This window comes from Flavobacterium sp. ACN6 (assembly GCF_002304005.1).
In the GTDB taxonomy this organism is placed as follows: Bacteria; Bacteroidota; Bacteroidia; order Flavobacteriales; family Flavobacteriaceae; genus Flavobacterium.
The window spans coordinates 1-57671 of record NZ_MRCQ01000001.1 but is presented as its reverse complement, the minus strand read 5'-3'; the positions used below and the strand labels follow the sequence as shown (position 1 = coordinate 57671).

Below are 57671 nucleotides of genomic sequence, written 5' to 3'. Positions count from 1 at the left end.
CGCATCCTGAATAATCAAACGTCCAAATTTTGCCGCATGAGCTTCTGGCGCTTTATAAATATTCAATAAAGAATCTAATTGTTTCTTGCTTGGAGGTGCAGTAACGTGATTAGCGTGATCATTTGGATCAGCAGCATGATCGTGATCATGGTCATGAGAATGAACATGTGGTGATTGCTGTGCAAAACCACTCAAACTCAACATTAAAACTAAAATTGTAATTAGTTTTTCTTTTTTCTTTTTAACCCCGTCAAGTTTCTTTTTCAAGTCACCAAAACGAGAATGTTTGGTAAACATAATTGCCATTAAACCTATATAAAGCATAAAGTATCCAAAATAAGTTAAAGAAGTTCCCCAGAAATCATGGTTTACAGATAATACAGTTCCTTTTTCATCTGGATCAAATGAAGATTGAAAGAAACGGTATCCTTTATGATCTAAAACGTGATTCATAAAAATATCTGCATCAAAAGTTTCAGTAGAATCCTGAACTGTTACTTTACTTTTATAAGAAGAATAACTTTTTTCTGTTCCAGGATATTTTTCAGCTATAAAATCGTTCAATTTTACTTTAAATGGTAAAATATAAGCTTTACTTCCGTAGAACAACGAATATTCAATATTGCCAATTTTTACAGTTTTAGCTTCTCCAACCTGACCTTTAGAGCCCATCAACATCACTTCTTTTTCTTGTCCTTCTGCTTTAACTTTCACTACCAAAGCATCTGTATGAGATTTAGCTTTATAGTCGTTATTTGATTCATATTCTACTTTTCCTTTCATTGCAGGATCAGGGAATACGATACGGATATCACCAATACTATATAAAGAACGCATCATTAAAGGCTGTACATTATCTTTCGATACTTTTCCTTTAAATTGATCTGCCATTCGCATAAATTCACCTTCAAAAGGAGTTTGGATCGTATATTTTTCTCCAGTTGTATTGATGTTAATTGCTCCGTCAGTTGGTTTATTCAAAGCAAATAAAACATTATGAATGTTCTGAACTTCACCTTCTTTTAAGTAATGTTCTTCACGTCCGCCTGAACCAGCTTCAACTAATTTAAGATATAAAGTTCCGTTTGGATCTGGTTTAACCACTTCCTTCGCTCCCATTATATAATTAGAGTACGTTACTTCGAATGGAGTTTCGTCAAACTTTCCAGAAATATTGAAATCATTATTTGTAACAGGAGAAAATAAAAGACTTTTTTCAAAAACCCTTCTCTTCATTTCCCCTTTATATTCACCATCAACAAAAATGGTTAAAAAAGTTTTATCTGAATAAACCTGATTTTCTGCCGCGCCTTCGCGAATAGGCATCATTCCTTCATAACTAATATATCGTGTAATAAAAGCTCCTAAAAGAATAAAAATAAAAGACAAATGGAGTAATAAGGTCGCCCATTTTTCTTTTTTTAGCAATTGATAACGTTTAATGTTTCCGAAGAAATTGATCATAAAAACGAACATTATCGCCTCAAACCACCAAGTATTGTAAATAAGTATTCTGGCTGTATCGGTATTGTATTTACTTTCGATAAAAGTTCCAACACCCATTGCAATTGCGAATGTTAAAAAAAGAACAGCCATTAATCGTGTAGAAAACAAAAAAGAGAATATTTTTTTATCCATTTTTAAGGAATTACATTGTATAAAAGTGGCACAAAAGTACTTAAAAATGTTGATTTGAAGCAGGTGTATTTTGTTAATAAAAACCAAATATATAATACAAAAATTGACCAAATTCTCAGAAACATAACTTTATACTTACAAAAATACCAATCAATAGTTTCTCTTCGTTTTTCATTTCCTATTTACTAAAAATACCAAAATAAGATTATTGTACTTTAGCTTTGATAATTACAAAACAGAACTTCAAATAAAAATTATTTGAAACGTTATAATCTGCGACAAAACTTTTCGTTACAAATTATCTTTATAAAAAATAATACTAATTTTGCTCTTATGATTCAGATAACAATAATCGGTTCCGGAAATGTTGCACAACATTTGATAAAAGCTTTTGGAGCAAGTAAAACTGTAGAAATTAAACAGGTTTTTTCGAGAAATAAAGAAGCTTTGCTTCACCTAGTTGATTACGATAAGATTGTTACCGATTTGAATGAATTACAACCCGCTGACCTGCATATAATTGCAGTTTCAGATAATGCAATTTCTGAAGTTTCAGAACAGCTTCCCTTCAACAATCAATTTGTCGTACATACTTCTGGAACATCTTCAATCGATGTTTTAGATGAAAAAAATCGTCGTGGTGTATTTTATCCGCTTCAGACTTTTTCTAAGAATAAAAACGTTGATTATTCGATTATTCCTTTTTGTCTGGAAGCAGAAAACACAGCCGACTTTAATCTTTTGGATACGGCAGCTAAAAGTATCTCTACCGCTGTTTATTTGATAAACTCAGAACAGCGAAAAGCGCTTCATGTTGCGGCTGTTTTTGTGAATAATTTCACTAATCATTTATACCAGATTGGAGAAGAAATCTGTGAAGAAAATCAAGTTCCTTTTGCTATTTTAAAACCTTTAATTCAGGAAACAGCAGATAAAATCAATACGCTTGATCCAGCTGATGCGCAGACAGGACCCGCTAAACGCAATGATTCGGTTACAATCGATTCGCATTTGGCTTTTTTACAAAATGAAAACAAAAAAAATATCTATAAAATTCTAACACAATCTATACAGCATAATGGCAAAAAGTTATAAAGAAATAATGAATGACATCACAACCTTTGTTTTTGATGTAGACGGCGTACTTACAGACAGTTCTGTTTTTGTAACCAACGAAGGTGAAATGTTAAGAACAATGAATATTCGTGATGGTTTTGCCATGAAAGCAGCAATTGAAAGCGGTTACCATGTATGCGTTATTTCTGGCGGCAGCAATGAAGGCGTTCGCATTCGACTTCAAAACTTAGGCATCAAAGACATTCATTTAGGAACTCCTGATAAAGTTAAAACTTTTGCGTCATATACTGATCTTTATGATATTAAACCTGAAAATGTGTTGTATATGGGAGATGATATTCCCGATTTTCATGTTATGAAATTAGTTGGACTTCCAACCTGCCCGCAAGATGCGAGTCCAGAAATTAAAAATATCTGCCGTTATATTTCGCATGTAAAAGGCGGACGCGGCGCGGTAAGAGATGTAATTGAACAAGTTATGAAAGTACAAGGAAAATGGATGGAGTATTTTAATGGGAAACACGATTAAAGTTTTGCCGCAGTTTTCAGAAAATAAAAACCTCAGAACCTTAGAACCTTAGCCCCTCAGAACCTAAAAAAAAAATGAAATTTCTAAAACTTATTCGTTATAAAAACCTGTTGATGCTTGCTTTTATGCAGTTTCTCTTTCGTTATGCTTTTTTAAAACAACAGGACATTCCTTTGGCTTTGTCTGACTGGCAGTACGGATTATTAGTTTTAAGCACCGTTTTACTGGCAGCAGCGGGTTATGTTATTAATAATATTTATGATGTTGCAAGCGACAGCATCAATAAACCAAATGATGTTGTGGTGGGTAAAGGAATAAGCGAAACAGCAGCTTACAACATTTATATTGGTTTAAATATTTCTGGTGTTGCTATTGGTTTTATTTTATCGAATATTATTTTGAGGCCTACATTTGCTTCACTTTTTATTCTTATTGCCTCGCTTTTATATTTTTACGCGACAACTTTAAAGCAAATCATGATTCTGGGCAATTTTGTAGTCGCTCTGCTTCTTGCTGTCAGTGTTTTAATTATTGGTGTTTTTGATCTTTTTCCAGCAACGAACGGTCAAAATCAAGCACAAATGGCGAGTCTTTTTTCTATATTGACAGATTATGCTTTGTTTGCTTTCATGATTAATTTTATCCGTGAAATTGTTAAAGATATTGAAGATGTAAATGGAGATTATAATCAAGGAATGAATACTTTACCGATTGCTATTGGAATTAATAGAGCCGCAAAAATCGCTTTAGGATTTGCTGTTATTGCCTTTATATTATCTGCACTTTACTGCAATATTTATTTCATGGAAAACAAGCTTTACCTAGCTGTTTTTTATTCTTTTGTTACCGTTTTAGCACCTCTATTATATTTTATCGTAAAAATATTTACTGCAAAATCTCAAAAAGATTTTCATCATTTGAGTACGATTTTAAAACTTATTTTGTTCTTCGGAATTTTATCAATTCTGGTTATTGCCTTAAATATCAAATACAATGCTTAAAGAAAAACTAAAAAAATACAAAATCATTTTAGCTTCTGGTTCTCCAAGAAGACAGCAGTTTTTTAAGGATTTAGATCTTGATTTTGAAATTCGCTTAAAAGATGTCGAAGAAATTTATCCGCCAGAATTAAAAGCTGCCGCAATCACCGATTATCTGGCAGAACTAAAAGCCAAAGCCTTTGATGGTGAACTAATCGAAAATGAAATTTTGGTGACCAGTGATACTATTGTGTGGCATCAAAATAAAGCGCTGGGAAAACCAAAAAACGCCGAAGAAGCTTTTGAAATGATTAAATCGATGTCTAACACGACTCATGAAGTAATTACATCTGTGTGCTTTAAAACTAATGAAGGTTCTACCCTGCTGCACGACATCACGAAAGTTACTTTTAATGATTTATCTGACGAAGCTATCTTATACTACATCGAAAATTACAAACCTTATGATAAAGCTGGAGCTTACGGCATTCAGGAATGGTTTGGTTTTATGGCAGTTGCAAAAGTAGAAGGTTCTTATACAAATGTTATGGGACTTCCGACAGCCAAAGTTTACGATTTTTTGAGTACTTTAGTGTAAAAAATAATTTATGTTTTCCGTTAAAGAGTACAGCCGCGAAATATTAGCCACCATAATTCTTATTCTTGTTCTTGTTGTTCTTAGAATGATTATTGCCAAATTAATCAAGCAATTTGCTTCGACAAGTCACTTGTTTGAACATCGAACCAATTTGGTAATCAAGTACATTAATATTTTAATGAATATATTGGTTACCACAAGTTTAATCGTCGTTTGGGGAGTTGAAACACAGGATATATTTATTACTATTTCTTCTATTGCGACCGTAATTGGAGTTGCGATGTTTGCGCAATGGTCTATTTTAAGCAACATTACTTCGGGAATGATTTTATTCTTTTCCTTTCCGTTTAGAATTGGAGACACCATAAAAATACACGATAAAGATTTCCCGATTGAAGCGGAAATAGAAGACATAAACACCTTTCATGTAAGTTTAAAAACTAAAGAAGGCGAGAAAATTATTTTTCCAAACAATTTATTATTGCAAAAAGGAATTTCTATAATTCCTGCCAGATATGAGGAAAGAGAATTTTTTGATTAAAAACATAATGGGAATTGTATAACGCCGAAAAGAAAAGCTGGAACAAAAAATAGCAGATAAAGTGTAATATTTGTTTTATAAATTCAGCTAAATCTTTACAAAATGACTCGGTCTATTACTTTACCTTTTTATGCAAAACTGTGCTTTATTCTGGTTACTTTAATTTGTTTTGCATTTATTTTTTGTACTGGAAAAGATATTCTAACACCAGTTTTACTGGCCTTTTTATTTGCCGTTTTATTACTGCCAATATTTACTTTTCTAAACACAAAATTTAAATTTCCCAGACATCTTGCAGCAATAGTCTGCCTACTGATTTTCTTATCTTTTATCGTCGGAATTCTGGTCTTCATTTCCTATCAGGTTACGTATATGGCCAATGATTTTGATACGATAAAGAAAAATGCTAATTCTTTTATTATAGAAATACATAAATTTATTAGGGAGAACTTTCAGGTAAGTATCGGAGAACAAAAGAAATATATAGATACGGTTACTAAAGATTCCGTTAAAAATGGTCAGGCCACAATTGTTTCTTCCCTAATATCAATTAGCGATGTTCTTTTGGATAGTACGATTATCATTATTTATACGTTTCTATTTTTGATATATAAAGAACATTTTAAACTGTTTTTAGCAAAGCTGATAAGCCCAAAAAATCATCCAGTTTTAAAAGATATCCTTTCGCAGATAAAAGTTTCTGTAAATAAATATATCGTAAGTTTAATTATTGAAATGATTGTCGTTTCCGTGCTAACCAGTATAGGTTTATGGATTATCGGCATTAAATATTTTATTTTATTGGGATTGATTACCGGTATTTTAAATCTGATTCCATATATCGGAATTTTAATCGCTGGAATTATTACCGTTTTGGCATCTTTAACCGGATCTGCAGATACATCGGTAATTTTAGGAATTCTGATTGTAAATATAATTGTTCAATTTATTGATAATAATCTGCTTGTGCCTTTAATTATTAATTCTAAAGTAGAAATCAATGCATTTGTTTCCATCATGGGAATCATTGTCGGGGGCGCCGCAGCTGGAATTGCCGGAATGTTCTTAGCCATTCCGCTTCTAGCTATCCTAAAAATAATATTTGATAGAATTGAATCACTTGCGCCTTGGGGTTATTTAATGGGCAATCATGTGCCGCGGAAATTTAGATGGAGAACAAGAAAAACCGCCGTTGATAATTAAAAACGTACTTTATCCAACATATTCTTAAACACTAAAACTATTAGAAGAAAAATTACCGAATGTCTTTATACAAAAAAATATTAATTTTTATTTTTTTATGCTTTTGTTTACAAGGCGTAAACGCTCAGGTAGATAAAGCTCAAAAAGAGCCTAAACCTAAGAAAGACAGCACGGAAATTTATACTAAGATTCGAAATTATTCTAAGAAAAATAAGTTTACGCAGACGATGCATAAAATATTTTTCAGATCTAAAAAATCAAAGAAAAAAGAAGAACTACTTGTAAAAATAGATTCCACAAATTACGAGGGAAAAATTATTCGTAAAATAAATATAATCACATTAGATCCTTTTGGATATTCTGTTGCCGACACTGCTCAAGCGCCAAAAAACTGGGGTGAAAGAACGGGAAACAAACTCCATTTAAAGACTAAAAAAATAGCGATTTATAATTTATTGCTTTTTAAACGAAATTCTCCTTATAACACGTATAAAGTTTTAGAATCCGAGCGTTTGATACGTGCGCAGCGTTATGTAACGGCTGTTCGTATTTCCAATCAGACTGTTGGACAGGCATCGGATTCTGTTGATGTTACGATCCGTGTTTTGGATTCCTGGAGTACCATTCCGAGATTTTCTATTTCAAGTAATCAAGTGGCTGTTGGTTTTAAGGAAAAAGACTTTTTTGGTTCTGGACAGCAATTAGAATACCGTTTTACCAATCGTTTTGATGACGGCCGAAATGGTAACGAAGCCACTTACACGGTTCCAAATATTAAAAATACATATGTCAGCACCATTCTTCATTATAAAATGGATTTGGATCGAAATTACATCAAAAGTATTGATGTAGAACGTGATTTCTATTCTCCTTTAACTAAATGGGCCGGCGGTGTTTATGTGGATGAATTTTATAGGAGAGACACATTACAAGCACCGGATCTATCCTATGCCTATCAGCCAATAAAATATAAGTCGCAGGATCTATGGGTTGGACGCGCTTTTAATCTTTTTAAAGACAATCATGATGCCATAACCAACCTTATTACGACTGCGCGATTTTTAAACGTTAATTACACCGAATCACCGACAGAACTTTATGATCCTGATAATTTTTATTCTAGTGAAAAATTCATTCTGAGCGGTATCGGATTAAATACACGAAAATTTATTCAAGACCGCTATATTTTTAGGAACGGGCAAACAGAAGACGTTGCGACGGGAAGAATTTACGGTTTAACTTTTGGCTATCAATACAAAAATACCTTTTGGAGACCTTATGTCGGTGCGCAGTTTTCGTTTGGAAACTACTATCGGTTAGGTTTTTTGAGTATGAATTTTGAAGCGGGAACCTTCTTTCATCAATCTAAAACTTATCGAACGGCTTTTTTATTTGAATCGAATTATTTTACAAAGTTGTACAGTATTGGAAATTGGAAACTTAGACAATTCGTAAATCCGAAATTGGTAATTGGAATCAATCGTGATGATGTTATTGGCGATCAGCTTGATATTAATGAGCAAAATGGGATAGCGGGGTATAGAACAGCGTTGTTTGGAACAAGTAAAGCTGTTTTATCACTTCAAACACAAACCTATTCACCGCATGCATTATGGGGGTTCCGTTTAAATCCTTTCTTTAATTATTCTATTGCGGTGTTAGGAAGTCCAGAAGCAGCCATGACTAAAAGTAAGCCTTATTCTAAACTTACTATAGGCTTGTTGATTAGTAATGATTACTTGGTTTTCAGCTCCTTCCAGCTTTCACTTTCCTACTATCCAAGTATTCCGCTGCAGGGAGACAATGTTTTTAAAACAAATACTTTTGAAACTACTGACTACAAAATGCAAAGTTTTGAACTTGCAAAACCAAGAGTGGTTGATTATAAATAAAGTTTGTTTTTTTTCTACAATCAAAAAACTCACAAAATATTTAATTATCAATATATTAGAAATAAAACCCATTTAAATCTTCTCGTTGAAGTGCTTTTTTATCCGACAAAATGCATCTGATTTATTTTTTTGGCACAGTATGTGAATATCACAAAACAAGAGTAACAATTAAAAAATAAAATAAGATGAAAACGATAAAATTAGCAATCGCCGGATTATTTCTACTGGTTGCAAACGCCACGCAAGCCCAAGTATCGATTAACGTTAATATAGGAAATCCACCAGCATGGGGACCTGCAGGATACAGCGAAATGGAATACTATTATCTTCCAGATATTGAAGCCTATTATGACGTACGTGCCGCACAATTTATCTATTTCGGAAGAGGTAAATGGGTTAGAACAACTTACTTACCAAGACAATATAGAAATTATGATTTATATGGAGGTTACAAAGTAGTTCTAACAGATTATCATGGTAGAACACCTTATACTTACTTTGACCGTCATAAAGTAAAATATTATAGAGGATATCATGGAGCGCCGCAAAGACCATACAAACCAAGACCTGTTTATGGTTACAATGACCGCCGTAATGATCACAAACATTATGACAAACACGATAAACATCACAACAAACATGACAAACATGATAGACACGATGATCGTCATGACGACCGTGGCCGTGGACCTGGAAGAAGGTAATGCTAAATATCTAGCATTCAACACAAGAGAGTATCAAATAAAACGATACTCTCTTTTTTTTGACCATTTAACTTTGAAGTTTTGTTAATTTATTGTAATTTGAATATAAATCACTGAAAAACAAAGAGTTTTAAAAAATTAACCTTTGTTTAATGAGATTCTATTCTATATTTGCAGCGAATTTTAAAATCCAAAAAAGAATTTATGAAAAAGAATGTTTATTTACTTTCATTTTTAGCAATGTCACTATTAATAGGATGTGACAATAATGATGATAACAAAAACGACAACCAATCGTTGAATAACATTACCATTACTTCAGATCAGAATGCTTTGAGCCAAAGGCTTGATTATACCAATTCTGGAGTAATCTCTGTTGAAAACACTTCATTGACAGGGAAATCTGCCGAAAGTACGATTACAACTTTTCCTTTAGTTCAGATTGCTGAAGTAAAACCACCAGTTGACGCCAACGGAAAAACATTACAAGCAAGTCATGTTACTGTAAACGGGAACTATGCTTATGTTTCTTATATCACTAGAGGTGATGTATATTCTGGAGCAATCGACGTGATTGATGTTTCAGATCCATATAAACCAAAATTGGTTACATCTGCTTTAATTCCAAATACAGATATTACCTCTCTTACTTACGCTAACGGAAATTTAATTATTGGAGCAGCAAAAGATATCGATAAAGATCCTTTGCTTGCTAATAATCCTGCGGTTCTTTTTAATATGCCTTTAAGTTCAGGACTTCTTACAGATAAAGTAACTACTAATTATTTAGAAAGCAGAGTAACAACAGACGTTGCCGCTAATTCTACAAATTATTTTGCTGTAACAGGAGACAACGGAAGTTTGTTTAAAATGAGTACTTCTACAAAAGCAATTACAGGCAAAGCTGCAATGGCAGATTTACGTTCAATTGCCTTAACTTCTGATAAAGTAGTGACATTAAGCGGAACAAAAGGTGTTAATATTTACAATCAATCGACACTTGCTTTGCAAAAAAGCTTTACAATATCTACAGATATAAGCGGTGCAAAAAGAACAATGGATATCGACGGAACAAAACTTTTAGTTTCTGAAGGTCCAAACGGTCTTGGTGTTTACGATATCAACAGCGGTTCTAAATTACAAACTATTGGCATTACTGCTGCTGGCGAAGATAATGTTACTAATGCTGTCTCTGTAAACGATGGTTATGCATTTTTAGCAAATGGTGCGTTAGGTCTTAATGTTTACCAATCTGGAACACAACTTAGTTTGTTAGGTTCTGTGGGAATTGCGGGTTCTTCAAACTATGTAAAATCTAGCGGTAATTATATTTATGTTGCCAGCGGAACAGGCGGTTTGAAAATCATTAAAATGGAAAAACCAAATACTACATTTGCAAGTTGTTTATCTTATGGTTTATACAACCAAGGAAGAGATTTAATTTTAAATTCAAACGAAATTAAATCATACCAAGGAGCAACAGCAATTAACTCAGCTATTGTAAATTCTGGTGCTGTATTAACACATTGTGGTGCAATATCTGTTTTAAGTAATTTAACTTTAAACAGCAATGGTACTTTTAATATGAGAGGAAGTTTGTCTCAAGGTAAATTTTTACAGTCAACAGAACTTATCATAAACAACAATGCAGTATTGCAGGTTGAAGGTTCAGTTGTAATCTGGGGAGATTTGAGATTAAACAGTGGTGCTAAAATTAATTTCATTGGAAACGATTCTTCTATTACAATCTACGGAAAAGTTACAAAAGGAAGCAACGTTACAATTACAGGTACTTACAAAGACACAGAAAACAAATTGAAATAAACAATAGTTAAATTTCAAAACATATATTTTAAAAGCTGTCAGAACTATAGTCTGGCAGCTTTTTTTATTTTAGCTCCCTTAATTAAGGTACAATTATTGTGCGTTAACATTTCATTTAAATAATCTTCCATAAAATAATTAGTATTTTTGGGACAATTTCAAAAACATCTCACTCTTACCATGCGAAAAATACAGATCCAGATCATTCTTCTATTTTTTATAGGTTTTCAAACTTCATTTGCACAACAGCCGCAAAAACTAAATTCGGTTGAAATTTATAATCAAATCAAAAAATTAAACTTTTTAGGTTCTGTTTTATATGTTGCAGCGCATCCTGATGACGAAAATACCCGAATGATTTCGTATTTGGCAAATGATATGAATGCCAGAACTGGTTATTTATCATTAACACGCGGTGATGGAGGTCAAAACTTAATTGGGCCTCAATTGCGCGAATTATTGGGAGTTATAAGAACGCAAGAGTTAATTGAAGCCAGAAAAATTGACGGTGGTGAACAGTTTTTCTCCCGTGCAAATGATTTTGGTTTTTCCAAAAATCCAGATGAAACCTTAGATATTTGGGATAAAAATAAAGTACTAGCTGATGTAGTTTGGACAATCAGAAAATTTCAGCCGGATATTATCATCAATAGATTTGATCATCGTTCCCCAGGTACAACACACGGTCACCATACTTCTTCTGCAATGTTGAGCGTTGAAAGTTTTAAATTGACAAACGATCCTAAAGTTTATCCAGAGCAATTGCAATATGTAAAACCTTGGCAGGTAAAAAGACAATTTTTTAATCCGTCTTGGTGGTTTTACGGAAGCCAAGAAAAATTTGACGCAGCCAATAAGTCTAAATTCAGCAAGTTAGAAACAGGAGTTTACTACACTGGAATTGGAAAATCAAATCAGGAAATTGCTGCTTTAAGCAGAAGCCGTCATCAATCGCAAGGTTTTGGAAGTACGGGTGTTCGTGGAGAAGAAACCGAATATTTAGAACTGATAAATGGGGAAACTCCAAAAGAAAGAGATAATTTATTTGATGGAATTGACACAAGCTGGAACCGTGTAAAAAACGGAAAACCAATTGGCGATTTAGTTACATCAATTATTTCGAAATACGATTTCAGTAATCCATCTGCAAGTATTCCCGATTTAGTTAAAGCCTATTCAATGATTGAAGTTTTAGAGGATACACATTGGAAAACCATTAAAGCTGCAGCTATAAAAAACATCATTGCATCCTGTTCAGGTTTATATCTTGAAGCTGTTGCAAATGAACAAGAAGCAACTCCAGGAAGCACAATTAGACTTAGCCTTGAAGCTATTAACAGATGTGCTGTCGATATGCAATTGGCAAGTGTAACCACATTGCCAGATAATAAAACTACAGTTCAAAACAGCGTTTTAAAAAATAATAACGATCAAAGAATCAGTCTTTCGTTACAGCTTCCAAACAATATTGAATATACACAGCCATATTGGTTAAAGGAAAAAGCAACCGTTGGGATGTACACGGTTTCTAATCAAGAAAATATTGGGATTCCAGATATTATTAGAAATGTAAAAGTCGTTTTTAATGTAAAAATAAATGGTGTAGAAATTCCGTTTGAACGAACTGTTGTTTATAAATATAACGACGGTGTAAAAGGAGAAATGTATAATTTCCTTGATATCGTACCAGAAGTTACTACTTCAATTTTAGAAAAAGTCTTAATATTTAGAGATACTAAAACTAAAATGATTCCTGTAAAAGTACGTGCAGGAAAAGACGATGTAAAAGGATATTTACATTTGGATTTACCAAAAAGCTGGAATGTTTCTCCAAAAGAGATTCAGTTTGCCTTAGACAAAAAAGGAAGCGAACAACTATTTTATTTTGAAGTTACGCCGCCAGTTAATCCAGAAGAAGTTACCGCAAAAAGTATTGCTGTTGTAGACAACAAACGTTTTGATAAAGATCAGACCATTATAGATTTTAGTCATATTACAAAACAAATGGTTTTAAAAGCTGCTGAATCAAAATGTATTAGAATCGATTTAAAAACTTCTGGAGACGCAATTGCGTACATTATGGGCGCTGGTGACGAAGTGCCTGAAAGTTTAGCACAAATGGGTTACAAAGTTTCTATTCTAAAACCAGAAGAAATTACACCCGAAAAATTAGATTCTTTTAGTACAGTTATTACTGGAATTCGTGCGTATAATACAGTAAACGCTTTAGCAAATAAGCAAAGTATTCTTTTCAATTTCGTAAAAAGCGGTAAGAATATGATTGTACAATATAATACAAACGGAAAACTAGTAACCGATAAAATTGCACCATATCCGTTAAAATTATCGAATGATCGTGTGACTGAAGAAAATGCAAAAATCACTTTCCTAGCACCGAATCACCCTGTTTTAAATACACCAAATAAAATAACAGCAAAAGATTTTGAAGGCTGGACACAAGAGCAAGGTTTGTATTATCCAAATGAATATGATCCTGCCTTTACTCCTATTATTTCGTCGCATGACAAAGGTGAGTCTGCTAAAAATGGTGCTTTATTAGTGGCTCCATACGGAAAAGGATACTATATTTACACAGGTTTGAGTTTCTTTAGAGAATTACCTGAAGGTGTTTCTGGCGCTTATCGATTATTATCGAATATTATTTCGCTGAAACAACCAATTGAAGCTCCTAAAAAAGACATAAAGCAATAATTATGGAAGCGAAAAAAACAAAAAAATGGAAAAAAAGCTACACCTATGTTTTGGTCGCTAATGCAATTTACATTGCTATCTTTTTCTTAATCATGCAATTATACTCATAACCTATGCAGCTATTTGACTGGATCGTACTTATTGTAACATTATTATTTATTGTTGGATATGGCTCATGGAAAACCAAAGGCAGTAAAAATGTTGAAGATTTCATTTTAGGAAACAACGAAACACCTTGGTATACTGTTGGACTTTCTGTTATGGCGACACAAGCCAGCGCCATTACTTTCTTGTCTACTCCAGGACAAGCCTATCATGACGGAATGGGTTTTGTGCAGTTTTATTTTGGTCTGCCAATTGCCATGATTGTTATTTGTGTGACTTTTATTCCGCTTTACCATAAAAGCAAGGTTTTTACTGCTTACGAATTTTTAGAAAAAAGATTTGACGTTAAAACCCGTTCGCTTGCTGCTATTTTATTTTTAGTGCAAAGAGGTTTAGGAACTGGATTAACAATCTATGCACCCGCAATTATTTTGTCGGCGCTTTTAGGCTGGAACCTAACCTTGATGAATATCATGATTGGAGTTTTGGTAATTATTTATACTTTTTCCGGCGGAACAAAAGCGGTAAACGTTACTCAGAAACAGCAGATGTTTGTGATTATGTCTGGAATGTTTATTACTTTTTTCCTGATTCTGCATTATCTGCCAAATGATATGACTTTTACCAGTGCGCTTCATATTGCTGGGGCAAATGATAAAATGAATATTGTCGATTTCTCTTTTAATCCCGAAGAAAAGTATACTTTTTGGAGTGGTATTACAGGAGGTTTCTTTCTGGCACTCGCCTATTTTGGTACAGACCAATCTCAGGTTGGGCGTTACTTATCAGGAAAATCAGTTCGTGAAAGTCAGATGGGATTAATTATGAACGGACTTTTAAAAGTTCCAATGCAGTTCTTTATTCTTTTGACAGGAGTTATGGTTTTTGTATTTTTTCAATTCAATCCTGTTCCATTAAACTTTAATCCGAATAATAAAATTGCTATCGAAAAATCGCAGTTTAAGGCAGAATACAGCGTTTTAGAAAAAAAATTAGAAAAACTTTCTGAAGACAAGAAGGTAATCAATTTATTATATATCGATCAGTTGAATCAAGATTATGACAATCCGATTTTGCGTAAAGAACTAGTTGCATTATCTAATAAAGAAAAAGATTTAAGAGATAAAGCGAAAGAAATTATTTCGAGAGCAGACAGTAATACTGAAACAAATGATAAAGATTACGTCTTTTTTCACTTCATTTTGCATTACCTGCCAAAAGGTCTAATCGGATTGTTATTGGCCGTTATTCTTTCGGCCGCAATGTCGTCGACGGCTTCTGGACTTACCGCACTGGCTTCGACAACTGCAATTGATATTTATAAACGAAATCTCAAAACCGAGAAATCAGAAAAGCATTATCTAAATGCTACAAAGTTCTTTACTCTTTTCTGGGGTGTTGTAGCCATACTTTTTGCCTGCGTTGGTACTTTGTTTGAAAACTTAATTCAGCTCGTAAATATTATTGGATCTATTTTCTACGGAACGGTTTTAGGAATATTTCTGGTTGGTTTTTATTTAAAAAGAGTTCAGGCAAAACCAATGTTTATAAGTGCCATTATAAGTCAATTGACGATTTTTGTAATCTACTATTTTATGATTTACACCCAGGAAAAACTAGGCTATTTGTGGCTTAATTTTATTGGTGCAATTTTGACAATTGTATTAGCCTTATTGCTGCAGTTTTTGTTTTTTAAAGGGAAAAACGATAAAGATGAAATCATTTTAGAATAAAAAATGGATGAAAAGATTATTATTGATACTATCATTCTTAATTTATTTCAATGCTAAAAGCCAAAATACTGATGCTATTGATATAGTAGAAGACCATTCAATAGCAACTCAACTTTTTACAAAATGTTTTGAAAATTTAAATCAAGGGTCAGAAATATTTGAAAAATATCCAGCACTTAAAAACGTAAAATTCTGTACGTTAATAAATTGTATGTTTTTGTATGCTTATAAAGAAAATGACATACAGCTTGCTGCTGAAAAAAGATTGATTGGAATTGCCACTCAATTGTATAATGAAGGAAATCCAGTTTATCTAACTATGGGATTAGACAGTTATTTATCTACCCAAGAAAAGAATAAAAATTTAGAAGATGATAACCATATCGTTTATATCAGTTACGGAGAATGTACAAATCCTACTTTTTTAATTGAAGCTGCAAAGATCGTAAATAAACAAACTAATCTTCTAATTAATCGATCTGTCTCCAAATAATCCTACTACCTTAGCCCTGATGGAAGCGTCATCCTTTTGGGTCGGTCCCGAAGCTTCGGGAGGCACAAAAGATACAGCGGACAGCAGGAAACAGCTCCTAAAAAGTATACTTCGCCATTACATAAGTTAGAATAAAATAATTCTTCTAAATTGTAAGTAAAAAGTACTATTTTAGTTCTTCTAAATTAATCCTCAAAGGATTAACCAAAAACAATCTTAATCCTAAGCCAAATTGTAAATGAAAATTTCAGACGATTTAGAAAAATTGCTTCCTTTCGGTTATCTTTTCCTGATTTTGATGGGAATATTGAAGGACAGTATTTATTATTATCAATTTGGAATAAATATTTTAAGATACTCCACGATAATGGACGTTTTAATAAGTCCGATTGCAGAGTTTACTTCTAATCCCATAATTTTAATTGCCATAATTTTACTGTTTGTATTACACTTTCATCTGCCTTCATTTTTAGCTAAAAAGAAAGACATACGTTTTGTACAAAAGGCTTTTGAATTAAAACCAACAGATCAATTATCAGCCGAAGAAGCAAAAAGTTATTATAACGGCATTGCGATAAAATCTCTGATACTTTTTTTATTATCCTTTTTTCTTGGCTACGGATTTGCGGGCGGTTATTTCAACAAGAAAAAATTACATAATAATACATTAGAATATGATTTTAGAATTGATTTTAATGAAGGCGAATCTAAAGACGTTTTTATATTAGGGAATAACAGCCTTTATTACTTTTATTTAGTAAAAGGAGATAAAACGGTAAAAATTACGCCTTTGGCCTCTATAAAAAATATAGACTTGACTAAAAATAAAATGATTCCCTAAGTAATTTTAATTTTCAATAACCATCATTATGAAAGATTTAAAAAAATACAGCAATAAAACCAAAGCTGCTTTTATTCTATTACTAGTGATGCTCCTAATTTTATTAGGCAATTTTAATACACTGCGAAATTCTAAAAACGTAAATGATAATATCAGTGCGATTTACAAAGATCGCCTCGTGGTTGCGCATTATATTTTTCAGTATTCGAAACAGCTTCATTTTATAAAAGGCGAAGCCGAAAAACTGAATCTAAGTGATAATATAAAGAAAAACGAAATTATTCACACACTGGATATCATTCACGGAATTGACGATTTGTATGCTAAAACCGTTTTGACAAATAAAGAAAAACAGCATTTTGACGTTTTTTTAAGTTCCTGCAAAGAAATTAATAAACAGGTTGAAAATAAAAATTGGGGTAAAATTGCCAGTTCCAGCACGCAAGCTTTAAAAACATTAGAATCTCTGTCGCAAATTCAAATTGAAGAAGGAAAATCTAAACTTGCTGCAGCTAATGCGATGTACAACAAAAACAACAGTCTGGGACAATTGCAAATTGCTCTTCTTATAATATTAGGTGGTATAACTTTTTATCTTTTGATAAAGAAAATAAAGAAAACGATTAAAATTCCGGAACCGCCAAGTTTGAATTAACTTTTTTTTAATTCCAATTTCTTAATTTCAAAAAATAGCTTGTGTATTTGATTTAACTATGAGATTTAAACGCAAAGGCCGCAAGGTTTTTTTAAAGGCAGCGTTTACTAATAATGCAAAGTTCGCAAAGCTTTGGGAATAAACTTTGCGAACTTTGCGTAAATATTTGTGCTCTATTCAGTTAAAAACAAAGCAAAAAAATTCCAAAACCCGAAAGTTTTGGAATTTGGAATTTTATAATTGAAATTTATAATTTGTAAAAATTATTATCTGCTCCACTCTGCGATACTGTCTTTATTTAATTTTACGTAATCTGCGTTGTTTGCAGCTTCAGCAGATGCTAAAGAAGCTTTTGCTGTTTCGATTGCTCCTTTTTTATCACCTTGTTTTGCTTGAATCTGTGATTTCAATCTTGATACGTAATACGGTTTATCTGTACTCATATCAAGCGCTTTGTCTACATAAGTTCTTGCAGTTTCGATATTTCCGTTTGATTGAAATAAATATTGAGCTGCACCGTAGTAATCATTCCAAGTTGGACCAGCCAAAGTTTTTTCGATACTTGCTACAGCAGTTTTAGCTGTTGGAACTTCAAATTTTAAAGCTACATGAGAATTTTCCCAAGCCATTTCTAAATAACCAAAATTAGGATCTAAACCGTTAATTCCGATTGTAAATGTCTCAACAGGAGTTGGTAAAGCATCTTCTTTTACAGTAGTTTTTAAAGCTACATAAGCATCACTCCAATTTTCTGGCAATCCCCAATTGTCTGTAGAAAGATAAAAAATTACGTCCCAGCTTTCAATTCTTGGAACTGTATAAATTGCATATTTCCCTTTTTTCAACGTTTTTCCGTCAATAATTACATCGTCGCTGAAGTTGATAATAGTGTTTTCGTTAGCACCAGTTCTCCATAATTTTCCAAATGGAACTAAGTTTCCAAAAACAGCTCTACCTCTTGCACCTGGTCTTGAGTACGTAACTTCAACATCTGTTAAACCTACAGTTTGTTTTATATATCCTTTTGGACTTGATTGCGGCGTTTTTACTTGCGCTTCTGATGCTAATGGCGCTAAGATCAGGGCTAATGCAATAAGTAGTTTTTTCATTCTTGTGAGTTTTTTTTGTTTGTTCAAATTTACAAATTCAATTACCGAACAAATGTTAAATTTTATATAATTCAAGCCTTTAGCTGTGATATTTTTTCAGCATTTAATTCGTTGAAATGATCAATAATCAAATCTGCTTGATCTAAATCCTGCAGGTTCGAATGTTCACTTTTGTATCCTATACAGTATATTCCGGCAGCTTTAGCGGCTTTTATACCGTTAGTGCTGTCTTCAATAATGATACATTCTTCTTTTGGCGCAATCGATAATGATGCAGCATGAATAAAAATCGCCGGATTCGGTTTTGACTGAGGAAAATCTTCTCCACTAACAATATCAGTAAAATACTGATGCAGATTGAATCTTGTAAAAACACGATCAATAGTTACTTTTGAAGCTGATGAAGCAAGGATTAACTGTATTCCGCTGTTGTATAAGTCTTTAATTAAATCTTCAACTCCATCCAAAAGATACAAATCTTCTTTGGTATCAAAAGCATCATTAAAAATACTGCGTTTTCTCTGAATCAGATCTTCAACTTCCTGTTCTACAGAAGGAAAATGGCTTTTTAAAGTTTGAAATGTATTTCGAGTAGAAAATCCCGTAAACGAAGTATACATTTCTTCAGGAACTTCAATATTCAACTCCGAAAATTGTAGATAATAAGCATAACGGTGAACAGGCTCTGTATCTACAATTACACCGTCCATGTCAAAAATTACTGTTTTAATCATTTTTTTTAGGTAATAAGGTTCTAAGGAAGAAAGATTCAAAGGTTTTTACTTTTACAGTGAAAACTGTGACCGTGACTACTTATTTCGTAAGCAAATGTCTAATCACTGTTTCAGCAGCATGCAGACCAAATAACCCTGGCATATAACTGTTTGTTCCGTAAAAAGACTTTTTAAAGTTTTTTCCGTCGGTTAATTTTAAGCTTTTTTCGTCTTGAATTTCAGAAGAAAAAACCACTTTTAATTTATTGATTTTTACTTCTCTCAAACGCTTGCGGATTGTTTTAGAAAAATAACAGTTTACCGTTTTAGAAATATCGGTAACTTTTACTTTAGAAGCCAGCATTTTTCCGCCTGCGCCCATACTGCTGATGATTTTTACTCTTTTTCTTTTTGCAGCTATAATCAAATTTAGTTTTGGAGTAATACTGTCGATACAGTCTAAAACATAATCAAATTCTGGAGAAACAATTTCGAAAGCACGCTCTGGAGAAAGAAATTCCTGTACGCGAGTAAGGTTTAATTCTGGATTAATATCCATCAAACGATCGCCCACAATTGTAATCTTTGGCTGCCCAACTGTTGAATGCAATGCCGGTAACTGGCGGTTGATATTGGTTATATCTACAACATCGCCATCTACAATTGTCATGTTTCCTACTCCTGCTCTTGCTAAAAATTCAGCTGCAAAAGATCCAACTCCTCCTAATCCAACGACTAAAACATTAGATTTTTGTAAATTTTCTAATCCCTCTTTCGTAAATAAAAGCTCAGCTCTTTCTGTCCACTCTGCCATATATTATATTTTGTTTTTTTAGTTTTATTTGTTTCAAGTTTTAGGTTTCAAGTTTCAGATTTCAGGTTTCAGGTTTCATGTTTCAGGTTTTGCATTTGTCAGGCTGAGCGAAGTCGAAGCCCTCGTACTTTTTTGTAATTCCCTTCGACTTCGCTCAGGGTGAAATCCTAAAACTTATATTTTATCTACTTGCTAAATACACTTTTATAATTACTCGAAATAATAGTCTTTAATTCTTTTATATTTAAACCTTTATATTGAGAAGCTAATTCATAAACCTGCTCAATTGATTCTTCCATTGTATCTGTTTCCAGAAAAAAACGATCGTTTGGTACATACTCAAAAACCGTTTTTAAATCGGGATTTTTCAATAAATATTTTCCAAATGAAAGATAAAATCCTGCTGCAATTAATTGTTCTGCAACTTGTTTGTTTTTCGAAAAACCATGAATAATCATCGGAACCGTGATTTTCAATCTTTTCTTAATTTCAATTACTTCCTGAAAAGCGGCAACACAATGTATCACGACTGGTTTTTTGAATTTTTGCGCCAAAGCTAATTGCTTTTCAAAAACTGAAATCTGTAAATCAAAAGGAACTTCAATTCTTTTATCCAAGCCACACTCTCCTATTGCCAGGCAATTTTCAGTCTGCAATTTTTCTTCTATAATTTTTAAATCGGCATCTATCCTATTTTCATCAATATACCACGGATGAATGCCGATAGAATAAAATGCAATCGAGGCATCAAATTCTTTTGGATATTGATTAACCAATTCTAAAACATCAGATTGATTGGTAAATTGGTGGGTATGAAAATTAAAATATTCCATTAATGAAAGGTCTTGACACCTGCTTTAATTTCAATTTTCAAATCATTTTCCAACGGTACCAGCGGACAAGAATATTTGTAATTATATGCGCAATACGGATTATAAGCTTGATTAAAATCGATTGCTATTGTATTTCGTTTTGGTATTTCTAAATCTATGTAACGCCCGCCTATATAACTTTGTTTACCGCTAGTTAAATCTGAAAAAGGTAAAAACAAATGATTTTTATATTTTTCCTGTACTATAAGATCTAAACTTTGATAAACGGCCAGTTTAAAAGCTTTTCCATTTATTTTAAAGTTTAAAGTACCATATTTAATATACTTTGGAGTATAATTTCCTGAAGTTTTCATTTCAAAAACCTTTCCTCCTTTTGCTTTTACCAAAGTAGCATTGACAAAATAAGCTGCAGAAATAGGATAAAAATCTAAGCTTTTAAATGTTTTTAAATCTTCTGCCATTAACGGACTTGTCTTAGGATCAGCATATTCCGAATTAAGTTTCTTTTGAAATTTTTCGGCATCACTTTTACTAAATTTTTTTTGACCGAAGCCAAAATTAAAAACCAACAATAAAACTAGGGCGTTTATAGTTTTCATCTTAGAAATTTTATGCAAAAATAGTTCAAAAGTAACAAAACAACAACCACTTAACGAGACAAAGTTTCCTAACTTTGTAACGATAATCTATCATGCAAAATGCTTAAAACCGCTTTTTCCCATTACATTAACAATTTTAGAGGATTTACAAGAGAAATTTGGATTCTGGCCGTTGTCACTTTTATCAATCGTGCGGGAACAATGGTGCTTCCTTTTTTATCTAAATATTTAAAAGAAGACCTTCATTTTACCTACAATCAAGTTGGGTGGATTATCGTGGCGTTTGGATTTGGTTCTATGCTGGGTTCTTGGCTTGGAGGTAAACTTTCAGATAAAATAGGGTTTTATAAAATCATGATTTTTAGTTTATTTACCAGCGGCGTTTCGCTTTTCTTTGTTCAATATATTACTACTTTTTGGGCGCTTTGCGTTGCGATGTTTTTATTAATGACCATTGCAGATATGTTTAGGCCGGCGATGTTTGTTTCTTTAGGAGCTTACGCAAAACCAGAAAATAGAACGCGCGCCTTAACCCTGGTTCGTCTTGCTGTAAATTTAGGTTTTGCCGCCGGACCTGCTCTTGGTGGTTTAATTATTATGGGAATGGGTTATTCTGGTCTTTTCTGGGTTGATGGAGCTTCTTGTATCATTTCGATCTCTATTTTTGCTTTATTGGTAAAAGAAAAGAAAAAAGCTATTCACGATGATAAAACCGAAAGTGCTTCTGACGTAAAATCTGTTTTTCATGATAAAATTTTCTGGGTTTTCTTATTTGTGAGTTTTATTACTGCAATGATCTTCTTTCAGCTTTTTACCACTTTACCTTTATATCATAATGAGAAATTTGGATTGAGCGAATTACAAACAGGATTATTAATGACGCTCAACGGACTTTTGATTTTTTCTTTAGAAATGCCTACTGTTGGTTTTCTAGAAAGAAAAGCATTTCCTAAAATCAGAATTATTATTGTTGGTTCATTTGTTATGGCCTTAAGTTTCTTTATCCTTCTCATTAATATGTGGGCAGGAATATTAGTGGTCAGTATGGTTTGTATATCTATTGGAGAAGTTTTGACTTTTCCATTTTCAAATGCTTTTGCTTTGAGCCGAGCGCCACGCGGACAAGAAGGCCGTTATATGGCACTTTATACCATGAGTTTTAGTCTTGCTCATATTATTAGTTCTAAAGTGGGCTTTGAAATTATTACCCGATTGGGCTACCAAATTAACTGGTTGTTTATGGCTTGCATTGGCGTTATTGCAACTGGATGTTGTATTTGGATTAAAAATGCTTTGGTGGCAGAGAAAATTTCTTAAACAAATTTAAATCACATAAACAACTCAAATTCAAATTATTACCATTAAATTTGAATCACATTTCTGCGCTCAAAAGTCAATCCAAACTTGATTTTTAGTTAAATAACTATATTTGTAGTTGCGTAACTAAAAAAATAGTTGTAGGTTTGAATTAAAATTAGAGAAGATGCAGAAGTTAACAAACAAAGAAGAAGAAATTATGATGATTTTATGGAAGCTAAAGAAAGCTTTTGTAAAAGAAATCCAAGCAGAAATTACTGAAGACCAGCCACATTATAACACCCTGTCGACCATTGTTCGTAATTTGGAAGAAAAAGGATATGTTGGCCATAATGCCTTTGGTAACACGCATCAATACTTTCCTATTGTTGCCATTGAAGATTACAGAAAAGGATTTATGAAAACGGCGATTGACAATTATTTCAACAGCTCGTATAAAAGTATGGTTTCCTTTTTTGCTAAAGAAGAAAAAATTTCTGCAGATGAACTACGCGAAATTTTATCGATGATCGAAAATAAAAACGAAAAAAAATAGGCAGCTTATGGAAGCACTTTATATATATATCGCCAAATCATGCAGTTTAATGTTGTTTTTCTATTGTGTTTATTATTTTTTATTACGCAAAGAAACATTCTTTAACAGCAACAGATGGTTTTTACTATCTGGTTTAATTGTCGCAGCTTTTTTACCACTATTAAGTTACACAAAGATTATTTGGATAGATGCTGACCCATATGTAAATACTGCTATTCAATCAACTTTTGGTGAAAACTCTGAAAAAGGATCTGTTGATTTTAGCTGGAGTACTATTCTACTAACAATTTACGGACTTGGATTTTTAGTTTTCATTTTAAAACTAGCCATTGACTTTTACAGTCTAAATGCAATTATCAAAGGAAAAAAAATTCAGCAGCAAGCAGATTTTAAATTTATAGATATTAACGAAAATATTGCTCCTTTCTCCTATTTCGAATATATCATTTACAACTCATCATTGTACACTCCAAGCGAATTAGAGAATATTCTTGAACATGAAAAAGTGCACAGCGATCAAAACCATACTGTAGATGTATTGATTTCTAGAATCTTCTGTATTTTATTTTGGTTCAATCCTATCATTTGGCTTTACAAAAAGGCTATTATGCAAAATCTTGAATTTATTGCCGACAGCGAAGCAGCAAAAAAAATACAAGATAAAAAATCATATCAATACACACTTTTAAAAATAACAACACACGAAAATTGTGTTGCAATCACCAATCATTTTTATCAATCATTAATCAAAAAACGAATCGTCATGTTAAACAAAAATCAATCAAAAAAGAAGAATTCTTGGAAGTATTACACTGTAATTCCTGCACTTGCCGCTTTTGTTTTATTATTTCAAGTTGAAGTAATTGCAAAGGAAAAACCGCAAATTATACAGGAAAATGAATCAAACATCAAATCTGTAGATGTTTATAAAATCCGAAAAAACTCTACAGATGCAGAATTGAATGAAATCAAAAGTAATTTGCTGAAAGATCACAATGTAAAATTTGAGATTTCTGAAATTAAGAGAAATGATTCAAATCAATTAACATCTATTGTAGTTGATATCAAAAAAGGAAAGCAACGTGCTAAATCCATTCAAAACTCTAGCAATCAAGCTATAAATGAATTTGGAGTAGTTATTATAACTTATAATAATGGTGACAAAAAGATCGGAATTCAAACTATAAACGATTCAAATAAGGAATCAAAAGCTGCAGTAAGTAAAGGCGGTGCAACTGTGAATGTAAATAAAGATAATGATGATAATTCAACATCTCCACATTCAAATATTATTATTACTCAAAACCAAAACTCTAAAAACCAAACCAATGTCAACGTTAATTCTAATACTAGTACAAAAACTAACAGCAATACTAATTCAAATAGCAGCACTATTGTAACCACAGATAATGATGACAACAATGTAGTTACTAAAATTACTACCTCTAATGGAAAAACAAATGTTGCTGTAACGAGCGGTTCTTCAAAATCTAAAGTACAAGGTGTACCTCTTATAATTGTTGATGGAACAGAAATGCCACACGGTTTTGATCTTGACGAAATCAAACCTGAAGATATTAAAAGTATGTCCGTTTTTAAAGGAACTAACGCACTTTCAAAATATGGCGAAAAAGGATCAGATGGCGTAATTGAAATCGAAACCCGCAAATAAACTAAAATGCAAAAGCTAACCAATAAGGAAGAAGAAATCATGCATATTTTATGGAAGCTCAAAAAAGCTTTTGTGAAAGAAATTCAAGCAGAGATTTTAGAAGATCAGCCGCATTACAACACTTTATCGACTATTGTTCGTAATCTGGAAGAGAAAGGATATGTTGCGCATAATGCTTTTGGAAATACACATCAATATTACCCAATTGTAAGTATCGAAGATTACCGACAAGGTTTTATGAGTACAGCAATTGACAACTATTTCAACAGTTCATATAAAAGTATGGTTTCTTTTTTTGCTAAAGAAGAAAAAATTTCTGCAGCCGAATTAAGAGAAATATTAGATATGATCGAAAATCCAAAAGAAGGTAAATAATCAAACACTATGGAAGCACTTTTCATTTTTATCCTAAAATCAAGCGGGTTACTAGCAATGTTCTATTTTGCTTATATTTTATTACTTCGCAAAGAAACTTTTTTTAACAGCAGCCGCTTTTTTTTAATTGCGGGATTGATAACTTCTATAATACTGCCTTTTGTAGTTTACACTAAAGTGATCTGGGTTGAAAAACCAGCGGCTCCAATAACTGTAGATAGAGCGATTGAAAACTTTTCTACTGCTACTGTTTCTAACAATAGTACTGTTGCTTATGAACCGCAGTACAATCCAGAAGCAGCCGTTGAAGAAGAATCAATTCAAATCAATTGGGATTTAATTTTAATTGCGGTTTATGGTTTAGGATTTACAGCTTTCATGATCAAATTTGGACTTGATTTTTATAGCCTGAACACAGTCTTAAAAGGAAAAGAAATACAACAGCAGGAAGATTTCAAATTTATTGATATAAATGAAAACATTGCTCCCTTCTCTTATTTCGATTATATTGTATATAACTCATCACTATATACTCCAGCGGAATTAGAAAGTATTTTGGAACACGAAAAAGTACACAGTGATCAAAATCATACCGTAGATGTTTTGATTTCGAGAATCTTCTGTATTCTATTTTGGTTCAATCCAATTGTGTGGCTGTACAAAAAAGCTATTCTGCAAAATCTTGAATTTATTGCTGACAGTGAGGCTTCTAAAAAAATCAGCGACAAAAAAGCGTATCAATACACACTTTTAAAAATCACAACACATGAAAACTGTGTTGCAATCACCAATCATTTTTATCAATCATTAATCAAAAAACGAATCGTCATGTTAAACAAAAATCAATCAAACAAGACAAACTATTGGAAGTATTATGCCGTAATTCCAGCACTTGGGGCTTTTGTTCTTTTATTTCAAATAGAAACAATTGCACAGGAAAAGAAACAAAACGAACTACCTGCAATTTCAAAAGATACAATCAAAACCACTGAGGAAACATTCAAAATTACTAAAAATACGAGCGATCAGGAGTTAAAAGAACTGCCAGGAAAATTAAAAGCAAGTCATAATCTTGAAATCGAAATTTCGGACGTAAAAAGAAATTCTAAAAAAGAATTAACAGCAATTCAAATCAAAGTAAAATCAGAATCTGGTAAAAAGGAATCTATTGTAATAGACGGAGATGAAGCTATAAAAGACTGCGAATTTGCAATTGGAACTGACGAAGACGGGCAAAAATCTATCAATATTATTACAGATGGAAATTTTTCAGTTCCTGTAATGGTTAAAAACGACAAAGTTATTGTTCGCCACTACGGAGATTCTGATGTGTTACCTCCTACACCACCTTCACCGCCAGCTTTTCCATCAGGACCAATGCCTGTGGCTCCCGCATTTGATATGTCAAAAATGCCAAAACCTCCTGTAGCTCCAAAAAACATGAATGATAAAGCTGCAGTGAGTAAGTTCGAAAAAGAAATGGAAGCTTTTGAAAAGCAAATGGAAATTATTGAACCTCAATTGGAAGCTTACCAAAGACAAATTGAAATCGTAATGTCTCAAAGAGAAGCTGTTTATGAAAAAGAAATGGCTAAGTATGAATTAGCAATGGAGAAATTCAATGTTAATATGGACAAATTCAATTATGACTTTAAGTTTAAATTTGGAAATGATGCAGAATATGGAAATACTAAGCAATATGAGCAAGATATGAAACAGTTGGAGCTTGATATGAAACAGCATGAAAAAGACATGAAACAACATGCAAAAGATATGAAGCAACATGATAAAGATATGAAGCAGCACGAAAGAGACATGAAAGCTTGGGAAAAAGAAAACAAAAAAGCTTAATCTACTTTATTCATTAATAGAAAAACCAGTGCTTAAAACACTGGTTTTTCTATTTACATAATTTACACCTTAAAGGACTTTGCTTCAAACACAAAGTCTTTTTTTATATCTTTGAAAAAACAAATCTACTATGTATAAATTCTTAGCCAAATTAAATAAAATATTATTGCCAAGTTTTACCAAACAAGGCTTAGATATTGCAAAAGCAAAAAAATGGCAAATGGCTATTATTGGTTATCGCGCTTATGTTACAAAACGTGCATTAGAATAGTCTAAAAAAATCGTTTTTATTATAAACTTATTTGTATAGCGGCTTTATTTAAAAAGAGAAGTGGTTTCGGCAAAACTTATTTCGTAGTTTTGCAGTCCATTACCATTTTTTAATGAAAAATAAAGAAATCAACCTTCCTCCTGTTCCCGCTGTATTATTGGCAATTATTAGTGTTCAGTGTGGTGCAGCAATCGCCAAAACACTTTTCCCAACAATTGGTGCCGCAGGAACCGCATCGCTGCGTATTGGTATCTCTGCTTTAATTCTGTTATTAGCTTACCGACCAAATCTAAAAGCAATTACCTCAGACCAATGGAAAATCGTTATTCCATACGGATTGTCTTTGGGAGCTATGAATCTAATCTTTTATTTTGCTATAGAACGAATTCCAATTGGTTTAGCCGTAACCTTAGAATTTGTTGGGCCTTTATTATTGGCTATTTTAGGTTCCAAACGCTTAATTGATTATTGCTGGGTTTTGCTGGCAGCAATAGGGATTTTATTAATTGCACCGTGGACAAATGATCGTCTCGATCCGCTTGGTATTTTATTTGCACTTTTGGCTGGAGCATTTTGGACTGCCTATATAGTTTTAGGAGGAAAAATTTCTAAAATAATGAACGGCGGTCAAGCCGTTTCAACAGGAATGTTATTTGCCGCAATTTTAATTTTACCCTTCGGATTTTTAGAAAACGGATTAGCTAATCTAACTCCAAAACTCTTTGGAATGGGTGTTGCACTTGCGCTTTTATCCAGCGCAATTCCATTTACTTTAGAAATGAAAGCCTTAGGTCAGCTTCCTCCTCGTACATTTAGTATTTTAATGAGTTTAGAACCTGCAGCTGCATCTATTTGTGCATTTATTTTTCTACAGGAAAACTTAAGTTTTTATGAGATTTTGGCGGTGGTTTGTGTCGTTGCAGCGTCTGCTGGAAGTACCTTAACTGCGAAAAAATAATTTCAAAAAATCTCAAAATAAAAATTCCAAATTCCAATTTTAAGCTTGGAATTTGGAATTTTTATTTTGGAATTTTTATTTTGGAATTTTCTAATCTATTATTTTTTAGGTAACAAGACGGCATCAACTACATGAATTACACCATTTGATTGGTTAACATCTGCAATTGTAACTTTAGATTTGTTACCATTTTCATCTGTAATGTAAAGATCTTTACCTTTCATCCATGCCGTAATAGTTCCACCGCTTACAGTTTTAATAACTGCTTTACCTTTTCCATCTTTTATTGCTTTTGCAATATCAGCCGAATTCCATTTTCCAGAAACAACATGATAGGTCAAGATCGTTTGAAGCATTTTTTTGTTTTCAGGTTTTAATAATGATTCAACAGTTCCTTTCGGTAATTTGTCAAAAGCTGCATTTGTTGGAGCAAAAACGGTAAATGGTCCTGCACCTTTTAAAGTCTCAACTAAATCAGCTGCTTTTACTGCCGCAACCAATGTGGTGTGATCTTTTGAGTTAACGGCATTCTCGATAATATTTTTGTTAGGATACATTGCAGCGCCGCCAACCATTACTGATTTTTGAGCGAAAGATGTAAATCCGAATGCTAATGCTAAAATTGCTGTGGCTAAAAATTTTCTAGTTTTCATAATTAATATTTTAAGTTATAAGCTCATTTACGCCGTAATATTTGTTTTGGTTTTATGAAAACTAAAAATAATTTTAAAAAACTTTGAATTATTCTCAAAATACACTGTAAAACAAGATGTTGTACGTAAAAATTATTTTTTTATATTTTTCTCCAACTAAATGATTTTCGTTTTAGTTTTATTCTTAAATTAGTTTTAAAACTTATTCATTATGCAAAATCTACCTAAAAAAGTAAGAAGTAAAAAGCTAAGTTCTAGAGTCGATTTAACTGCAATGGTCAGCGTTTCTTTTTTGCTGATTATATTTTTTATGGTAGCAACCGAGTTAAGAAAACCAAAAGCTGTTGATTTGAGTTTGCCTAACTATGATGCTTCCACATGCGGAGGGGATGGTGGATGTAGAATGGGATCAGACAATCGTATAATTACTGTTATACTTGATGATAATGATAAAATAATAACATATTCAGGATTGTTTGGGTTTTATGAATTCCTTCCTAAAAAAATTGACTTTGGAAGAAATGGAATTCGTAAAGAATTAAAAGAAAGACAAAATGCAATACTCGATTATTCTGCTAAAATAGGAAGAACTAATAGAGGAGCAATTGTAATAATAAAACCTAGTAAAAAATCAAATTTCAAAAATCTAGTAGATATTTTAGATGAAATGGCAATTGCAAAAATTGATACTTATGCAATCGTAAACGATTTTACTCCGGAAGAATCAAAATTGCTAGCTTCTAACTAAAAATTATTTTTTATGAAAAATCTACCTAAAAAAGTAAGAAGTAAAAAGCTAAGTTCTAGAGTCGATTTAACTGCAATGGTCAGCGTTTCTTTTTTGTTGATTATATTTTTTATGGTTGTTGGAGAATTATCCAAACAAAAAATAATGTTTAACGAAGTACCTAGTTGTATAGATGAACACCCATTTATAGATTGTTATATGCCTGACGAAAATCGTACGGTAACTATACTTTTAGGAGATGATAACAAATTGGTAACTTACTCTGGATTATTATTTGTACCTATTCAAGAACCTAGACAAGTAAAATATGGTAAAAATGGAATTAGAAAAGAGTTATTAGATCGAAACAAAAAAGTTCTTGAATATTCTGCTGATAAGGGTAAGCCAGGAATGGGAATTAATGTAATTATAAAGCCGAGTGAAAAATGTAATTTCAAAAACTTAGTAAATATTTTAGATGAAATGGAAATCACTCAAATTAGTAGTTATTCAATTGTTAATCAATTTACACCAGAAGAAACTAATTTACTAGCTGTAAAATAATCAAACTTCTTTTGAAAACTGGTGCCCTAGCCCTGATCGAAGCGGCATCCTTTTTCTGGCTCCTTTAGTCAGGAAAAGATATAGCGGAGAGCAGGAATAGCTCCAATTTAAATACAAATAACAATTAAAAAAAATCCAAATTCCAATTGTAACGAGGTTCAGGACTTCGCTCGAACTGACAAATGAGAAACAATTTGAAACTTTAACTCCGAGACAAAAATACAAACAAAAAAAGTCCCACATCACTGTGGGACTTTCTATTTATAAAAAACCTAAGAATTATTTTTTCTCAGTTTTTTCCATTTTAGCTTTTAATGCAGCTAATACATCATTGTTATCTCCTAAAGTTGCAGCTGGTGCATTAGTAGAAGAGTTAGATGAAGTATTTTCAGTTGCAGCTTTCACGTTTTTCTCTTCTTCTTCACGGAAGATAGCAGTGTGAGAAGCAACTACTCTTTTGAATTCTTTGTTGAATTCGATTACTTTGAAATCAGCAGTATCACCTTTTTTCAATTTCTTTCCGTCTTCTTTTTCAAGGTGACGAGTAGGAATGAAAGCAACGATATCATCTCCGAATTCTACAGTAGCTCCTTTGTCAACGATTTCAGAAATTTCACCATTGTGGATAGTTCCTACAGCGAAAGAATCTTCGTATTGATCCCAAGGATTAGCAGTAGTTTGTTTGTGACCTAAAGATAATTTACGTCCTTCAACATCTAATTCTAATACAACTACATCAAGTTTTTCACCAACATTTACAAATTCAGATGGGTGTTTGATTTTCTTAGTCCAAGATAAGTCAGAGATGTAAATTAATCCATCAATTCCTTCTTCTAATTCTACGAAAATACCAAAGTTTGTAAAGTTTCTAACGATACCTGTATGTTTAGAACCTACTGGATATTTAGAAGTAATGTCAGTCCATGGATCTTGAGATAATTGTTTGATACCTAATGACATTTTACGGTCATCTCTATCTAAAGTTAAGATAACTGCCTCAACAACATCTCCAACTTTTACGAAATCTTGAGCAGAACGTAAATGAGTTGACCATGACATTTCAGAAACGTGGATTAAACCTTCAACACCTTCAGCAACTTCGATGAAAGCACCGTAATCAGCGATTACAACTACTTTACCTTTAACTTTATCACCAACAGTTAAGTTAGCATCTAAAGCATCCCATGGGTGAGCGTTTAATTGTTTCAATCCTAATTGAATTCTTGTTTTCTCATCATCGAAATCAAGGATTACAACGTTTAATTTTTGGTCTAATTCAAGAACTTCACTTGGGTGGTTGATTCTGCTCCAAGAAAGGTCAGTAATGTGAATTAATCCGTCAACACCACCTAAGTCAATGAACACACCATAAGAAGTAATGTTTTTAACAACACCTTCTAATACTTGTCCTTTTTGTAATTGACCGATGATTTCTTTTTTCTGTACTTCAATATCAGCCTCGATAAGCGCTTTATGAGATACAACAACGTTTTTGAATTCGTGGTTAATTTTTACCACTTTGAATTCCATCATTTTGTTTACATATACATCGTAGTCTCTAATTGGCTTAACGTCAATTTGAGATCCTGGTAAGAACGCCTCGATACCGAATACATCAACGATCATACCTCCTTTAGTTCTACATTTAACAAAACCGTTAACGATTTCTCCAGTTTCATTAGCTGCAATAACTCTATCCCAAGATTTGATAGTACGTGCTTTTCTGTGAGATAATACTAATTGACCTGTTTTGTCCTCACGGATGTCAATTAATACTTCTACTTTGTCACCTACTTTTAAGTTTGGGTTGTAACGGAATTCGTTTAAAGAAATAACACCTTCAGATTTAGCATTGATATCAACGATAACGTCTCTATCTGTAATTCTAACAACAACTCCTTCAACTACTTCTTCTTGATCTGTAGCGATGAAAGTTTTTGATACTAGTTCTTCAAACTCTTGTAAGTTTTTCTCATCTACTGCATCAATTCCTTCTTGGAAGTTATGCCAGTTAAAATTTGCTAAAAACTCTTCTTGTGATTTTAATTGTTCAGACATGCTGATAAAAAATTTGTATTCTGTTTTTCTCGAGTTTCTCTATGCGATAGAAAATACAGAAGTTGTTTTACATAAATGGTTGATACCTAATGGAAACTCTTCTCTGCCAAAAGGTTTGCAAAATTACTACAAATATTTGGAATAGCAAAACAATTTCAAGTTGATTGTGAGTGAAGTATTGAGGAGCAGTACTTTTTAGGTTTTTCAACACCTTAAGTCCCGCTATTCGTTGCAATCTTTTATGCCGAACACCAGCATAAAAGGATTTCCACTTCTATCGGGGCTAGATTAGAACTATATGTTTTCAAAAGACCTAACAGGTTTTTAAAACCTGTTAGGTCTAATCACATTTTAAATATCAAACCCGACAGGTTTTCAAAACCTGTCGGGTTTACTATGTTCAACTATCTTTGCAAAGTTTTACGAAACCTGCAAATTCTGGTTTTCAATCTTTACATTAAAACTAATCTCCGCTTTTAACGCCTTAAACACCTTTATTATAGTATCAATTGTTGCACTATTTGTACTGCTTTCTAGCTTAGAAATTTGGGCTTTTTTAACTCCAATCAAATTTCCTAATTGCTCCTGCGTAAGATTTCTTTCTTTTCTAGCAGTTTTTATCATTCTGCCAAGAATTTCCATATTTAGTTCATATTCATATTGATCTCTTTCAGGTGTACCAATTTTTCCGATAACTTCATCTTTCATTTCAGAAAGAGAATACGATTTCATTTCATTTTTGGCCATAATTATTATTTTATTTTACTTTCAAAATACTTTACTTTTATCCTATTTGCTCTTTCAATTTCATTTGAAGGAACTTTATCTACCTTCTTTATAAAACCATGCGTTGCAAAAACTAAAGTTTGCTTGCTATCTAATTTATCCCAAAAAGCTAAAAGTCTAATTTGATTTCCTGCATATCTAACTCTGAACTCCCAAATATCATTTTTAAGCTTCTTAAACAGCTTTGGATCTAGACTCTTTTCTGATGAATCAATGTTATAAAGAACTTTAGCACTTGCTTTTTTATCTAATTGCAATATAAAGTCGCGCGCTTCTTCTAAAAATTTTGTTTCAAAATATTTCATCAAACTTTGATATAACAAAAATACCACAAAAAGTTTCTAATTATAGAAACTTTTTGTGGTATTTTTTATTTTAATAATTTTATTCTATTCTGCCCCTAGATTATACTATCTAAGATTTCTTTTTAATGACTCAAATTCTCAATTTCCTTCGGATCATGCTTATGCTTAAACAAAACAGCAAATGCAATTGCAATAACCAAAGCATAAATAGCAAATGACAACCAGATAGTATGCCAGTCTTTCATCAAAACTGGATTTGCAAAAATACCATCAGCAGAAATTGAATTTCCTTGTTTTCTAACAAATTCTGTCATTTGTACATTTGACGCATCTGTCTGTAAAAATCCAGCTAATTCTGTTGTAGTACTAAATGACTTAGTAAAGAAACGATCAATAGCCCAGCCAGAAGTCAAACTTCCTAAAACCGCTCCTACTCCATTGGTCATCATCATAAACAATCCTTGTGCCGAAGAACGAATTTTAGAATCGGTATTACTTTCTACGAATAACGAACCAGAAATATTGAAGAAATCAAATGCCATTCCGTATACAATACAAGAAAGGATAATCATCCATAAACCTTCTACCGGATCTCCAAAAGCAAATAATCCGAAACGCAATACCCAAGCCAGCATACTAATCAGCATTACTTGCTTGATTCCAAAACGTCTCAAGAAAAACGGAATTGCCAAAATAAATAAAGTCTCAGAAACCTGAGAAATCGACATAATAATAGTCGAATATTTAATTACAAAAGAATCTGCATATTTTGGAAAATGTTTAAATTCATCCAAAAATACATCTCCATAAGCATTTGTTAACTGAAGCGCTCCTCCTAAAAACATAGAAAAAACAAAAAACAAAGCCATTTTATAATTTCCGAATAATTTAAAAGACTCTAAACCAAGAGTCTCTATCCAGGTTGCATTTTCTTTAATCAAACGCTGCGGCTCACATTTTGGTAATGTAAAAGCATAAATTCCAAGAATTAAAGCACCAACCCCAGCAATATAAAACTGATATTCCGTTGCTTTACTACCGCTTAAATTGGTAATCCACATGGCTACAATAAAACCAATTGTCCCCCAAACACGAATAGGCGGAAAATCTTTTACTATATTTTTATTGTTAAGTTTTAATGAGGTATAAGAAATAGAATTACTTAAAGCAATTGTTGGCATATAAAAGCACATTGCGACAAGCATAACTGCAATAAATGTATCTGGCGTAGTCACCTGAGCTATTACAAATAAAACAACTGCATAAAGAATATGGAGACCGCCATATAATTTTTCGGCATTTACCCATCTGTCAGCAATGATACCGGTAAGAGTAGGCATAAAAAGAGACGCAATTCCCATGGTTCCAAAAACTAGCCCAAACTGAGTTCCCTCCCAGTTTTTTGTGCCAAACCAATAATTTCCAATTGTAATAAGCCACGCTCCCCAAACAAAAAACTGAAGAAAGCTCATTACGATTAACCTGTTTTTAATTCCCATATACGAAATTGTCTTTAGTAAAAATGAAGCGGTAAAACTACCATTAAAAATAATATCTACAAAAAATTATACCGTTTTAACAACATCATTTACTAATTCTAAAACTGCTGCAAACTGTTCTTCTTTATTTAAGTAAGAATTATCAATTTCTATTGCGTCATCTGCAATCACTAAAGGAGAATCTTCGCGGTGCGTATCAATATAATCTCTTTCAACTACATTTTTCAAAACATCTTCATACGATACATTGTCGCCTTTTTGCTGCAATTCGTCAAAGCGTCTTTGTGCGCGGGTTTCTGCACTGGCAGTCATAAATATTTTAAGTTCAGCATTTGGAAAAACTACTGTTCCTATATCTCTGCCATCCATCACTATAGCCTTGTTGGTTCCCATTTCCTGTTGTTGTTCTACCAATTTAGAACGAACTTCAGAAACTTCAGCTACTTTGCTTACAAAATTAGACACTTCAATAGTTCTAATTGGTTTTTCAACATTTTCACCATTCAAATACATTTCCGCAAAACCCATATCCGAATTAAATCTAAATTCTAATTGAATATTTGGCAAAGCATCAATCAAAGCTTTTTTATCAAAAAAATCAGCTCCGATAATATTGTGCTGCATTGCAAAATAAGCAACAGCGCGATACATTGCTCCAGTATCTACATACACATATTCAAGTTCTTTTGCCAATTGTTTTGCTAAGGTGCTTTTACCTGTAGATGAAAATCCATCGATAGCGATAGTAATTTTTTTCAATTTCTTATTTTTTAATTTTATTCTCTTAATAACTGCCGAATCTCAATAGTAAATACTCATTAAAATATCCGACTCAGAACGGTCAATTATTTTGGCGATTCTTTCAAAATACCTTTTATTCACCATTGGACAGCCATAACTGTTGCAAATGTAACCATCTTTCTCTTTATATGGAACATCATAGTAATAATGAAAAACAATATCTCGTTTAAAGGCATTATTATTAGTAGAATCTAATCCGTATAATTTGTAAGCTTTTCCAAACTTTCCATTATAATGACATCCAATTGAATATCTTCCTAATGAAGTACTTAACGAATTTGGGACATTGCTAAATTGAAGCTTTCCTTTTACTCCACTTTCAGAACCAGAGCCATGAGCGACCAATCCTTTATCTATGATTTTATCCGTTTTTAAATCGTAAACAAAAAAGCGATTTTTACCCGACGGGATTTTCATATCAATAAAAAAGGCAATTTTATTATTGTATCTGGAACTTTTAGCCAGTATCTTTTTAATTTCTAATACTTGATTTTCAATCCTTTTATTATCGGCAGAGGCTAAATCATCATTCCTTTGATCCGAAATAATTATGAAGGCTATAAAAGGAACAATAATAAAAAGGCAAATAAATAGCACTTTCTTCATTATAAAGCTGTCGCTAAAAAAAAAACTTTCACTATCAAAAATCCAACGGATTTTCAACAATAAAAAGTTTTCTGTTAATTTATATATTCAAATAAAAATTCTAATTAATAATAAATATCCATCAAGATATTTGACTTAGAACCATCGATTATTTTTTCTATTCTTTTAAAGAATTGCTCATTAACCATTGGGCATCCGTGGCTATTGCTAATGTAATAATCCTGTTCTTCTAAAGGAACTGCAGAATAATGATGAAGAACAATCGCTCTTTTTAAAGCATTACTATTACTTTCTTCCAATCCCGCCAATCGATAAGCCTTTCCAAAAATACCTTTATAGGTTTTACCAATTGCATATCTTCCTAATGCGGTGCAATTTGAATTTGGCATATTACTAAATTTAAGCATTCCTTTTATTCCAGTTTCAGAACCAGAACCGTGAGCAACAAGACCTTGATCTATAACTTGGTCTTTTTCTAAATCGTAAACAAAAAAGCGATTTTTTCCAGATGGAACTTTCATATCAACCAAAAAAGCAATTTTTTGATTGTATTTATGCTCAATGTTAATCATGTTTTTTAGATTAATAATTCTGCTGTTAATTCTTTCCATTTCGATAGTAGAAATGGCATTTTCTTCTTTAAAAGAAAGTTTTGAACCCGTAAAAAAACTTAGAGTTACAAATAAAAACAAATAGAATAGCTTCATTTATCTATTGAAAATTAAGAATTAGACCAAAAAGACTTGTATTAGCTGCCAATGTATATCTAGAATACGAATAATTAAATTTTAACTTATTCATCTTTAAACCAAAACCTAAGGAAACACCTGAAAAATTGCGCTGTTCGTCTACTCTTAATTCTTCTCCTCTTCTAAAATTATATCCAACACGAAGATTGAATGCTCTTTTTGGAAAAAGCTCTACACCAAAAGTGACGTGTCTCAGTGCATTATTTACAAAAGAAACTTTCTCTGGATTCGTTGATCCGTCAATATTAGTTTCGCCTCTGTTAGGATTTGAAAAAGAAATATTCCACTGCTGTAAATTCTCCAAAGTAAGATGCCAGCGAATGGGTACGTGTTCTAATTCCTGCGAAACTCCTGCGACGATTTCAAAAGGTAAATTTTCTTTTATTCCTGAATAAGTTGTAAACTGTGTTCCTAAATTGCGAAATACTAAGGCAAAATTTAGATCATTTTTTTCATCTAAATATAAAAGTCCTAAATCAAGCGCACCACCTATAGAATTATAACTTTCAAGAGAAGAAGTTATTAGTTTAGCATTTGTTCCAATATAAAAATCAGTATAAGGTACGTTGTACGAATATCCGACTGTAAGTGCTCCTTCACTTCCTGTAAAACTTGATGTTGCTTGTCCGTTTTCATCATAACCTTCAAATGATCCGTAGTTTACGTAACTCACGCCAGCATAAAAAGTCTGCAAATGCCTGTCGTAAGTATATGCATAGGAAGCCGTTCCGTAAGACGCTTCGCCATAATAACTTCCGTAGTTCATTGCCAGATGATTGTCCATGTCGGGGTTTATAAGTGCAGGATTAGACATGGCTTGATTAACATCTTCATCATATATCGTAATAATATCTCCTCCTAACGCTGCCTGCCTTGGCGAAGTTGTTAAATTTAAAAATTGATAGGTGTAACGCCCTCCAACCTGCCCGAAAGAAGCCGAGCAAATCAGTATCATTAAAAATAAAACGATATGTTTTAACATGTTTTTGGAACGTTCCTATATGGGAATAACGTAAAGACAAAGATAAAATTATATAACAGCAAAAATAAAATTAAACTGTAAATATATTTTAATAAAAAGAAATTCCAATCTTTTAAATTCCAAATTCCAATTGATGGAGAAATTCCAATCTTTAAAAATTCCAAATTCCAACAAATGGGAAATTTGAAAAATTAAATTCCAAATTCCAATTGATGGAGAAATTTCAATCTTTATAAACTCCAAATTCCAACAAATGGAGAAATTCCAATCCCGAAGCCTCGGGATAAAATCCAAATTCCAATTGATGGAGAAATTCCAATATTTAGAAATTCCAATATTTAGAAATTCAAAATTCCAACAAATAGGGAAATTTGAAAAATTAAATTTCAAATTCCAATGAAAAAGAAGTTATGAATGAATTGAGGTCAAAAAAAAATCCAAATTTCAATCTTTAAGTAAAGTTTGGAATTTGGATTTTATCCCGAGGCTTCGGGATTGGAATTTAAATAAATATCTTATTTGAATGTTTTAGCGTTTTTTACATTTTGATCTGTCAAAGCTAAAGCTAAAACTTCGCTCATTTCTTTTACATAATGAAAAGTAAGTCCTTCTAAATATTCTGCTTTAATTTCATCGATGTCACTTTTATTTTCATGACAAAGAATAATTTCTTTAATTCCAGCTCTTTTTGCAGCTAAGATTTTTTCTTTAATACCGCCAACAGGTAAAACTTTTCCACGTAAAGTGATTTCTCCTGTCATAGCAAGACTTTTCTTTACTTTCTTTTGCGTTAATAACGACACTAAAGATGTAAGCATTGCTATACCTGCACTTGGTCCGTCTTTAGGAGTAGCTCCTTCTGGAACGTGTAAGTGGATATTATATTTTTGAAACAACTCGATTCCTAAACCTAACTTTTTAGCATTTGCTTTAATATATTCCAATGCAATAGTAGCAGATTCTTTCATTACAGTTCCAAGATTTCCTGTAATTGTCAGAGCGCCTTTTCCTTCAGAAATCAATGATTCAATAAATAAAATATCGCCGCCAACGCTTGTCCAAGCCAACCCTGTAACCACTCCGGCAACATCATTGTTTTCGTATTTATCGCGCTCTAATCTCGGAACTCCCAAAATAGCAACGATATCTTCGTCAGTAACTTTTTTATTGTATTCCTCTTCCATCGCCACAGATTTTGCAGCGTTTCTGATAACTTGAGCAATTTTAGTTTCTAAATTACGAACACCAGATTCTCTAGTATATCCTTCAACAATCTTTTCTAATTGTTTTTTACCAATAGTTAACTCTTTTGACGTTAAACCGTGCGCTTCTAATTGTTTTGGAAAAAGGTGTCTTTTGGCAATTTCAACTTTTTCTTCAATAGTATAACCAGACATTTTGATTACTTCCATTCTATCACGCAATGCTGGCTGAATCGCTGCCATATTGTTTGATGTCGCGATAAACATCACTTTAGATAAATCATATCCCATTTCTAGGAAATTATCATAAAAAGAACTGTTTTGCTCTGGATCTAAAACCTCTAATAAAGCAGAAGAAGGATCGCCGCTGTTTCCGCTCGATAATTTATCAATTTCATCTAAAATGAAGACCGGATTAGATGTTCCAGCTTTCTTCAAACTTTGAATGATTCTTCCGGGCATTGCACCAATGTAAGTTTTTCTGTGTCCGCGAATTTCCGCTTCATCACGTAAACCACCTAATGAAATACGTACATATTCACGGCCTAAAGCTTCTGCAACGGAACGACCAATTGAAGTTTTACCAACTCCTGGAGGCCCTGTTAAACATATAATTGGTGATTTCATATCATTTCGCAGTTTTAAAACTGCCAAATGCTCAATCATTCTTTTCTTAACTTCTTCAAGTCCAAAATGATCTTTATCTAAAACTTTCTGTGCAAATTTCAAATCGAATTTATCTTTCGAATATTCGCCCCAAGGCAGTTCTAAAAACAACTCTAAATAATTTCTTTGAATTCCAAAATCTGGTGACTGCGGATTCATGCGACGCATTTTAGACAATTCTTTTTCGAAATGTTTCTGCGTTTTTTCATCCCATTTTTTGGTTTTAGCTTTCAGTCCCATTTCGTCCATTTCCTCTTCCTGCGAAACGCCTCCCAATTCTTCTTGAATGGTTTTCATTTGCTGATGAAGGAAATATTCTCTTTGCTGCTGGTCTAAATCGAAACGAACTTTTGACTGAATATCGTTCTTCAATTCTAATTTTTGAAGTTCAACATTCATATAACGTAAAGTCTCTAAAGCACGTTCCTTCAATCCATTTATAGATAAAAGACCTTGTTTTTCTTTTACAGATAAATTCATGTTAGAAGAAACAAAATTGATTAAAAACGACTGGCTTTCAATGTTTTTAATTGCAAATGTAGCTTCAGAAGGAATATTTGGACTTTCTTTTATAATTTGAATCGCTAATTCTTTTACAGAATCTAAAATTGCTGTAAACTCAGAATCATTTTCTTCAGGACGCTCTTCTACAACTTCTTTGATAGTAGCTGTCATGTAAGGTTCTTCTAAAACAACTTCTTCAATTTCAAAGCGTTTTTTTCCTTGCAGAATAACTGTAACGTTTCCGTCAGGCATTTTTAGAACACGTAAAATACGAGCTACAGTTCCTATTTTATGAATATCCTCTTTTGACGGATCTTCGTCTTCTTCATTAATTTGAGATACAACTCCAATAATTTTTCCGCCGGCATTCGCATCATTAATCAATTTAATAGATTTATCTCTTCCTGCAGAAATTGGAATTACAACTCCAGGGAAAAGAACAGTATTGCGTAAAGGTAAAATTGGCAGCGAAACAGGAAGTTCTTCATTATTCATTTCCTCTTCGTCTTCCGGCGTCAATAATGGAATTAATTCTGCCTCTGAGTCAAATTCCTGAAGTGACAGATTGTCAATAGTAAGTATTTTATGGTTTGACATAATAATATATAAGTCGTTTTGTCATTAAATTTTTTAGGCTATCTGTAAAAAGAATACTGCTTAAAGAAGTTTTACCGAAAACGTGTTTCGTTTTTCAATTATAAGATAGGGCATAAAAATAGACAATCATTATGCCAAATGCAAAAGAAGTCAGTTCTAAAATAAGTTTTTGACTTTCATTTAGAAAAAACAGAACATAAAAAAAGCCGAAACTAATTTCGGCTTTTAAAATTTTATATAGTAAATATTTTAATTCAATTTATAAGATACTAATTCAGAAGACATATCATCCATAACAAATTTAATAACACCTACACCCTTAGCAATCCAATATTCCACTTCAGCTGCACCCGCAGATTGACCTTCCATTGAAGTTTCTAGTTTTAATTTAAACCTGATAACATCTGTATAAATATTACCTTTTACAGTTACGGTTGCTCCTTTTTCTACAATAGTTCCTGTATATTTTGTTGTCATTTTAATAGTTCCTATTCCTGTATAGGTTGTTTCTTGCAGATAAGTTCCTGTCCACGTTTTATTTGCCTCTAAGTAATCTTTAAAGAAAATAAATTCATATCCGCTCATTGTCCCAGAAAAACCATTAGCAATAATTTTAAATTCATCAAGTTTAACATAGTAGTCTCCATTTACCTTTTTTAAATAAGCTGACGCAGTACCCGAAACTGGACTTGACGACGTTATAAAAAGCTTATCAAATTTATAATAAGTATCTTCCTTTACTTTCTCTGAACTGATGATTTTCATACTCGTTTCAGAACCATTTTGATTTAAAACCCATTGATTTCCAACTGCTGTCGGCCAATAGTCTTCTTTTGAAGATTCAGTATCTTCACTTCCAGAATCGCTTGAACATGATGTAAATGATAATGCTGACACGAATAGCGTCATAAGCGCAAGGCTCTTTAGATTTTTCATAGTTTAATATTTGTTTTGGTTGATCAAAAATAGAAAAATGATTGAAATATTTCACATATTTTTAACAAAATAATTCTTAATTCATAAACTATATAAGTATTTAAAAATCAGCATTTTAATCACTATATTTTAAGTTTTTTATTATATTTTTAAATTATTACAGAAAAAAATAAAAATTAATTTCGCCAAAACTGTAACGAAACAAAAAAAGCAAAGTCCTTATTAAAAACCAAAAGCCACTACTTGAGTCAGAATAACCAAAATATCGAAGAATTAATTGCGCTTTGCAAAAACAACAATCAAAAAGCGCAGTTTGAAATTTACAATCGCTATTGCAAAGCGATGTATAATGTTGCATATCGCATTGTAAAAGACGAACATTTTGCACAAGACGTCATGCAGGAAGGTTTTTTAAAGGCTTTTACAAAAATTAACGACTATAAACAGGAAGTGGCTTTCGGTGCATGGTTAAAAAGAATAATCATCAATTATAGTATCGATTTTTATAAAAAGAATAATGCTTTTCAAGTAGAAGATATAAGTAAACAACTTTATAAAGTCGAAGAAAATGATGGAATAATTTCTGAAAACATTGACTTAAACAATCTAAAGGTAAAACAGGTTCTCGACACGATACTGCAGCTCAAAGACAATTACAGAATGGTGCTGACTCTGTTTTACATTGAAGGTTATGATCAAGAAGAAATCTGCGAAATTTTAAATATTACAAACGCAAACTGCAGAACAACCTTGAGCAGAGCTAAAGATAGTTTGAGAAAAAAATTAGAAGAAATATAAAATGAATTGGAATATGAAAAATGAAAAAGACAGTTTAGACAAATTATTAAGCAGATTAGAAAACCAATGGGATGTTCAAGAATTAAACTCTGATCATCAAATGGATTTTATGCAAAAATTAAATAAAAAAGAACCTAAGAAAAAATACTGGTTTGTAACAGCTATTGCCGCTTCGATTGTATTGATGCTTGGAGTCTCTATTTTCTATAAAAATGAAAAGCCAAAAGAATTCAAATTTGCTTCTAAAGAAACTAAACGAACCGATTCGATTTTTAATATCCTTATAGATAATGAACTGGTTAAATTAAAAGAGAAAAGCTCGCCGGAAAATGAACAGATTATCAATGATGCATTAAAACAAATGAAAACTTTTGATGCCGATTATCAAAAAATCATTCACGAACTGCAAAAGAACGGTGAAAACAAGCAGATTATTTACGCTATGATCAGCAACCTGCAAACGCGTATTTCTTTTTTACAAACGGTTTTACAACGAATTGAAGACAACGAAAAATTAAAAAACACATCAAATGAAGAAACATTATAACTTCCTAATCTTATTGCTTTTGATTCCTTTTTTAGGATTCTCAAATGATGACACTTATATTACTAAACAAAAAACAATTAAAAAAACATATATCGTAAACTCCAATGCAGGAATTGATATCGACAATAAATACGGAAATATCACTGTCTCTACTTGGGATGAAGACAAAATAGATCTTGATATTACTATTAAGGTAAATGGCCCTAATGAAAACTGGGTAAACGAACGTTTAAACAGCATTGATGTTGATATTACAGCTCTTAAAGGAATGGTTTCTGCTGTGACAACATTAGGAAGTTCTAACCTAAAGAGCAAAGGAAGCAATAATAGTTTTGAGATAAATTATGTTATTAAAATTCCAAAAAATGGTTCTATTAAACTGGTTAACAAATACGGAAATATTTTAGTTTCGAACGCAGAATCGTCTACCGATATAAACTGTAAATATGGAAAAGTGACTTTAGGAAAACTGAATGGAACGAATAACCAAATCGAAATCGCTTATTGTCAAAATTCAAGTATTGATTATGTGAAATCAGGAAACATCAATGCAAGATATTCTGGTCTGAAAATTAATACTTCTGGAAATATAAATCTTGAGGCCAATTATACAGATGTAAATCTTAATGAAGCTCAAAATATTAAATACAGCTGTAATTACGGTACTTTCAAATTCCAAAAAATAAATTCTCTAAGCGGATCCGGAAATTATCTAACGATAAGCATTGGTGAAATTTCAAGTAACTTTAGCTTTGATACTAATTACAGCAAAATTAATATTGACACTATGAATGAAAAAGCAGGAAACGTAACGATTAATTCAGGTTACACTGATATTTCTCTTGGTTACGCACCAAATTATGCTTTTGATTTTGATATCTCTGCGAGATATTCTAATATTAAGCATGACAATACACTAGATATTTCTGTTTCTGAAACCAAAAGCAACAGTAAAAGAATTGCTGGTTTCTACAAGAAAAAAGGTCAAAATAAGGTCAATATCAGTTCGAATTATGGAAATATTTCATTAATAAAAAATTAATTATCTAAAAATCAAAACAATGAAAAAATCAATTTTACTTTTAGTTTTAGCAGTGTTCTTAATAAACAACAATGCTAAAGCACAATGGTCATCAAACAACAAAATAAGTGGCAATGGTAAAGTCATTACCCAGACAAGAACTACTGGAGATTATGACGGAATCAAAATAGCGGGATCTTTTGACGTTGATTTAGTTGCTGGTAAAGAAGGAAAAATAACAATGAAAGGTGAAGAAAATTTGTTGGCAGCGATAAAAGTTGAAGTTGAAGGAAACGAGTTAAAAATATATGTTGAAAAAGGAACTCAAATTCGTTCAAGCATAGGAAAGAAAATTGAAGTTATTGTTCCGTTTGAAAAAATTTCGGCTCTTACTCTATCAGGATCGGGAGATATTAGAACAAAAAATCCAATTAAGAGCGATAATTTATCTGCTAAACTATCAGGATCAGGAAACTTTGATTTAGATATCGATTCAAAAAATCTTGATTTAGCTTTAAGCGGTTCTGGTGATGTTAAATTAAAAGGAAAAGCTGATTCTTTTACAAGTAAAATATCAGGTTCTGGAAATGTAAATGCTTCTAATTTAAAATCTAAAAACGTAGAAGCAAATGTTTCTGGATCTGGAAATAGCATTGTAAACTGCGAAACGAGCCTAACTGGAAGAGTTTCCGGCTCAGGAAACATTAAATATTTAGGGAATCCTGAAAAAAGAGATGTAAAAGTTTCTGGTTCAGGCAGTATCTCTAAGGGTTAATTATTCAAAAAAAAATACCACGAATTACAAAACTATCATCAATCAATAATTATCGCTATTCGTGATATGGTATTATTAAAGACGTTTCATTAATTTGAAACGTCTTTTTTATGTACTCTTCTTAAAAGAAATATTGCTGTAACAAAAAATACTCCTAAAATAACAATCGCTGCACGCGGACTTCCTGTAATCTGATCTATAATTCCGTAAACGCACATTCCAATTACAATTCCGATTTTTTCTGCAACATCATAAAAACTAAAAAATGAAGCAGTATCTTCTGTTTCTGGTAATAATTTTGAATACGTAGATCTAGACAATGCCTGAATTCCTCCCATTACAAATCCTGCAACGGTTGCCATAACATAAAAATGCATTGGTAATGTGATAAAAAACGCAAGTGCGCAAAATACAGCCCAAATAATATTAATTACAATTAATGTTGGAATATTTCCCCATTTTGCAGAAGCTCTCGAGGTTAAAACTGCACCAACAACTGCTACCAATTGGATTATTAAAATACAAACGATTAAACCAATTGTACTTTCTTCTTTTGATGACCATTGAATTTCTTGTGCTCCAAAATAAGTCGCTACAAGCATTACCGTTTGTACAGCCATACTCGAAACGAAGAAACCTCCTAAATAGCGTTTCAGCGGAATATTTTCCTGCAGTAAAGCCCAAACTTTCTTTAATTCTTTAAATCCATTAAACACAACAGATTTCGTCAGTTTTTGACCTGTTTCTTTGCTTCCTTTTGGTAAATAATAATAAGTGTATTGACTAAATAAAACCCACCAAACTCCAACCATTATGAATGAATAGCGCATTGCTTTCATTGCAGCTTCGCCATCTGTACCTGAAATTCCAAAAAGCTTTGGTTTCATTATCATCGCTAAATTGACAATCAGTAAAATCACACTTCCAACATATCCTAACGAATATCCTTTAGCGCTAATTCTGTCTTGCTGCTCTTCAAAAGCGATATCTGGAAGATAGGAATTATAGAAAACTAGACTTCCCCAGTATCCTAATAATCCTAGGAAATAAAATGCTAATCCGATATAAATATTTTCGAGGTCAAACCAATACAATCCCATGCAAGATAATGCTCCTAAATAACAGAAAAATTTCATGAAGGATTTTTTATTTCCCACATAATCCGCAATTCCAGAAAGTAATGGAGAAATAAAAGAAACTACCAAAAATGCAAAAGCGGTAATAAAACTGATTAATGCTGAATTTTTTAAATGAAGTCCGAAAACATCTATATAATGATCTCTGTCACTAAATAAAGCTTCGTAAAAAATTGGAAAGACCGCAGATGCAATCGTCAATGTATAAACCGAATTTGCCCAATCATAAAATGCCCAGGCATTCAAAAGCTTCTTATCTCCTTTTTGTAGGTTTTTCATAGAAATGATTTTGTTAATACGCTACGAATTTATCCAATTTTTATTATAATCAAATAGAATTTTTTCAATTCATGCATTATTAAATTATCAACTTTACTAAAAAGAAAAAAGCTACTCAAAAATGAATAGCTTTTAGAAATTATATGATAAATAATTTCATGTTATTTTATAGTTCCAACTTTAAGTGCCGTTGCTCTTGCTTCTGGAATTAAAGATTTTATATTAGCAATTCTCGTAGCATCAGAAGGGTGTGTACTCATAAATTCTGGAGTTCCAGCTCCTCCTGATTTTGAAGACATTCTAGTCCAGAATGCAATAGCATCATCTGGATTGTAACCCGCAATTGCCATTAATGTTAAACCAATTTTATCGGCTTCACTTTCATTGCTTCGGCTAAATGGCAGCATAACTCCCACCTCTGAACCAAGTCCGTAAGCCTGCGAAAATATTTGTCTGGTAGATTCAGATTTACCACTAGTAGCTGCATCTAATGCAACACCACCTATTTGCTGTAACTGAGCTGCCGACATTCTTTGTGCACCGTGGTTTGCAAGCGCGTGCGAAACTTCGTGTCCCATTACAGTTGCTAAACCAGCTTCGTTTTGCGTAATTGGTAAAATTCCAGAATACACTACAATTTTTCCTCCAGGCATACACCAAGCATTAACCTCTTTATTATCAACAAGTTTATATTCCCATCGATAATCTTTTAAGTATTGCGATTGTCCCAAATAAGTTAAATATTTTTCGGCCGCTAATTTAATTTTATATCCAACTGTCTCTACCAGTTTTGCATCTGAAGTCCCTGTAATAACTTTATTTTCAGATAAGAACTGGCTGTATTGTTGAAAAGAAGAAGGAAATAATTCACTATTAGAAACAAAATTTAAATTTTGCTTTCCTGTAATTGGATTTGTTGCACATGCTATTACAAGTGCACCTAAAACTCCTAAGAATAAATATTTTTTCATAATTCAAGCTATTTTAAATCAAAAATACAACTATTATAAATCAATATTTTACACAATAAGCCAAAAAAATATCAGAATTATTATTATTCTCCAATGATATGAAGCTCATTAAACTCTTTATCAATTAGTAAGAAATTATTTTGCTCAAAATTTATTTTATCAAACTCAATTTTTTCATTGTCAATTTCAATTTCAGAAACTTTAAATGGAAGTCCAATTAAATTAATTTTGTATTTACTGTATGGTGTCTCATATTTTCCATCTTTATGAAGCTGAATTATAAGTTCTTTTTCTTTACCAATACTTCTGAAAGATAAAAAGCTGTAACGCCCTTTTTTATAATCATAACCGTCCTGCGCATCTTCATACACAACAGAATTTTCTTTTCCGTTTTTAAAGTAAATATCGAGCGTCAATTCATCAAATTCAAGTTCTCCAACATATTGCTGCACCGGATATTTTGGAATAATAGCTCCTGCTTTTACAAAAACTGGAATCTCGTCAAATTTGGTATCAATCCAGATTTCTTTACCTCCAGTAAAAAGTTCATTTGTCCAATAGTTATACCACTCACCTCTTGGAATATACATACGGCGACCTACAGCATTAGGTTCAAGAATTGGACACACTAAAATTTGATTTCCAAAAATAAATTCGTCATTGCGATAATGTGTCTGAGTATCGTCTTGATCGTAATAAACTAATGGTTTCAACATTGGAAGCCCTTCTTCAATATACTGCCAAAACATGGTGTATAAATAAGGTAATAATTGGTAACGAAGACTGACAAATTTTCGAGTTATATTGATAACTTCTTCATCAAAAGCCCAAGGTTCCTGATTTCCATGATCTCCAGAAGAATGCGTTCTACAAAACGGATGAAAAACTCCAAGCTGGATCCAGCGTGCGTATAACTCGCCGGTTGGCTGTTCTGCAAATCCTCCAATATCAGAACCTGTAAATCCCATTCCTGAAATTGACATTCTTTGAACTTGAATATTCGCAAGCCATAAATGTTCCCAAGTCGCAACATTATCTCCCGTCCAAGAAGACGTATAACGCTGTGCTCCAGAATATGCCGATCTAGTAATTACGAATGGTCGTTTTGGATAAACAAATCGTTTTACTCCGTGATAAGTTGCCCTAGCCATTTGCGTTCCGTAAATATTATGGGCTTTTCTATGACTGCATGGATTTCCATCATAAAAATGACGTACATCCATTGGGAAAGTTTTATTTGGAACCTCCATAACGGCAGGTTCATTCATATCATTCCAAACACCTTTTACTCCAATATCTGCAATTAATTCTTTAAATAATCCTGCCCACCATTCTCTAACTGCGGGATTTGTATAATCTGGAAAATTACATTCCCCTGGCCAGACTTTCCCTTTCATATAAGGTCCATCAGCTCTTTTGCAGAAATAATCTTTTTCTAAAGCTTCTTTATAAACCCAATAATCTTTATCGATTTTAATTCCTGGATCTATAATAACAACGGTTTTAAAACCGTCTTCGGCTAATTCAGCTACCATTTTTTTAGGATCTGGGAAATAATTTTTATTCCATGTAAAACATCGAAATCCCTCCATATAATCAATATCCAGATAAATGGCGTCACACGGAATTTTAAGTTCTCTAAATTTTGAAGTAATTTCTTTTACTTTACTTTCAGGATAATAACTCCATTTACATTGGTGATATCCTAAAACCCAAAGCGGCGGTAATTCTGGTTTTCCAGTCAAATCGGTATAAGTCGTAACTACGTCCTGCATTTGCGGACCGTAAATGAAATAATAATTCATTTCGCCGCCTTCTGCCCAAAAACTGGTTACATTTCTTCTTTCCTGACAAAAATCAAAGAAAGTCCTGAATGTATTATCAAAGAAAATACCGTATGATTGTTTATTATGTAAACCAATATAAAACGGAACAACTTTATACAGCGGATCTTGATCTTTTTGATAAGCATATTGATCTGTCGCAAAATTTTCAACTCTTTTACCTTTCAGGTTCATTTGAGTTGCTTTATCTCCAAGTCCATAATAACATTCCCCATCTTTAGAAAACTTACTCATTTTTACGATATTTCCACCGTATTCATAGCTTTCCTCCCAATGAAAACCAAGTTCATCTTCCACAATTAAAAAATTATTTAAATCGTAGACAGAAAGACGAAGATCTGCTTTTTGAATCTTGCACACTACTTTACTGGTCCTGATCTCGAGGTGCGTTTCCTCTTCTGTAAGTTCAAGGAAATTGTAACCATGGAGTTGTGTTTTATCTATCGCATAGGAAAAGTCATTACTGAAATAACCTTTTGTAGTAAAGCGAAATCGAATCAAACTATCTCTAAGAATAGTTACTTTTAAGATTACTTTATTATCCGTATTAAAAAAAATCGAATCTCCTTCTTGCTCGTACGAAACAATTTTTGACGGATATAAATCTCCCTTGTATTCTAATGATGTGTTTGTAATCATATCGCAAATGAATTAATTATAAAACGCTAATCTCTATTCCAAACATACAAAAAAAGTTAGTAAAGGGCTATGAATAAAAGGTTTATTCACGAAAACGTTTTTTCTGATTGAGAATTGAATTAAAGCCCAAAAAATCGAAATATCGATAATTTAAGCACTATAAAATAATAAAATTGTACTTCGAAAAATGAATGTAAGATTTTTTTAAACGAAAGAATATACGGTCACACTTAAAGGCGGTAAAATTAATTCAACAGAAAAATTCCTGCCATCATATGGGATGGATTCTATTTTTAGCGATTTTCCATTCCCTATTCCACTTCCTTGATAGATCAAAGCATCGCTATTAAATATCTCTTCTAATTTTCCTTTCTGCGGAATTCCAATTCTATAATTTTCCCTAACTACTTGGGTGAAATTGCAAACTACAATTAGATTTTCTTCTGAATTATTTCCTTTTCGGATATAAGATAAAACCGCATTTTGATGATCTGAATAATTAATCCATTCGAAACCTTCGCCTGTAAATTGTTTTTCGTAAAGTGCTGGACGTGTTTTATATAACTGATTTAAATCTGTTATTAATTGTTTTATTCCCGAATGAAAATCATACTGTAATAAGTGCCAGTCTAAACTTTGTTCAAAATTCCATTCGCCTGTTTGGCCAAATTCGGAACCCATAAATAATAATTTGGTTCCAGGATGCGTGAACATATATCCGTATAATAATCTCAAATTGGCAAATCGCTGCCATTCGTCGCCGGGCATCTTATAGATAAGAGATTTTTTACCATAAACAACTTCATCATGAGAAAACGGAAGCATGAAATTTTCGGTAAAAGCATAAGTCATCGAAAACGTCAAATCGTTTTGATGGTATTTGCGATAAACTGTTTCTTTTTGGAAGTATTTTAAAGTATCGTGCATCCAGCCCATCATCCATTTCATTCCAAAACCTAAACCACCCGTAAAAGTTGGTCTCGAAACCATCGGAAAAGAAGTACTTTCCTCGGCAATAGTTTGAACTCCATCAAAATTAGCATAGATTACTTCATTAAATTCTTTAAGAAAACTAATGCTGTCCAAATTTTCTCTTCCACCAAAAATATTAGCTTCCCACTCGCCTTCTTCTCTTGAATAATCTAAATATAACATAGAAGCAACAGCATCAACTCTTAATCCATCGACGTGATAATTCTGAAGCCAAAATACAGCGTTACTGATTAAAAATGCACGAACTTCATTTCTGCCATAATTAAAAATCAAACTCTTCCAATCAGGATGATATCCTTTCCTGCGATCCGGATGTTCGTACAAATGTGAACCGTCAAAATAACCTAAACCATGTGAGTCGTCAGGAAAATGTGATGGAACCCAGTCTAGAATTACGCCAATTCCTTCCTGATGCAATCGATCAACCAAAACCATAAAATCCTGTGGTTTTCCAAAACGCGAAGTGGGCGCAAAATATCCTGTCAACTGATATCCCCAAGAAGGATCATAAGGATATTCCATAATTGGCATGAACTCTACATGCGTAAAACCAGTTTCTTTTACATATTGAACCAAATCATCTGCCAGTTCTAAATAACTTAAAAATCTGTTATGTTCCGCTCTTTTCCAAGATCCTAAATGAACTTCGTAAACAGAATAAGGTTTATCTAAAGCATTATTCTGCTGCCGATTCTGCATCCAGCTTTCGTCTTTCCATTTATAATCTAAATCCCAAACTACCGAAGCAGTGTGAGGTGGTTTTTCACAGTATAAAGCAAAGGGATCTGCTTTCTCTGTTACGATTCCGTTTATATGAGATTGAATTTTATATTTATAAAGTGCTCCTTTCGAAACATCTGGAATAAATCCTTCCCAAATTCCCGAAGAATCCCAACGGACATTTAAGAGATGTTCGCTTCCTGACCAATAATTAAAATCGCCTACAACAGAAACTGAATGTGCTGTCGGTGCCCAAACGGCAAAGTAAACACCTTTAACTCCATTAACTTCAATTAAATGCGCTCCTAATTTTTCATATAATTTGAAGTGTTTTCCGGCTTTGAATAAATCAATATCAAAATCAGTAAATAGAGAATATGTGATTACTTTAGTCATATTTGGTTTTTAAGGCAATAATTTATTTATTTTTTGGAATTTGGAATTTGGAATTTGGAATTTTTCTATTGTTTTTTCTTTTATTCTATTCTAAAGTTATCTGATAAAGTTACTCCTTTTTTTATCACAACAATTCCATCCTTAATACTGTACAATTCATTGGTAAAATTATCCAGATGCTTTCCGCCGTTAATGTGAACATTATTTCCAATTCGTACATTCTTGTCTATCAATGCATTGTTGATAAAGCAATTTTCACCAATACCAACATGAATTTTATTAATTCCGCTTTCATAATTTAATTCATCAAGATCCTGATAGAAATCATTCCCCATCACATAGCAATTTTCAAGTACCGTTCCTACACCAATTCTGGAACGAATACCAATTACAGAGCTTTTTATTTCTTTGGCGTTAATAATACATCCTTCAGAAATTAAGGATTGATTGATAATTGAATTTCTAAATTTAGAAGGCGGTAATAATCTTGGTCTGGTAAAAATTTTATTCTCATTATCAAATAAATTAAACTCGGGAATATCAGCTGTTAAACCAATATTAGCTTCAAAAAACGATTCAATATTTCCAATATCCGTCCAATAACCCTCGTATTGATAACTTAATATTTTATGTTTTCCAACGGCCTGTGGAATAATTTCTTTACCAAAATCTTTTGTATCCTGATCTCCCATCAACTCGACTAACAATGGTTTATTAAAAATATAAATCCCCATTGAAGCAAGATATTTTTTACCTTTTTCCTGCATATGTTCGCTCACTTCAGATTCCCATTCTGGCAGTAACGATGCATGTGGCTTTTCAATAAAAGCATGAATATTATTTTCGTGGTCGGTTTTAAGAATTCCGAATTCTGGTGCATCTTTAGCATTTACAGGTAAAGTTGCAATAGAAATTTCTGCATCGGCTGCTATGTGCGCTTCAAGCATTTCATTAAAATCCATTTGGTACAACTGATCTCCCGATAAAATTAAAGCATGATCAAAATCGTGTTTTAAGAAATGTGACATACATTGTCTAACAGCATCTGCCGTTCCTTGAAACCAAGTCGGATTATCTGGAGTTTGTTCTGCAGCTAAAATATCAACAAAGGATTGGCTGAAAATACTAAAATTAAAAGTGTTTTTAATATGCGCATTTAAAGATGCAGAGTTAAATTGTGTCAAAACAAATATTTTAAAAATATCCGAATTGATACAATTAGAAATTGGAATATCTACTAAACGGTATTTTCCTCCAATTGGTACAGCTGGTTTTGATCTCGTTTCTGTTAATGGAAACAAACGTGATCCCTGTCCTCCTCCTAAAATAATAGCAACTACATTTTTCTTTTTAAATTTCATTTTTCTCAATTATTAGGTTGTATATCTCTATATATTCTTGGCAAACACTTTCCCAGGAATGGTCAGCAGTCATTCCTCTTTTTAAAACTTTATTGAAATTTATTTTGTCATCGTGTAATTTGACAGCACGATTTATGGAATAACAAATATCTCCAACCGAAGCCTGATCATGGCAGACTCCATTTCCTTCATCTCCAAAATCGGTAACAGTATCTCTAAGACCTCCAGTTCTCCTAACAATCGGAATAGTTCCATACCGCATGGCATACATCTGATTTAATCCGCAGGGTTCTACTCTGGAAGGCATTAAAATATAATCTGAACCTGCATAAATCAAATGCGCTAATTCTTCATTATAGCCAATAAAAACGTTGTAATTTCCTTTGTAATCATTACGCAATTGAGTTAATTGCGACTCAATTTCCGAATTTCCGGAACCCAGAATTAAAATATTTATATTCTCAAAATTTTCAGATAATGCTAAAGCAGAAGCTTGAGGCAATAAATCCCCGCCTTTTTCTTCAAACAGCCTCCCGATAAAACTAAACAAAGGCTTTGAAGGATCTAAATCAAACTGCTCGCATAATTTCGCCTTATTTCTTTGTTTTCCAATTTCGAAATTGTCAATCGAATAATTTTCAGCGATCATTGGATCGTTTAACGGATTCCAAACTTCAATATCAATTCCGTTTAAAATTCCTTTTGATTTGTTTCGGACAGAATGAAACAAAGATTCCAGTCCATTTGCGTAATAATTAATTTCATCTAAATAACTCGGAGAAACCGTTGTAACTGCTTGAGCGCATTTTACGGCAACAGCCAAAGAATTAATAGAATTATTCCATTCTAAGAAACCAATGTGTTTTAAATCAAATTCTGGGAGATAATGTAATTTATCAAAACCAAACCAGCCTTGATACAAACCATTGTGAATTGTTATAACCGATTTTACATCTTTTAGAGTATCATATTTATAGGCAAACTGTGTCAAAAACGGAATTAATCCAGTATGATGATCGTGGCAATTAATAATTTCTGGAACATTATCACGAGCTATAATCCAATCTAAAGCTGCAATTTGAAAAGATAAAAATCGCTCGATATCATCTTCATAACCATACACATTTGGACGGTTAAATAATTCATTGATTTCTATTAAATACAATTCGTATCCTAGTTTGTCTGTTGTTTCTTTCAAAACACTAAATGGAAAATCAAAATTTCCTAATTTAACCGTTCCCCAATGAACACAATCAAAAATGTTTTCCTTTTTAAATTTTGTATCATAAGCTGGAATGACAACCCTAACCTCATGTCCAGCATTGTTTTGGTATTTTGGTAAAGCGCCAACTACATCCGCCAAGCCGCCAACCTTTGCCATTGGATAACATTCTGCACTAATATGAAATATTTCCATTAAGAAATTAATTTGCGATTATTTTTTACGAGAGATTTTTTTAAATGGTATTTTTATGTTTTCTAAATTTAGCAAAAAATAAGCAAAGTTCTGCTCTCAAATAAGTTTTATTGAAATGGCAAAAAAGGCAATCAATCCCACTAAATCATTAAAAATTCCTCAGATAATTAAACTATCTGCCAAAATTTGCGCTTTAATATCTAAAAAATTGGTTACCCAATTTACTGCCAGGATATTTACTACGCCAATAAAGCACAAAATTCCAAAACGTGAATTTGAAATGGATCAGAAAAGCATGCAGAAAAAGATATACGTTCCTGCAATTGATAAAACTATCGTTACCTACGAATATGGCATTAGTCGGCGTAGAATATTATTGGTTCATGGCTGGTCAGGGCGTGGCACACAATTATTTAAAATAGCTGATGAACTTTTAGTAAACGGATATTCAACTGTAAGTTTTGATGCGCCAGCACATGGAAAATCTGAAGGAAAAACAACTATAATGTCTGAATTTATAGCTTCAATACTCGAAATTGAAAAACAACTTGGTCCTTTTGAAATAGCAATTGGACATTCTTTAGGAGGAATGTCTGTTTTAAATGCAATTAAAGATGGCCTAAATGTAAAATAAAGCTATTATAATTGGAAGTGGTGATATTGTACAAGATATCTTAGATGAATTTATTATTAAATTAGGTTTAAATAAAGAAATGAGTACGAATCTAAAAGACCTTTTTGAAGAAAAACATCAATTAAAAATGGATGATTTTTCAGCATACAGAGCAGCACAAAAAATTAAAACACCAATTTTAGTCATACATGATAATGACGATCCAGAAGTTCCTGTAAAAGCTGGAATTCATATTCATCAAAATCTCGAAAATGGAAGCTTATTTATAACTGATGGCTTAGGTCATCGTAAAATACTTGGAAATCAAAATGTTATCAAAAGGATATTAGAATTCATTAAAATCAATTAACTTTATATAACTAACTGCATATCAACAAAAAAGAAAATAATAATGGATTTATTTGGCGAAACAGAAAATTGGGAAACTAAACTAAAACCCATTTTAAAAAAGTACAAAGGAAAAAAGCATCCTTTGGATTATCATAATATATATCAATTATTGGTAATGGTTGTTCTCTCTGCTCAAGATTCTGATGCCAATATTAATACTATTTCACCAGCTTTATTTGACAAATATCCCACGTTAAATAGTCTGTCAAAAACTGATCTAGATACTTTTTTACCATATATTAGCAAAGTACGAAATCATGGTACTAAAGCAAATTGGCTTTTGGAAATTGCTAAAACAATTAAAAATGACAAAGATATTCCATTAACAATGGCAGGATTAACTGCTTTAAAAGGTGTTGGAAGAAAATCAGCCAATGTAATTCTAAGAGAAAGTCATAAACCCGCAGAAGGAATTATTGCAGATTTACATGTAATTAGAGTTGCACCCCGAATTGGAATAGTAAAAGAAAACAAAGACGGAAACAAAATTGAAAAAGATTTAATGCAGGTTTTACCAAAAAATATCTGGTCAGAAATAGGAATGGCAATATCTTTTTTAGGCCGAGAAATATGCAGACCAAAACCTAAATGTGAAGAGTGTCTTTTAACTGATATCTGCCTGTATTACAACACAGTAATTCTCAAAAACTAAACTATTTTCTTCGAGTATCAATCAGATAAATAATTTCACAGGAATTATTTTCTTTGAATAACGTACTAATGCTTCAGCAGAATCTTTCAATGCAAAAGTAAAAGCTTTTAGATCGCAATTTAGAGGAGTCAGGAAAATAGATTTCTTCTTATTCAGATTATCTAATCTTTTTGCTTAATCCCCAACTTTTGCACCTGATCCGTTTAAGTCTTTCGGTACAATCTCTCGTACAATTATAAATCACTATCACACGATATTGAATTATTTTGACAACAGAAGCACCAATGCGTCTGCAGAATCTTTCAATGCTAAAATAAAAGCTTTTAGATCCAAATTCAGAGGTGTTAGAAATGTAGAATTCTTCCTTTTTAGACTAACCAATATTTATGATTAATTTTTGCTGCTCCACAGATTTTCGTGTTGATCCAACTTTTGCACCTGATCCATAGTTCTTGATCCTATAAAATTTTAGTATAGAACAATCTTTGCATTTATTCCAAAAAAAACTTCAATTAGCAAAGCCAATTGAAGTTTTTTAGTACTCAGAGCGGGACTTGAACCCGCACGAACATTGCTGTTCACTGGATTTTAAGTCCAGCGTGTCTACCAATTTCACCATCCGAGCATTATGTGGTACCTCCAGGGATCGAACCAGGGACACATGGATTTTCAGTCCATTGCTCTACCATCTGAGCTAAGGTACCTTATATTTACATAAATTATGCAAATAAAGAATAAAAAATCCTACTTCTTACAAAGTAGGATTTTTCAAAGAAAGGCGACGACATACTCTCCCACATAACTGCAGTACCATCTGCGCAGGCGGGCTTAACTACTCTGTTCGGGATGGGAAGAGGTGAGCCCCGCCGCAATAACCACCTTAAGGTTTTT

51 protein-coding genes, 2 tRNA genes, 1 rRNA gene and 2 pseudogenes (1 of these 56 running past the window's edge) are annotated in these 57671 nt (G+C 32.4%); 30 read left to right on the top strand and 26 right to left on the bottom strand.

The window, feature by feature from the left end:
- Positions 1–1638: the 5' portion of a cytochrome c biogenesis protein CcsA gene (gene ccsA, locus BSF42_RS00290; protein WP_095951129.1), read on the bottom strand. The gene continues 1578 nt to the left of window position 1, outside the view; the window shows 1638 of its 3216 coding nt (coding positions 1–1638); its start codon is at positions 1636–1638; its stop codon lies off the left edge, out of view.
- A 333-nt stretch (positions 1639–1971) separates the two neighbouring features.
- Here ccsA and BSF42_RS00285 point away from each other — a divergent pair, with 333 nt between their 5' ends.
- The 14 genes from BSF42_RS00285 to BSF42_RS00220 all read left to right on the top strand — a co-directional run bounded on the left by BSF42_RS00285 (position 1972) and on the right by BSF42_RS00220 (position 17525).
- Positions 1972–2733 carry a Rossmann-like and DUF2520 domain-containing protein gene (locus tag BSF42_RS00285; protein WP_095951128.1) on the top strand — a complete coding sequence of 254 codons (762 nt, stop codon included), beginning with the start codon at positions 1972–1974 and terminating at the stop codon, positions 2731–2733.
- Positions 2717–3244, top strand: a complete 528-nt coding sequence (locus BSF42_RS00280) for an HAD family hydrolase (RefSeq protein WP_095951127.1) — start codon at positions 2717–2719, stop codon at positions 3242–3244. Before BSF42_RS00285 ends, BSF42_RS00280 begins: the two co-directional genes overlap by 17 nt.
- A 74-nt stretch (positions 3245–3318) precedes the next feature.
- Complete coding sequence (locus tag BSF42_RS00275) at positions 3319–4245, top strand: geranylgeranylglycerol-phosphate geranylgeranyltransferase (RefSeq protein ID WP_095951126.1); 927 nt, start codon at positions 3319–3321, stop codon at positions 4243–4245.
- A complete protein-coding gene (locus BSF42_RS00270; protein ID WP_095951125.1) occupies positions 4238–4822 on the top strand; it encodes a Maf-like protein in 585 nt (194 codons plus the stop codon). Before BSF42_RS00275 ends, BSF42_RS00270 begins: the two co-directional genes overlap by 8 nt.
- A 10-nt stretch (positions 4823–4832) precedes the next feature.
- On the top strand, positions 4833–5363 hold the full coding sequence (locus BSF42_RS00265; RefSeq protein ID WP_095951124.1) for a mechanosensitive ion channel domain-containing protein: 531 nt from the start codon (positions 4833–4835) through the stop codon (positions 5361–5363).
- Between the two features lie 102 nt (positions 5364–5465).
- Positions 5466–6566, top strand: a complete 1101-nt coding sequence (locus BSF42_RS00260) for an AI-2E family transporter (RefSeq protein ID WP_095951123.1) — start codon at positions 5466–5468, stop codon at positions 6564–6566.
- A gap of 59 nt (positions 6567–6625) precedes the next feature.
- Positions 6626–8458: a hypothetical protein gene (locus tag BSF42_RS00255; RefSeq protein WP_095951122.1), complete on the top strand. Its 1833-nt coding sequence runs from the start codon at positions 6626–6628 to the stop codon at positions 8456–8458.
- Positions 8459–8643: 185 nt separating this feature from the next.
- Positions 8644–9162: a hypothetical protein gene (locus tag BSF42_RS00250; RefSeq protein ID WP_095951121.1), complete on the top strand. Its 519-nt coding sequence runs from the start codon at positions 8644–8646 to the stop codon at positions 9160–9162.
- Positions 9163–9366: 204 nt separating this feature from the next.
- Positions 9367–10986 carry a hypothetical protein gene (locus BSF42_RS00245; RefSeq protein WP_095951120.1) on the top strand — a complete coding sequence of 540 codons (1620 nt, stop codon included), beginning with the start codon at positions 9367–9369 and terminating at the stop codon, positions 10984–10986.
- A 180-nt stretch (positions 10987–11166) separates the two neighbouring features.
- Complete coding sequence (locus BSF42_RS00240) at positions 11167–13698, top strand: PIG-L family deacetylase (RefSeq protein ID WP_095951119.1); 2532 nt, start codon at positions 11167–11169, stop codon at positions 13696–13698.
- 113 nt (positions 13699–13811) lie between these two features.
- Positions 13812–15536, top strand: a complete 1725-nt coding sequence (locus BSF42_RS00235) for a sodium:solute symporter (RefSeq protein WP_095951118.1) — start codon at positions 13812–13814, stop codon at positions 15534–15536.
- Between the two features lie 7 nt (positions 15537–15543).
- Positions 15544–16029, top strand: a complete 486-nt coding sequence (locus BSF42_RS00230) for a hypothetical protein (protein ID WP_095951117.1) — start codon at positions 15544–15546, stop codon at positions 16027–16029.
- Between the two features lie 238 nt (positions 16030–16267).
- Positions 16268–16870, top strand: a complete 603-nt coding sequence (locus BSF42_RS00225) for a hypothetical protein (protein WP_095951116.1) — start codon at positions 16268–16270, stop codon at positions 16868–16870.
- 28 nt (positions 16871–16898) lie between these two features.
- Positions 16899–17525, top strand: a complete 627-nt coding sequence (locus BSF42_RS00220) for an MCP four helix bundle domain-containing protein (RefSeq protein WP_095951115.1) — start codon at positions 16899–16901, stop codon at positions 17523–17525.
- Positions 17526–17791: 266 nt separating this feature from the next.
- On the opposite strand, the gene BSF42_RS00215 is transcribed toward BSF42_RS00220, so the two are convergent.
- The 5 genes from BSF42_RS00215 to BSF42_RS00195 all read right to left on the bottom strand — a co-directional run bounded on the left by BSF42_RS00215 (position 17792) and on the right by BSF42_RS00195 (position 21593).
- Complete coding sequence (locus tag BSF42_RS00215) at positions 17792–18634, bottom strand: DUF2911 domain-containing protein (RefSeq protein WP_095951114.1); 843 nt, start codon at positions 18632–18634, stop codon at positions 17792–17794.
- Positions 18635–18705: 71 nt separating this feature from the next.
- The gene (locus BSF42_RS00210; RefSeq protein ID WP_095951113.1) at positions 18706–19368 is read right to left on the bottom strand and encodes an HAD family phosphatase; all 663 of its coding nucleotides are present in this window, start codon (positions 19366–19368) and stop codon (positions 18706–18708) included.
- 79 nt (positions 19369–19447) lie between these two features.
- Positions 19448–20161, bottom strand: a complete 714-nt coding sequence (locus BSF42_RS00205; RefSeq protein ID WP_095951112.1) for a ThiF family adenylyltransferase — start codon at positions 20159–20161, stop codon at positions 19448–19450.
- A gap of 185 nt (positions 20162–20346) precedes the next feature.
- Positions 20347–20994: a TatD family hydrolase gene (locus BSF42_RS00200; RefSeq protein WP_095951111.1), complete on the bottom strand. Its 648-nt coding sequence runs from the start codon at positions 20992–20994 to the stop codon at positions 20347–20349.
- On the bottom strand, positions 20994–21593 hold the full coding sequence (locus BSF42_RS00195; protein WP_095951110.1) for a DUF1684 domain-containing protein: 600 nt from the start codon (positions 21591–21593) through the stop codon (positions 20994–20996). Before BSF42_RS00195 ends, BSF42_RS00200 begins: the two co-directional genes overlap by 1 nt.
- 99 nt (positions 21594–21692) lie before the next feature.
- Between BSF42_RS00195 and BSF42_RS00190 the strand changes: the two genes are divergently transcribed.
- The 7 genes from BSF42_RS00190 (at position 21693) to BSF42_RS00160 (ending at position 28572) form a co-directional block, all read left to right on the top strand.
- Entirely contained in the window at positions 21693–22910 is a 1218-nt protein-coding gene (locus BSF42_RS00190; protein ID WP_095951109.1) for an MFS transporter, read from the top strand.
- A 166-nt stretch (positions 22911–23076) separates the two neighbouring features.
- Positions 23077–23445, top strand: a complete 369-nt coding sequence (locus BSF42_RS00185) for a BlaI/MecI/CopY family transcriptional regulator (RefSeq protein WP_095931146.1) — start codon at positions 23077–23079, stop codon at positions 23443–23445.
- A 7-nt stretch (positions 23446–23452) separates the two neighbouring features.
- Positions 23453–25117: a M56 family metallopeptidase gene (locus tag BSF42_RS00180; protein ID WP_095951108.1), complete on the top strand. Its 1665-nt coding sequence runs from the start codon at positions 23453–23455 to the stop codon at positions 25115–25117.
- A gap of 6 nt (positions 25118–25123) precedes the next feature.
- Positions 25124–25492: a BlaI/MecI/CopY family transcriptional regulator gene (locus BSF42_RS00175; protein ID WP_095951107.1), complete on the top strand. Its 369-nt coding sequence runs from the start codon at positions 25124–25126 to the stop codon at positions 25490–25492.
- Between the two features lie 9 nt (positions 25493–25501).
- Entirely contained in the window at positions 25502–27343 is a 1842-nt protein-coding gene (locus tag BSF42_RS00170) for a M56 family metallopeptidase (RefSeq protein WP_095951106.1), read from the top strand.
- Between the two features lie 130 nt (positions 27344–27473).
- On the top strand, positions 27474–27614 hold the full coding sequence (locus BSF42_RS00165; RefSeq protein ID WP_095951105.1) for an SsrA-binding protein: 141 nt from the start codon (positions 27474–27476) through the stop codon (positions 27612–27614).
- A 112-nt stretch (positions 27615–27726) separates the two neighbouring features.
- Entirely contained in the window at positions 27727–28572 is an 846-nt protein-coding gene (locus BSF42_RS00160; protein ID WP_095951104.1) for a DMT family transporter, read from the top strand.
- A 98-nt stretch (positions 28573–28670) separates the two neighbouring features.
- Here BSF42_RS00160 and BSF42_RS00155 read toward each other — a convergent pair whose 3' ends face one another.
- On the bottom strand, positions 28671–29225 hold the full coding sequence (locus tag BSF42_RS00155; RefSeq protein WP_095951103.1) for a fasciclin domain-containing protein: 555 nt from the start codon (positions 29223–29225) through the stop codon (positions 28671–28673).
- A gap of 211 nt (positions 29226–29436) precedes the next feature.
- Here BSF42_RS00155 and BSF42_RS00150 point away from each other — a divergent pair, with 211 nt between their 5' ends.
- The gene (locus tag BSF42_RS00150) at positions 29437–29973 is read left to right on the top strand and encodes a biopolymer transporter ExbD (protein WP_095951102.1); all 537 of its coding nucleotides are present in this window, start codon (positions 29437–29439) and stop codon (positions 29971–29973) included.
- Between the two features lie 12 nt (positions 29974–29985).
- Positions 29986–30516: a biopolymer transporter ExbD gene (locus BSF42_RS00145; RefSeq protein WP_095951101.1), complete on the top strand. Its 531-nt coding sequence runs from the start codon at positions 29986–29988 to the stop codon at positions 30514–30516.
- A 279-nt stretch (positions 30517–30795) separates the two neighbouring features.
- On the opposite strand, the gene rpsA is transcribed toward BSF42_RS00145, so the two are convergent.
- The 10 genes from rpsA to BSF42_RS00090 form a co-directional block, all read right to left on the bottom strand.
- Positions 30796–32574 (bottom strand): 30S ribosomal protein S1, encoded by a 1779-nt coding sequence (gene rpsA, locus BSF42_RS00140; RefSeq protein WP_095951100.1) that lies wholly within the window; start codon positions 32572–32574, stop codon positions 30796–30798.
- Positions 32575–32994: 420 nt separating this feature from the next.
- Positions 32995–33321, bottom strand: a complete 327-nt coding sequence (locus BSF42_RS00135; protein WP_095951099.1) for a helix-turn-helix domain-containing protein — start codon at positions 33319–33321, stop codon at positions 32995–32997.
- Positions 33322–33326: 5 nt separating this feature from the next.
- A complete protein-coding gene (locus tag BSF42_RS00130) occupies positions 33327–33665 on the bottom strand; it encodes a type II toxin-antitoxin system RelE/ParE family toxin (RefSeq protein ID WP_095951098.1) in 339 nt (112 codons plus the stop codon).
- Positions 33666–33787: 122 nt separating this feature from the next.
- Positions 33788–35164, bottom strand: coding sequence for a nucleoside permease (locus tag BSF42_RS00125; RefSeq protein ID WP_095951097.1), 1377 nt, complete (start codon positions 35162–35164; stop codon positions 33788–33790).
- Positions 35165–35230: 66 nt separating this feature from the next.
- Positions 35231–35923, bottom strand: coding sequence for a (d)CMP kinase (gene cmk / locus BSF42_RS00120; RefSeq protein ID WP_095951096.1), 693 nt, complete (start codon positions 35921–35923; stop codon positions 35231–35233).
- Positions 35924–35965: 42 nt separating this feature from the next.
- Positions 35966–36571 (bottom strand): murein L,D-transpeptidase catalytic domain-containing protein, encoded by a 606-nt coding sequence (locus BSF42_RS00115; RefSeq protein ID WP_095951625.1) that lies wholly within the window; start codon positions 36569–36571, stop codon positions 35966–35968.
- Between the two features lie 104 nt (positions 36572–36675).
- Positions 36676–37278 carry a murein L,D-transpeptidase catalytic domain-containing protein gene (locus tag BSF42_RS00110; RefSeq protein WP_095951095.1) on the bottom strand — a complete coding sequence of 201 codons (603 nt, stop codon included), beginning with the start codon at positions 37276–37278 and terminating at the stop codon, positions 36676–36678.
- A 4-nt stretch (positions 37279–37282) separates the two neighbouring features.
- Entirely contained in the window at positions 37283–38302 is a 1020-nt protein-coding gene (gene porQ, locus BSF42_RS00105) for a type IX secretion system protein PorQ (protein ID WP_095951094.1), read from the bottom strand.
- Between the two features lie 515 nt (positions 38303–38817).
- Complete coding sequence (gene lon / locus BSF42_RS00095) at positions 38818–41271, bottom strand: endopeptidase La (protein ID WP_095951092.1); 2454 nt, start codon at positions 41269–41271, stop codon at positions 38818–38820.
- Between the two features lie 249 nt (positions 41272–41520).
- Positions 41521–42207 (bottom strand): hypothetical protein, encoded by a 687-nt coding sequence (locus BSF42_RS00090; RefSeq protein WP_095951091.1) that lies wholly within the window; start codon positions 42205–42207, stop codon positions 41521–41523.
- Between the two features lie 243 nt (positions 42208–42450).
- Here BSF42_RS00090 and BSF42_RS00085 point away from each other — a divergent pair, with 243 nt between their 5' ends.
- From BSF42_RS00085 to BSF42_RS00070, 4 genes are read left to right on the top strand one after another with little or no spacing between them, the layout of a single operon-like run.
- The gene (locus BSF42_RS00085) at positions 42451–43005 is read left to right on the top strand and encodes an RNA polymerase sigma factor (RefSeq protein ID WP_095951090.1); all 555 of its coding nucleotides are present in this window, start codon (positions 42451–42453) and stop codon (positions 43003–43005) included.
- Between the two features lie 13 nt (positions 43006–43018).
- Positions 43019–43552, top strand: a complete 534-nt coding sequence (locus BSF42_RS00080) for an anti-sigma factor (RefSeq protein ID WP_095951624.1) — start codon at positions 43019–43021, stop codon at positions 43550–43552.
- Positions 43536–44594 carry a hypothetical protein gene (locus tag BSF42_RS00075; protein WP_095951089.1) on the top strand — a complete coding sequence of 353 codons (1059 nt, stop codon included), beginning with the start codon at positions 43536–43538 and terminating at the stop codon, positions 44592–44594. The genes BSF42_RS00080 and BSF42_RS00075 overlap by 17 nt, the downstream gene beginning before the upstream one ends.
- Positions 44595–44613: 19 nt before the next feature.
- A complete protein-coding gene (locus BSF42_RS00070; RefSeq protein WP_095951088.1) occupies positions 44614–45348 on the top strand; it encodes a head GIN domain-containing protein in 735 nt (244 codons plus the stop codon).
- A gap of 89 nt (positions 45349–45437) precedes the next feature.
- Here BSF42_RS00070 and BSF42_RS00065 read toward each other — a convergent pair whose 3' ends face one another.
- The 6 genes from BSF42_RS00065 to BSF42_RS00040 all read right to left on the bottom strand — a co-directional run bounded on the left by BSF42_RS00065 (position 45438) and on the right by BSF42_RS00040 (position 55104).
- Entirely contained in the window at positions 45438–46763 is a 1326-nt protein-coding gene (locus BSF42_RS00065) for an MFS transporter (protein ID WP_095951087.1), read from the bottom strand.
- Positions 46764–46924: 161 nt separating this feature from the next.
- Complete coding sequence (locus BSF42_RS00060) at positions 46925–47734, bottom strand: M48 family metallopeptidase (RefSeq protein ID WP_095951086.1); 810 nt, start codon at positions 47732–47734, stop codon at positions 46925–46927.
- 83 nt (positions 47735–47817) lie between these two features.
- On the bottom strand, positions 47818–50217 hold the full coding sequence (locus BSF42_RS00055) for a glycoside hydrolase family 31 protein (protein ID WP_095951085.1): 2400 nt from the start codon (positions 50215–50217) through the stop codon (positions 47818–47820).
- Positions 50218–50421: 204 nt separating this feature from the next.
- Positions 50422–52326, bottom strand: coding sequence for a 1,4-alpha-glucan branching protein GlgB (gene glgB / locus BSF42_RS00050; protein WP_095951084.1), 1905 nt, complete (start codon positions 52324–52326; stop codon positions 50422–50424).
- Positions 52327–52406: 80 nt separating this feature from the next.
- On the bottom strand, positions 52407–53687 hold the full coding sequence (locus BSF42_RS00045; RefSeq protein ID WP_095951623.1) for a glucose-1-phosphate adenylyltransferase: 1281 nt from the start codon (positions 53685–53687) through the stop codon (positions 52407–52409).
- Complete coding sequence (locus tag BSF42_RS00040; protein WP_095951083.1) at positions 53677–55104, bottom strand: glycogen synthase; 1428 nt, start codon at positions 55102–55104, stop codon at positions 53677–53679. Before BSF42_RS00040 ends, BSF42_RS00045 begins: the two co-directional genes overlap by 11 nt.
- A 115-nt stretch (positions 55105–55219) precedes the next feature.
- On the opposite strand from BSF42_RS00040, the pseudogene BSF42_RS00035 reads away from it, so the two are divergent.
- The 3 genes and pseudogenes from BSF42_RS00035 to BSF42_RS00020 form a co-directional block, all read left to right on the top strand.
- A pseudogene (locus tag BSF42_RS00035) lies at positions 55220–56087 on the top strand (alpha/beta fold hydrolase).
- Positions 56088–56129: 42 nt separating this feature from the next.
- Entirely contained in the window at positions 56130–56780 is a 651-nt protein-coding gene (gene nth, locus BSF42_RS00030) for an endonuclease III (protein ID WP_095951082.1), read from the top strand.
- 214 nt (positions 56781–56994) lie between these two features.
- Positions 56995–57174, top strand: a pseudogene (locus BSF42_RS00020) (transposase); the annotation flags it as partial.
- Between the two features lie 145 nt (positions 57175–57319).
- Here the strand turns inward: BSF42_RS00020 and BSF42_RS00015 are convergent.
- From BSF42_RS00015 to rrf, 3 genes are all read right to left on the bottom strand, one after another.
- Positions 57320–57405 (bottom strand) — tRNA-Leu (locus tag BSF42_RS00015).
- 6 nt (positions 57406–57411) lie between these two features.
- Positions 57412–57484: transfer RNA gene (locus BSF42_RS00010), tRNA-Phe, on the bottom strand.
- A gap of 69 nt (positions 57485–57553) precedes the next feature.
- Positions 57554–57663 (bottom strand): 5S ribosomal RNA (rrf, locus tag BSF42_RS00005).
- Positions 57664–57671 lie beyond the last annotated feature (8 nt).

Coding starts and splice junctions, on each gene's coding strand:
- BSF42_RS00160 (WP_095951104.1), top strand. CDS start 27,727: ATGAAAAATAAAGAAATCAACCTTCCTCCTGTTCCCGCTGTATTATTG.
- BSF42_RS00115 (WP_095951625.1), bottom strand. CDS start 36,571: ATGAAGAAAGTGCTATTTATTTGCCTTTTTATTATTGTTCCTTTTATA.
- BSF42_RS00230 (WP_095951117.1), top strand. CDS start 15,544: ATGAAAAGATTATTATTGATACTATCATTCTTAATTTATTTCAATGCT.
- BSF42_RS00235 (WP_095951118.1), top strand. CDS start 13,812: ATGCAGCTATTTGACTGGATCGTACTTATTGTAACATTATTATTTATT.
- BSF42_RS00130 (WP_095951098.1), bottom strand. CDS start 33,665: ATGAAATATTTTGAAACAAAATTTTTAGAAGAAGCGCGCGACTTTATA.
- porQ (WP_095951094.1), bottom strand. CDS start 38,302: ATGTTAAAACATATCGTTTTATTTTTAATGATACTGATTTGCTCGGCT.
- BSF42_RS00060 (WP_095951086.1), bottom strand. CDS start 47,734: ATGAAAAAATATTTATTCTTAGGAGTTTTAGGTGCACTTGTAATAGCA.
- BSF42_RS00215 (WP_095951114.1), bottom strand. CDS start 18,634: ATGAAAAAACTACTTATTGCATTAGCCCTGATCTTAGCGCCATTAGCA.
- BSF42_RS00135 (WP_095951099.1), bottom strand. CDS start 33,321: ATGGCCAAAAATGAAATGAAATCGTATTCTCTTTCTGAAATGAAAGAT.
- BSF42_RS00075 (WP_095951089.1), top strand. CDS start 43,536: ATGAAGAAACATTATAACTTCCTAATCTTATTGCTTTTGATTCCTTTT.
- BSF42_RS00110 (WP_095951095.1), bottom strand. CDS start 37,278: ATGAAGCTATTCTATTTGTTTTTATTTGTAACTCTAAGTTTTTTTACG.
- BSF42_RS00155 (WP_095951103.1), bottom strand. CDS start 29,225: ATGAAAACTAGAAAATTTTTAGCCACAGCAATTTTAGCATTAGCATTC.
- BSF42_RS00180 (WP_095951108.1), top strand. CDS start 23,453: ATGGAAGCACTTTATATATATATCGCCAAATCATGCAGTTTAATGTTG.
- BSF42_RS00185 (WP_095931146.1), top strand. CDS start 23,077: ATGCAGAAGTTAACAAACAAAGAAGAAGAAATTATGATGATTTTATGG.
- BSF42_RS00250 (WP_095951121.1), top strand. CDS start 8,644: ATGAAAACGATAAAATTAGCAATCGCCGGATTATTTCTACTGGTTGCA.
- BSF42_RS00080 (WP_095951624.1), top strand. CDS start 43,019: ATGAAAAATGAAAAAGACAGTTTAGACAAATTATTAAGCAGATTAGAA.
- BSF42_RS00200 (WP_095951111.1), bottom strand. CDS start 20,994: ATGGAATATTTTAATTTTCATACCCACCAATTTACCAATCAATCTGAT.
- BSF42_RS00045 (WP_095951623.1), bottom strand. CDS start 53,687: ATGAAATTTAAAAAGAAAAATGTAGTTGCTATTATTTTAGGAGGAGGA.
- BSF42_RS00195 (WP_095951110.1), bottom strand. CDS start 21,593: ATGAAAACTATAAACGCCCTAGTTTTATTGTTGGTTTTTAATTTTGGC.
- BSF42_RS00275 (WP_095951126.1), top strand. CDS start 3,319: ATGAAATTTCTAAAACTTATTCGTTATAAAAACCTGTTGATGCTTGCT.
- rpsA (WP_095951100.1), bottom strand. CDS start 32,574: ATGTCTGAACAATTAAAATCACAAGAAGAGTTTTTAGCAAATTTTAAC.
- BSF42_RS00125 (WP_095951097.1), bottom strand. CDS start 35,164: ATGGGAATTAAAAACAGGTTAATCGTAATGAGCTTTCTTCAGTTTTTT.
- BSF42_RS00270 (WP_095951125.1), top strand. CDS start 4,238: ATGCTTAAAGAAAAACTAAAAAAATACAAAATCATTTTAGCTTCTGGT.
- BSF42_RS00245 (WP_095951120.1), top strand. CDS start 9,367: ATGAAAAAGAATGTTTATTTACTTTCATTTTTAGCAATGTCACTATTA.
- BSF42_RS00175 (WP_095951107.1), top strand. CDS start 25,124: ATGCAAAAGCTAACCAATAAGGAAGAAGAAATCATGCATATTTTATGG.
- BSF42_RS00145 (WP_095951101.1), top strand. CDS start 29,986: ATGAAAAATCTACCTAAAAAAGTAAGAAGTAAAAAGCTAAGTTCTAGA.
- BSF42_RS00040 (WP_095951083.1), bottom strand. CDS start 55,104: ATGGAAATATTTCATATTAGTGCAGAATGTTATCCAATGGCAAAGGTT.
- glgB (WP_095951084.1), bottom strand. CDS start 52,326: ATGACTAAAGTAATCACATATTCTCTATTTACTGATTTTGATATTGAT.
- BSF42_RS00260 (WP_095951123.1), top strand. CDS start 5,466: ATGACTCGGTCTATTACTTTACCTTTTTATGCAAAACTGTGCTTTATT.
- BSF42_RS00090 (WP_095951091.1), bottom strand. CDS start 42,207: ATGAAAAATCTAAAGAGCCTTGCGCTTATGACGCTATTCGTGTCAGCA.
- BSF42_RS00220 (WP_095951115.1), top strand. CDS start 16,899: ATGAAAGATTTAAAAAAATACAGCAATAAAACCAAAGCTGCTTTTATT.
- BSF42_RS00240 (WP_095951119.1), top strand. CDS start 11,167: ATGCGAAAAATACAGATCCAGATCATTCTTCTATTTTTTATAGGTTTT.
- BSF42_RS00225 (WP_095951116.1), top strand. CDS start 16,268: ATGAAAATTTCAGACGATTTAGAAAAATTGCTTCCTTTCGGTTATCTT.
- lon (WP_095951092.1), bottom strand. CDS start 41,271: ATGTCAAACCATAAAATACTTACTATTGACAATCTGTCACTTCAGGAA.
- BSF42_RS00070 (WP_095951088.1), top strand. CDS start 44,614: ATGAAAAAATCAATTTTACTTTTAGTTTTAGCAGTGTTCTTAATAAAC.
- BSF42_RS00055 (WP_095951085.1), bottom strand. CDS start 50,217: ATGATTACAAACACATCATTAGAATACAAGGGAGATTTATATCCGTCA.
- BSF42_RS00170 (WP_095951106.1), top strand. CDS start 25,502: ATGGAAGCACTTTTCATTTTTATCCTAAAATCAAGCGGGTTACTAGCA.
- BSF42_RS00210 (WP_095951113.1), bottom strand. CDS start 19,368: ATGATTAAAACAGTAATTTTTGACATGGACGGTGTAATTGTAGATACA.
- BSF42_RS00190 (WP_095951109.1), top strand. CDS start 21,693: ATGCTTAAAACCGCTTTTTCCCATTACATTAACAATTTTAGAGGATTT.
- BSF42_RS00280 (WP_095951127.1), top strand. CDS start 2,717: ATGGCAAAAAGTTATAAAGAAATAATGAATGACATCACAACCTTTGTT.
- BSF42_RS00065 (WP_095951087.1), bottom strand. CDS start 46,763: ATGAAAAACCTACAAAAAGGAGATAAGAAGCTTTTGAATGCCTGGGCA.
- BSF42_RS00255 (WP_095951122.1), top strand. CDS start 6,626: ATGTCTTTATACAAAAAAATATTAATTTTTATTTTTTTATGCTTTTGT.
- BSF42_RS00265 (WP_095951124.1), top strand. CDS start 4,833: ATGTTTTCCGTTAAAGAGTACAGCCGCGAAATATTAGCCACCATAATT.
- BSF42_RS00205 (WP_095951112.1), bottom strand. CDS start 20,161: ATGGCAGAGTGGACAGAAAGAGCTGAGCTTTTATTTACGAAAGAGGGA.
- BSF42_RS00165 (WP_095951105.1), top strand. CDS start 27,474: ATGTATAAATTCTTAGCCAAATTAAATAAAATATTATTGCCAAGTTTT.
- BSF42_RS00150 (WP_095951102.1), top strand. CDS start 29,437: ATGCAAAATCTACCTAAAAAAGTAAGAAGTAAAAAGCTAAGTTCTAGA.
- BSF42_RS00285 (WP_095951128.1), top strand. CDS start 1,972: ATGATTCAGATAACAATAATCGGTTCCGGAAATGTTGCACAACATTTG.
- nth (WP_095951082.1), top strand. CDS start 56,130: ATGGATTTATTTGGCGAAACAGAAAATTGGGAAACTAAACTAAAACCC.